We start from the raw sequence: 57671 nt of genomic DNA, 5'->3' as shown, positions 1-57671 counted from the left end.
AATGAAAAAGAGTGGATTACATTGAAAATTCTGGTCACCGGAACCGCCGGCTTCATCGGCTCGCACGTTGCGCTCAAATTGCTTGAACGCGGCGATGAGGTCATCGGCATCGACAACCTCAGCGACTACTACGACGTGACGCTGAAGCAGGCGCGGTTGGCGCGGTTTGCCGACCACCCGCGCTATACCCACATCCAGGCCGACCTGGCCGACCGCGAGGCGGTCGAGGCGGCGTTTGCGACCCACAAGCCGCAGCGGGTGGTCAACCTGGCGGCGCAGGCGGGCGTGCGTTATGCGGCGCAGAACCCGCACGTGTACGTCAGCAGCAACGTCACCGGGTTCTTGCACATCCTGGAAGGTTGCCGGCATCACGGCGTCGAGCATCTGGTGTTCGCCTCGACCAGTTCGGTCTACGGCGCCAACACCACGATGCCGTTCTCCGAAGACCAGTCCACCGAGCATCCGTTGACGCTGTATGCGGCGACCAAGAAGGCCAACGAGATGATGGCGCACAGTTATGCGCATCTTTATGGCATCCCGAGCACGGGGCTGCGGTTCTTCACCGTGTATGGCCCGTGGGGGCGGCCGGACATGGCGCTGTTCCTGTTCACCAAGGCGATCCTGGCCGGCGAGTCGATCAAGGTGTTCAACCACGGCCACCACAAGCGCAGCTTTACCTACGTCGATGACATCGTCGAGGGCATCGTCCGCGCACTCGACAATCCGCCCGTGGCGAATTCCGATTGGAATGCCGCCGCGCCGGACCCGGCGACCAGCAACGCGCCGTACCGGTTGTTCAACATCGGCAACGAGGACACCGTCGAGTTGCTGCGCTATATCGAAGTGCTGGAGCAGTGCCTGGGCCGCAAGGCGAAGATGGAATTGCTGCCGTTGCAGGCCGGTGATGTGCCCGACACCGAAGCCGATGTATCCGCGTTGGTCCAGGCCGTGGACTACCGGCCGCAGGTGTCGGTGGAGGAGGGCGTGGCCAATTTCGTGGAGTGGTATCGGGGCTATTACACCCATGCCTGATGCACCCGGCCTCTCCCATCTCGACCGGCTTGAGGCCGAAAGCATCCACATCCTTCGTGAACTGGCTTCGGAGTTCCAGAATCCGGTGATGATGTATTCGGTCGGCAAGGACAGCTCGGTGCTGTTGCATTTGCTGGTCAAGGCGTTCCATCCGGCCCGGCCGCCGATCCCGCTGCTGCATGTGGATACCGGCTGGAAGTTCCGCGAGATGATTGCTTTCCGCGACCGTCGTGTGAGGGAGGCAGGGATCGAGCTGCACGTGCATACGAACCCCGACGGGGTCGCCCAGGGCATTGGTCCGATCAGCCACGGCGCGACCGTGCATACCGACGTGATGAAGACCCAGGCGCTCAAGCAGGCGCTGGATAAATGGGGCTTTGACGCGGCCATTGGCGGTGCCCGCCGGGACGAGGAGAAATCGCGCGCCAAGGAGCGGATCTTCAGCTTCCGCAACCGGCAGCACTACTGGGACCCGAAGAACCAGCGCCCCGAGCTGTGGAACCTTTACAACACCCGGATCCACAAGGGCGAGTCGGTACGCGTGTTCCCGATTTCGAACTGGACCGAGCTGGATGTCTGGCTGTACATCTTCCGCGAGAACATCCCGGTGCCCTCGCTGTATTTCGCCCGGGAACGTCCGGTGGTGGAGCGCGATGGCGCGCTGATCATGGTCGATGACGACCGGCTGCCATTGCGGCCCGGTGAGACGCCGATGACGAAGAAAGTCCGGTTCCGGACCCTTGGCTGCTACCCGCTGACCGGCGCGATCGAGTCCGAGGCCACCACGCTGGAGGCGATCATCGCCGAGATGCTTGTGTCCACCACCTCCGAGCGCCAGGGACGGGTGATCGATCAGGACCCATCGGCCTCGATGGAGAAGAAGAAACAGGAGGGCTACTTCTGATGAGCCTGCCTGACCGCGACCAGGCCGCCATCGCCGCCTACCTGCAACAGCACGAAACCAAGAGCCTGCTGCGCCTCATCACCTGTGGCAGCGTCGATGATGGCAAGAGCACGCTGATCGGGCGACTGTTGCATGACACCCGGTGCCTGCTGGACGACCAGGTGGCCGCGCTGGCCGCCGATAGTCGCAAGTTTGGTACCCAGGGCGAAGGGGTCGACTTCGCGCTTCTGGTCGATGGCCTGGCCGCCGAGCGCGAGCAGGGCATCACCATCGATGTCGCGTACCGGTTTTTTTCCACCGACCAGCGCAAGTTCATCGTTGCCGACTGCCCCGGCCACGGGCAGTACACCCGCAACATGGCCACCGGTGCGTCCACCGCCGACGTGGCGATCATGGTGGTGGATGCGCGCAAGGGCCTGCTGACCCAGACCCGTCGACACAGTTATATCGTTTCGCTGCTGGGCATCCGCCACGTCGTGCTGGCGGTCAACAAGATGGATCTGGTGGATTACGACCAGAAGGTCTTCGATGAGATCGCCGCGAGCTATCGCGTGCTGGTCGGTCAATTGGGCATTCCCGATGTCACCTGCATCCCGCTGTCGGCGCTCAACGGAGACAACATGCTGGAGCGCTCGGCCGCGACCCCGTGGTATCAGGGCAGTCCGCTGTTGCCGCACCTGGAAACCGTCGACGTCAGCGACGTGACCCGGACCGGCGGCTTCCGCTTGCCCGTGCAATGGGTCTGCCGCCCGGACCAGAACTTCCGTGGATTTGCAGGCACCGTGGTTTCCGGCCCGGTGGTGGTGGGTGACGAAATCGCGGTGTTGCCCTCTGGCCAGCGTTCGCGGGTGGCCGCGATCGTCACCGCGGGCGGCGACCTGGATTTCGCCCGGCCCGGCCAGGCGGTGACCCTGACCCTGGCCGACGAGATCGACGTGAGCCGCGGCGATGTCATTGCGGCGGCCGGCAACCTGCCGGAGGTCGCCGACCAGTTCGCGGCGCACATGCTGTGGCTCGGCGAGACGTCATTGTTACCGGGTCGGCGTTATTGGTTGAAGATCGGCACCCGCACGGTTGGCGCCCAGGTCACCGGGATCAAGCACAAGGTCGACGTCAACACCCAGGAGGAGCTGGCTGCGAAGACGCTGGAGCTGAATGAAGTGGGCTACTGCAATCTTTACCTTGACCAGCCGATCGCCTTTGAAAGTTATGCCGACAGCCACGAGTTGGGTGGCTTCATCCTGATCGACCGCCAGAGCAATGCCACGGTCGCTGCGGGGACGCTCGCCTTTGCGCTGCGACGTGCTTCCAACATCCACTGGCAACACCTCGACGTCGACAAGTCGGCACGTTCGCGGATCAAGGATCAGCAATCGCGGTGCGTCTGGTTCACCGGACTGTCCGGATCCGGCAAGTCCACGATTGCCAACCTGGTGGAGAAGCGCTTGCTGGCGATGGGTCACCACACCTACCTCCTGGATGGGGACAACGTCCGCCACGGCCTCAACAAGGATCTGGGCTTTACCGATGGGGACCGGGTCGAGAACATCCGCCGGGTGGCGGAAGTGGCGAAGTTGATGGTCGATGCGGGCCTGATCGTGCTGGTCAGTTTCATCTCGCCGTTCCGTGCCGAACGACAGATGGCCCGCAGCATGTTCAACGAAGGCGAGTTCCTGGAGGTGTTCGTGGACACGGCGCTGGAGGTCGCGGAACAACGCGACGTCAAAGGCCTGTATGCCCAGGCGCGCGCGGGAAAGATCCCCAACTTCACCGGGATCAGCTCGCCCTACGAGCCGCCCGCGCGGCCGGATGTCCACTTGCATACCGCGCAGATGGCCCCCGAGGCACTCGCCGAGGGCCTGGTGGCGAAGATCGTCGAGGAATGAAGCGGCGGGCCCCCAATCTCATACCTTGCGACGCGCGCAGGCTAAAGTAATGGCCGGTCCATCCGGTCTTCGCGTCCATGTCCTCGTTCTCCAGTAAGTCATCTGCCAAGCAGGCTCCCAAGGCCAAGGTCGCCTACGTGTGTTCCGAGTGCGGGGCCGACCACAACAAGTGGCAGGGGCAATGTGCGGCGTGTGATGCGTGGAATTCGCTGAGCGAGTTCGTGATCGAGTCGGCGGCGTCGTTGAAGGGGGCGGCCTCCGCACCTTCGCGGCGCAGTGGCTGGGCGGGCAAGGTGGATCCGCCCAAGGTGACGGCGTTGAAGGATGTCAGTCACACCGGCGAGGCTCGGGTCTCCACCGGAATCGTCGAACTGGACCGGGTGCTGGGCGGCGGGATGGTGCAGGGGTCGGTGGTGCTGGTCGGCGGCGACCCGGGTATCGGCAAGTCGACCCTGCTGCTGCAGGCGGTTTCAAAAATGGCCGGGTCTTTGCCGGCTTTGTACGTCACCGGCGAGGAGTCGCTGGCCCAGGTGGCAGGCCGTGGCGCGCGCCTGGGCTTGTCGCTGGACGGGGTGTACGCGTTGGCCGAAACCGGGGTCGAGCGGATCCTCGAGCAGGCCGTGGAGACTCAGCCCAAGCTCATCGTCGCCGACTCGATCCAGACCTTGTGGACCGAGTCGTTGAACGCCGCGCCCGGCTCGGTCAGCCAGGTCCGCGAAAGTGCGGCGCGACTGGTGCGCTATGCCAAGGAGACCGGCACCGCGGTATTCCTGGTCGGCCACGTGACCAAGGAGGGCGGCATCGCCGGCCCGCGGGTGCTGGAGCACATGGTCGATGCGGTGCTGTACTTCGAGGGTGAGTCGGGCAGCCGGTTCCGGGTCTTGCGCGCGTTCAAGAACCGCTTCGGTGCGGTCAACGAGCTGGGCGTGTTCGCGATGGGCGACAAAGGCCTGCGCGAGGTGTCCAATCCTTCGGCGATCTTCCTGTCCGGCAGCAGCACGCCGCAACCCGGCAGTTGCGTGATGGTCACCCGCGAGGGCACGCGGCCGTTGCTGGTGGAGGTGCAGGCGCTGGTGGATGCGTCGCCGTTGTCGAACCCGCGGCGGGTCGCGGTCGGCATGGACCAGAACCGGATGGCGATGCTGCTGGCGGTGCTGCACCGGCACGGCGGAGTGGGTGTGGGTGACCAGGATGTGTTCGTCAATATCGTCGGCGGCATCCGCGTGCAGGAGACGGCGGCGGACTTGCCGGTATTGCTCGCGGTATTGTCCTCGTTGCGTGACAAGCCGCTGGCGGAGCAGACGATTGCCTTCGGCGAGGTCGGCCTGTCCGGCGAGATCCGCCCGGTGCCCAATGGTGAGGACCGGCTGAAAGAAGCCGCCACCCACGGTTTCAAGCGCGCGATCGTGCCCAAGGGCAACGCGCCCAGGAGCGGCAAGATCGGCGGCATGCAGGTGGTTGCGGTGGAGCGGCTGGCCGAGGCGGTGGACGCGGCCGGTTGAGCCGGTGCGTCGCGAAAGGCGAGGGTGCTTGGTGGCCTAGTGGCCGCCCGCTGCGGCGCCGGGTTTCGCACCGAAGGGCGGTTTGGCGAACCACACGAAGACGATCACCAGCAGGAACACAATGCCCAGCAGATGGAAGATCTCGTTGAAGCCGATCTGCGCGGCCTGTTGCGAGATCATGCCGTTGAGCACCGCCGCGCCCTGTTGCACGTTGCCATGTCCGATCGCCGCGACGGTCTGCTGCATCGTGGGGTCGTAGGCGCTGATGTGCTCGGTCATCTGCGCATGGTGGATGGTGCTGCGCTGGCTCCAGCCCCAGGTGGTCAGCGACGCGGCGAAGCTGCCGCCAAGGGTGCGCACAAAGGTCGCCAGGCCAGAGCCGGACGCGATTTCGTGCGGTGCCAGGTCCGACAGCAGTATCGTCAGCACCGGCATGAAGAACAGCGCGACGCCCAGCCCTTGCCACAACTGCACCATCGCCACCGACCGGAAGTCGACATCGAGGTTGAAACCGGCGCGCGCGAAACTGGTGAGTGCCATCACGATGAAGGCGAAGGTGGCCAACCAGCGCAAGTCCACCCGCATGGCATATTTGCCCACCAGCGGGGTCAGCAGTACCGGCAGGATGCCGAGGGGCGCGGTCGCGAAGCCGGCCCAGATCGCCGTATAGCCCAGGTTGCGTTGCAGCCACAGCGGCACCAGCAGGCCGATGCTGAAGAACGCGGCGTAGGCCAGCACCATCGCCAGGGTGCCGAAGGCGAAGTTGCGGTGGCGGAACAGCTTGAGGTCGACGATGGGGTCTTTGTCGGTCAGCTCCCAGATCAGGAACACCGTCAGCGCGACCACCGCGACGATGGACAGCGCCACGATCCTGGTGGAGTGGAACCAGTCCGCATCGTTGCCCAGGTCCAGCACCAACTGCAGCGCGCCGACGCCGAATATCAACGTGGCCAGGCCAACGTAGTCCATCTTCGGCTTCTCCAGCCGTTCCGGCCGGCCTTTCAGCTGGCGACCGACGACGAAGCTGCAGAACAGGCCGATCGGCACGTTGATCAGGAAGATCCACTCCCAGCTGTAGTTGTCGGTAATCCAGCCGCCCAGGATCGGCCCGGCGATCGGTGCCACTACCGTCACCATCGCCAGCAGCGCGATGGCCTGGCCGCGCTTGTGCGGCGGGTAGACCGAGATCATCAGCGCCTGGGTGATCGGATACATCGGCCCGGCGACGAAGCCCTGCAACGCACGCGCGCCGACCAGTGTGCCCATGCTGCCGGCCAGTCCGCACAGCAGCGAGGCGATCGAGAATGCCGCGGTCGCCCACATGAACAACCGGCGCTCGCCGAAGCGCCGGGTCAGGAAACCGGTCAGCGGCAGCGCGATGGCGTTGCTGACCGCGAACGAGGTGATCACCCAGGTCGCCTGGCTGCCGCTGCCGCCGAGGCTGCCGGTGATCGCCGGCAACGAGACGTTGGCGATGGTCAGGTCCAGCACCTGCATGAACGACGCCAGCGACAGGCCGATCGTGGTCAGGACCAGGCTGGGCGGGTGGAACCCGGTGCGCGGCGCGGGTGCGGCACCGGAGGGCGCGGTGGCGGTGTTGGCCATGGTCTGGGTGGGCCCGTGCGGTGGTCAGTCGCGCTGGCCGTTACCAGCCAGGTTCTCGCGCACGATGGTGTCGATCAGTGCATCGGCGTCGGCCAGCTGACTGGCGTAAGCCTTGGTGGTCAGCACCGCCGTGGCCGGTGGCGCACCGGCCAGTACCGCGCCGCTTCGATCGTGGATGTCCACGTCCACGCTCATGCTCAGGCCCAGCCGCAATGGATGTTCGGCCAGCTGCGTGGGGTCCAGGTCGATCCGCACCGGTACCCGCTGCACGATCTTGATCCAGTTGCCGCTGGCGTTCTGCGCGGGCAGCAGAGCGAACGCGCCGCCGGTGCCCATGCCCAGGCTGCCGACAGTGCCGTTGTAGTTCACGTCGCCGCCATACAGGTCGGCATGCACCTCCACCGGCTGGCCGATGCGCATGTGCGCCAGCTGGGTTTCCTTGAAGTTGGCTTCCACCCACATCTGCGCCATCGGCACGATCGTCAGCAACGATGCGCCCGGTTGCACGCGCTGGCCCAGTTGCACATGGCGCTGGGCGACGTATCCGCTCACCGGCGCCAGGATCTGCGCGCGCTGGACGTTGAGGTAGGCCTGTCGCAGCTGCGCCGCCGCTGCCTGTACCTGCGGCTGGCTGATGACCGTGGTGGCGTCGACCAGGGCGCGATTGCGCGACAGCTCGCCATGCGAGACGGTGACCGCGGCTTCGGCAGCGGCCAACTGGTCGCGGGCGTGGGCCAGCTCTTCGGCCGATACCGCGCCGCTGGCGACCAGTCCCTCGCGGCGGGCGACATCGGCGCGCGCACGCTTCACGGCGACCTGTTGCGCGGCAACATCGGCCTGACCCGCTTCGACCGCGCTGTACAGTCCGCGCACCTGGCGCACGGCGCTGGACAGGTTGGCGACGGCCTGCTGGTAGGCGACCTGCGCATCGTTGGGGTCCAGCTGCACCAGCACCTGGCCCGCGGCTACCTTCATGCCGTCGTCCACGCCGATGCTGACCACCGTGCCAGCGGTCTGCGGGGTGACGGTCACCACGTTGCCCTGCACGTAGGCGTCGTCGGTGCCCTCATGCCAGCGCGCGACCAGCAGGTACCAGGCCAGCCAGGCGATGCCGACGACAATCACCACGGCCAGCACGACCAGCAGCGCGGTGCGGCGCTTGTTGGACTTGGCCGGTTCGGGCGCGGCGGGTTCGCCGCGGTTGGGGTTCATTTCGGTGGTCATGGCGTCGAGGCTTTGGTGGGTTCGATGATTGGCGCGAGGCCGCCGCCCAGGGCGCGGTTGAGGTCGACCATCGTCCCCAGTTGTTGGGCACGCAGGGTCGCCAGCAACTGATCGAGCTGCAGCAGGGGCTGCCCGGCCGCGAGCACATCGAGTTGGGTGCCGATGCCGGCGCCATAGCGCGTGCGGGCGATCCGCGAAGCGCCCAGGGCAGCCTTGTGCGCCTGGGTCGCGGTCGCTATCCGGGCGTCCAGTGAGCGCGCAGCCTGGACCGCGTCGGTAACCTCGCGCAGCGCATCCACCAGACGCTGGTTGTACTGCGCCACGGCCAGATCATGGCTGGCGTTGCTGCCGGCGAGCTGGCTGCGAAGGCGCCCGCCATCGAAGATTGGCAGGCTGATCGCCGGCCCGCCCTGCAACAACAGTGCATCGCTGCTGAAAAGGTCCGCGAGGCTACCGCCAACCAGTCCGACCAGCCCGCTCAGGTTGATGCTGGGGTAGAACGCCGCCTTGCTGGCGTCGATATCGCGGGCGGCGGCCTCCACCTGCCAGCGCGCCGCGACCAAGTCGGCGCGGTGGCCGAGCAGTTCGCTGGGCAGCACGGTCGGCAGTGGTGGTGGGGTGGCATCCAGCACCATCGGCCGGGAAATGGTCCGGCCGCGGTCAGGGCCCTTGCCCAGCAACGCGGCGATTGCGCTGCGGCCGGCATCGATGTGTTGCTGCGCGGCCTGGGCCTGTTGGCGCGCGCTGGCGATCGCACCTTCGGCCTGGCGCAGTTGCAGCTGGTTGTCGATGCCGGCCTCGACGCGTTGCTGGCTCAATTGCAACAGCTCGGCGGCACGCGTCTGCTCGGCCTCGGCTGCGTCGCGTATCTGGAACGCCTGCGCCAGGGTGATATAGGCGTGGGCGATGTTGGATGACAGCGTCAGCCGCGCGGCCTGGGCTTCGACCCGGGCCGCGTTGGCCCGGCCCAGTGCCGCCTGCCAGGTGGCGCGCTTGCCGCCCCACAGCTCCGGGCTGTAGGCCAGGTTCATGGTCAGCACGCCGACCGTGCTGAAGTCGCCGCCCAACGATTCGGGCGCAACGGCCTGGGGAAGCTGGAGCCCGGAAATCTGCGCCGAGGTACCCACCGTCGCCTGGCGCGCGGCGTCGGCGAGTCCGGCCCGGGCCATGGCCTGGCGCACCCGGGCGTCGGCGGCATCCAGCCCCGGCGTGCCCTCTAACGCTTCGGCTATCAGCGCATTCAACTGCGGGTCGCCCAGGGCGGTCCACCAGTCAACGGACGGAAACGCCGCCGCCGACAGCCGCGCCGGATCAACCGCGCCCGCCGCCCCGAGTTCGGCATCTCCCAGCAACGTGCCGTGGGTCGCCAGGCCGTGGGTGCTGGCGCAGCCGGCCAGCAGCGCGCTGACCAGGATGGTCAACAACACGGGCTTGAGCCCGCGCAGCGGGCGTGTTTCAGAACGACTCATGGGTCACGGTTCGGTGGGAGAAAGGTTTTTTCGAACCCGGTTGAGCAGGCAGAACAACTGCTCGCGCTCGCTGCTGTCGAGCCCGGCCATCGCGTGTTCGCGGATGCGTTGACCGCAGTGGTTCACGTCTTTCCACATGGTTTGCCCGGCGGGCGTCATCAGGATTTGCCGCGCCCGCCCGTCGTGGGGGTCGGCGGTGCGGGTGATGAGCCCGCGTGCCTCCAGCTTGTCCAGCAGGCGCGACATCGCGCCGGGATCAAGATCGACTATCCGTGCCAGTTCCGTTGCCCCGGCAGGGCTCTGCGCCAGCCGCTTGAAGGTGGCGTACTGGCTGAAGGTCAGCTCATGCCCGGCTGCCGCCAACTCCTGCGCCATCTTCGCCCACATGGCATCGCGGATCTGGCGGAACAACAGGCCCAGGGTGGCGCCGTTGCAGGGGGCGGGCGAACTCATCTCAAAATTATCGTCGCCCAAAAAGTAGTTGTCAATGCAACTACTTCCACGTGCCGAGTCATCTAGGGTCCAATAGCAAAGCGTATTGCGCCACCCCGCACAGCCTTACGCGCCCACAACCCCCAATACCAACTCCAGCACGAACTTGCTGCCAAAAAACGACAGCACCAGCAACACCATCGCCGTCAATGTCCAGCGCACCGCGACCGCGCCACGCCAGCCATAGCGCCAGCGGCCCATCAGCAGGCCGCCGAAGGCCACCCACGACAGCACGCTGAGCACGGTCTTGTGGACCAGATGCTGCGCAAACAGGTTGTCGACGAACAGCACGCCGGTCAGCAATGTCGCCGAAAGCAGCACGAAGCCCACCTTGATGGTGCGGAACAACAGGATCTCCAGCTCCGCCAGGGGCGGCAACGCGCGCAGCAGGCCATGGATCCTGCGCCGGCGCAGCGCGCGTTCCTGCAACCACAGCATCACTGCCAGCAGCGCGGCGATCGCCAGGGTGGCGTAGGCGAGCAGGGCGGTCCAGGCGTGCAGTTGCAGGCGCCAGCCGAGCGGTTCCGGCGGCCGATGTCCGTGGAGGTGGTACCCGGTCAGGACGATCGCGGCGAGCGGGAAGACCACCACGCCGAGCGCGGCCATCCGTCCCTTCATGCCGACGATGACGGTCAGCGCCGCCATGCCCAGGCTGACCAGCGACAGGGCGGCATAAAAATGCATGTCCGCGCCGCCGGTGCCGCGCCACGCCAGCAGGTGCGCGCTGGCATGCAGTGCCACGGCAACGATGGCCACCCACCACCAGCTGTTACCCGGCCGTTCGCCATGCCTGATGCCGATCACCAGCAGCCCGGTGGCGATGAGATACAACACGACGGCGATGAGAACGATTGTCATCGCGGAAGTGTCGCATAGCCATGGCGGCGGCGTACCAGCAACCGGTGCAATACGCCGACGAATGCCGCCGCCCATGCAAACAGGGAAATGACCATGAACGTCATCGGCAGCCAAGCCAGGAATTGCAGGTCCAGCGCGAGGATCATCTCGTGGGTGCCGGCGGCGTACATGCCCAGCGGGAACACAGCGCCCCAGTACAGCGGGTCATAACGCAGCGAGGTCCGGTTGATGACGTAGCGCCACACCCCCAGCACCAGCAGCATCGGAATCCACCAGGTGCCGGTGGCCCAGTAAAACACCGTGAACCCTTTCAGGAAGGGCAGCATCGACAGCAGCAGGGGCGCGTCGGTTGCGTTGACCACCAGCAGCGAGCCGGCCAGGGTCGAGATCGCCATCGCGCCCATGTTGATCCAGTACGGCGGTTCCAGGTCGGTGGGTCGCAGGGCGAAGAACGTGTAACGGTAGAAGATCAGCGACATCAGCCAGATGTAGAGCATCCCGCCCCACAGCCACATCGACAGGGCCAGGAAGTTGAACTCCAGCTGCCACGGCGGTCCGATGTAGGCGGCGAGCAGGGCGCTGAGCACGGCCACCGACTGGGTGGCTACCACCGCCAGCAGCCAGCCGCCATTGATGCCGCGGTCCAGGGTCGGCTTGACCGTCTTGACCGTGAGCAGCGCGAAGATCGTGTAGGTGAAGCCCAGCCACAGCAGGCACGCCAGCGCCCACGCGAGCAGCCCGCCGATGATGCTGTTGCCGATGACCAGGCATTGGCTACCCAGCACGCTGGTCGCCGCGATGATGGTGAAAAATCCGGGCCCGCGAAGATGGTCGCCCAGGTCGCGACGGAAGGCTTGCGGGTAACGGGCCAGCCGGGTCAGGTACAAGCACCACAACACGACGTAGAGGATCGCGTTCAGCGCGAACAGCCCTTGGCCGATGCGCGGCAACCCAAGCAGGTGGCAAGCCAGCGAAACGATGCCGGTCGCCATGACCATGCCGAAGTAGGCGGGCGACAGGCCTGCCAGGCCGGTGGCGCCGGTCAAACCCGCCGGTGGCAGGGACGGGTCCGGGGCGGTGGGCAAACCGGGCGTGACCGGGGGAGTGGGTGGGGTCGGGTCCATCGTGATGCCTGCGGGATACCCGTTTATGTTCGCATGGCGCCGGGAGATCCGCCCCTCGGGCTATACTTTCGGCCCGCTTTTGTTTCCTTTCCGCAGGTAGTGCCGCATGTTCGAATCCCTGACCCAGCGCCTGTCCGGCACCATCGAGCGCTTGCGTGGCCGCGGCCGCCTGTCCGAGGAGAACATCCGCGAATCGCTGCGCGAAGTCCGCATCGCGTTGCTGGAAGCCGACGTTGCGTTGCCGGTGGTGCAGGCGCTGATCGAGCGGATCAAGGTCCGCGCGGTCGGCCAGGAAGTGCTGAAGTCGCTGACTCCGGGCCAGGCCCTGATCAAGGTCGTGCGCGATGAGATGACCACGGTGATGGGCTCGCAGGCCAGCGAACTCAACCTCAACGTGCCCGCCCCGGCGGTGATCCTGATGGCCGGCCTGCAGGGCGCGGGCAAGACCACCACCGTGGCCAAGCTCGCCAAGCACCTCAAGGACAAGCGCAAGAAGAAGGTGATGGTGGTGTCGGCCGACGTCTATCGCCCGGCAGCGATCGAGCAGTTGAAGACCCTGGCCGAACAGGTCGATGTCCTGTTTTTCGCGTCCAGCGCCGACCAGAAGCCCGAAGCGATCGTGCGCGCGGCGATGGAGGACGCACGCAAGTCCTACGCCGATGTGTTGATCGTCGATACCGCCGGCCGGCTGGCGATCGACGAGGCGTTGATGGCCGAGATCAAGGCGCTGCATGCGGTGGCCAAGCCGGTCGAGACCCTGTTTGTGGTCGATTCGATGACCGGCCAGGACGCGGCAGCCACGGCCAAGGCCTTCGGTGAGGCGCTGCCGCTGACCGGCGTGGTGTTGACCAAGACCGATGGTGACGCGCGCGGCGGCGCGGCGTTGAGCGTGCGCTATATCACCGGCAAGCCGATCAAGTTCATCGGCGTCAGCGAGAAGCCCGACGGCCTGGACGTGTTCCATCCCGAGCGCGTCGCCAGCCGCATTCTCGACATGGGCGATGTGTTGTCGCTGGTCGAGCAGGTCGAGCAGCAGGTCGACCAGGACAAGGCGCAAAAGCTCGCCGAGAAGGTCGCCAAGGGCAAGAAGTTCAACCTGGACGACATGCGCGACCAGCTTGAGCAGATGCAGAATATGGGCGGCATCACCGGCCTGATGGACAAGCTGCCCGGCATGGGCCAGATCCCGGACTCGGTGAAGGCGCAGGTCACCGGCAAGGAAGTCCCGCGGCTGGTGGCGATCATCAACTCGATGACCAAAAAGGAGCGTCGCAACCCGGCGTTGCTGAATGGCTCGCGGCGCAAACGCATCGCTGGTGGTGCCGGAGTGACCCCGGCCGACGTCAACAAGCTGATGAAGCAGTACCAGCAGATGGAAAAGATGATGGGCAAGCTGGGCCGTGGCGGCATGAAAGGCATGATGCGCGGCATGAAGGGAATGATGGGCGGACGCGGCGGCATGCCCTTCTAAGCGCCGTACAAGCTTCTGATTACCTTCTCCCGTTTACGGGAGAAGGTGCCCGAAGGGCGGATGAGGGCTTGCGACAAGCAAGCAAAGACTTCCCCTGGCGCCGCAGACCCCTATATAATCGCAGGCTTACCTCGCCACCCTGGCGACTGGGCACCACAGGACACAACAGATCATGGTCAAGATTCGACTGGCTCGCGGCGGCGCCAAGAAGCGCCCCTTCTACCACATCGTCGTCACCGACAGCCGCAGCGCCCGTAACGGCCGCAACATCGAGCGCGTCGGTTTCTACAACCCGGTGGCTGCCGGTGGCGAGAAGCGCATCGAACTGAACACCGAGCGCGTCCAGCATTGGCTGGGTACCGGCGCGCAGCTGACCGAGAAGGTCGCCGTGCTGTACCGCGAAGCATTGAAGTTGGCCGATGCGCCGGCCGAAGCGCCAGCTGCGACCGCTGCCTGAGTTGCGGGTCGCGCGTCCTGCGCGACCACTTGAATGATGAACGACTCCGGGCGCCGCATCCTCCTTGGCAGGGTGCTTGGCGCCCTTGGTTTGCGCGGTGAAGTGAGGCTCGAGTCGTGGACCGAGCCGCGGGCCGCAATCTTTGGCTACCAGCCCTGGACCTTGCGCGATGCGCATGGCAATGAGCGCGAGATCAGCGGTGTGCAAGGTCGCGAGACCGGCAAGCACGTGGTCGCGGTTTTTCCCGGCGTCAGCGATCGCGATGGCGCCGAACTGCTGAAGGGCCTGGAAATCCACGTTTCACGCGACGCATTGCCGCCGGCGAAACCCGGCGAGTTCTACTGGGCGGATCTGGAAGGGCTGAGCGTGGTGACCGTCGATGGCGTCGACCTGGGGCGCGTCTCACACCTGTTCTCGACCGGCGCCAACGATGTCCTGGTGGCCCGCGACGCCGAGCGCGAACGGATGATCCCCTTCGTGCAACCGCAATACGTCACTGCGATCGACATCGCGGCGGGAGTGATCACCGTCGATTGGGACCCGGAGTTTTAAAGGGCACCGTCGGCCAACAACCCTTACGATCATCCGCATGCGCATCGACGTCATCAGCCTGTTCCCTGACTTTATCGCCCAATGCGCCGCGTTTGGCGTGACCGGGCGGGCGGGAGAGCGTGGCTTGCTGTCGCTGCATGGCTGGAACCCCCGGGATTACGCCGAAGGCAGCTATCGCCGCGTCGATGACCGCCCATTTGGCGGCGGTCCCGGGATGGTGATGTTGATCGACCCGCTGCGCGCCGTCCTGCGCGCTGCCCGTGCCGCCGATCCGGCGCCCGTCAAGACGATCTATCTGACCCCGCAGGGTGTGCCACTCACCCAGGCCAAGGTGCACGAGCTGGCCGGGCGCGACCGGATCGTGCTGCTGTGCGGGCGGTATGAAGGGATCGATGAGCGCGTGGTGGAAGCCGAGGTCGACGAGGAGATATCGATCGGCGATTACGTACTGTCCGGCGGCGAACTGGCCGCGGCGGTGCTCATCGACGCGGTTGCCCGGTTGCAGGAAGGCGCGTTGAACGACGCCGAGTCCGCCGTCCAGGACAGCTTCGAGGATGGCTTGCTCGATTGCCCGCACTACACGCGTCCGGTGGAGCATGAGTTGGGAGCAGTACCACCGGTGCTGTTGTCGGGCAACCACGCCCACATCGCCAATTGGCGGCGGCAACAATCATTGTTGCGGACATTGCAACGCCGCCCGGAGTTGCTCGACGCGGCAGACCTGTCGCCGGCCGATCGACAGTTTCTCGCCACCTTGTGCGACCGCCACGGCCCTTCCCGCCATGGAGTGGCATCCGGACGGAAATCCCCGCTATAATTGCGGGCTTAGCTGTTATCACGCCAGACGCGGGTCCACGTGCACTCGCGCTACAACTACTCCAACAGGCCAAGTCCATGAACAAGCCCTCGATCCATACGCTGTTGCAAGAGTTTGAATCCGAGCAGATCAAGCGCGAACTGCCGGTATTCGGCCCCGGCGATACCATCGTCGTCAACGTCCGGGTCAAGGAAGGCACGCGCGAGCGCGTCCAGGCCTATGAGGGCGTGGTCATCGCGAAGAAGAACAACGGTCTGAACTCGGCGTTCACGGTGCGCAAGATCTCCCACGGTTTCGGCGTCGAGCGCGTATTCCAGTCCCATAGCGCGGTGATCGACTCGGTCGAGGTCAAGCGTCGCGGCAAGGTTCGTGCCGGCAAGTTGTACTACCTGCGTGGTCTGGAAGGTCGCAAGGCGCGCATCAAGGAAGATCTCGCTGGCGCTGCCAAGTTCAAGGCAGAGGCGAAGGCCGCTGCGGCCGCAGCCACTGCGGAAGAAGCCGCCAAGTAAACCGATTCGGTCTCGTATCGATTCCCGGGAAAGCCACCTTCGAGGTGGCTTTTTCTGTTTTAGGAGCAGGCGTGTTGGGCTACATTTGTCTGCGATGACCACTGATCAATCCGCTGCGACCGTCCGCCTCGACTTGTGGTTGTGGGCGGCCAGGTTCTACAAGAATCGCGCGCATTCAAAACAGGCCGTCGAGACCGGCAAGGTCCAGGTCGATGGGCAGCGGGCCAAGCCGGCGCGTGCGCTACGGGTCGGCGACGCGCTGCGGATTACGCGTGCCGAAGAAACCTTCGAGGTGACGGTGCGGGCGCTGAGTGGCAAGCGTGGCGCGGCCAGTGTGGCGCAGGGTCTGTACGAGGAGTCCGAAGCCTCGCAACTGGCCCGGGCCGAACTCCGGGCCGTGCGAGCGGCGACGCGGACCGGCTACGAGGCGCCCAGGTCCAAGCCCGACAAACGCGCCCGGCGATTGATCCGGGCGCTGGGGGATATCGACTCGCTGTAACCCGCGTCGGGCGACACCACGCGGCGTGGTATCACGCTGGGCAATGTCGCGCCGGGTAACGTCGCGCCGTCAGCGCTTGCCGCCGAACAGCGAGCCGCCGATCTTCAACAGATCGGACAGGCCGGCTTGGCCATCGCCGTCCTGGTCAAGCACCGCTCCGAGCAGGCCGCCGCCGATGCCGCCCTGTTCGCGGATCTGCGCCTGTTCCTGGCCCAGCAGGCCCTCCAGTGCTTGTGGTGTGGCCGCCGCGTTGCCGCCGCTGCCCATCTGCTTGGCGAGGAAGGCCATCACCAGCGGGGCGAGCATCTTCAACAGCGATCCGGCGCGGTCGCCATCCAGTCCGGTGACGGCGCCCAGCCCCTGCGCGGCCGTCTGTTGGCGTCCGCCCAGTACGTGTCCGAGGATATCGCCGCCGTTGCCGCCTCCGCCCATAACACTGCCCAACACGCTGCCCAGGTCCAGCCCGCCGTGATCGCGTTGCAGCGCACCCAGCAGTTGTTGTGCGCCTTGTGGCTGGCTGGCATTGCGGCCCAATGCGCCCATCAGCAGCGGCAACGCCGCCGACACCGCGCTGGCAGTCTGTTCGGTGTCCAGACCGAGCTTCTGGCTCAACTGGGACATGGGCTGGCCTTGTAACTGCTGCAGGAGATCGTTGGTCAGGGTGGTCATGGGAGGGTTACCTGTGGGGTCGGAAGATCCATCCTAACGGCGAACGCATGCCCGCGACGTCACGTCAGCGACTTGATCCGGTACAACGCTTCGAGTGCCTGTTTGGGGCTCAGGTCGTCGGGATCGAGCGTCGCCAGCGCATCCAGGGCGGCCGAGCGCGGCGCGAACAAGCCGGCCTGTTGCGGCTGTTCAAGCGCGGCGGCGGACATCGAGGGCTTGGGAGCATCGCGACTTTGCTGTTCCAGCTCGGCCAACCGCCCGCGCGCCTGCTTGATCACCGATCGTGGCAGTCCCGCCAACGCCGCAACCTGCAAGCCGAAGCTGCGGTTGGCCGGCCCGTCCTTCACCGCATGCAGGAATACCAGCGTGTCGCCGCCATCGCGGTCGCGATGCTCGACCGCATCCAGGTGCACGTTGGCAATGCCGCTACCGCCGGTGTTGTTGGGCTCGCCGGCCAGGGCGGTCAACTCGAAATAGTGGGTCGCAAACAGGGTGTAGGCGCGGTTGTGGTGGGCGAGATGGCGCGCACAGGCCTCCGCCAGCGCCAGCCCGTCGTAGGTTGAAGTGCCGCGCCCGATCTCGTCCATCAGGACCAATGACTGGGCGCTGGCGTGGTGGAGGATGTAACTGGTCTCGCTCATCTCGACCATGAAGGTCGACTGGCCGCGAGCGAGGTCGTCGCCGGCGCCGATGCGGGTCAGGATGCGGTCGATCGGGCCGATCACGGCACGTGACGCGGGAACGAAACTGCCGATGTGGGCCAGCAGCACAATCAGCGCGTTCTGGCGCATGTAGGTGCTCTTGCCGCCCATGTTGGGACCGGTGATGACCAGCATCCGGCGGTCTTCATGCAGCATCAGGTCATTGGGCTCGAACGGCTCGCTGCGCACCGCCTCCACCACCGGGTGGCGACCGCGTTCGATGCTGATGCCGGGCTGGCTGGACAACTCCGGCTGTGACCAGTCCAGTGCCTGCGCGCGCTCGGCCAGGCAGGCCAGCACATCCAGCTGCGCCAACGCGGCCGCGCAGCGCTTCAGTGGTTCCAGTTGCCCGGCGAGGATGTCCAGCAGCTGCGCGTACAGCAATCGTTCGCGCGTCAACGAGCGCTCGCGGGCCGACAACACCTTGTCCTCGAACGCCTTGAGCTCCTCGGTGATGTAGCGCTCGGCGTTGGTCAGGGTCTGGCGCCGGGTGTAGTGGGTCGGTGCCTTGGCGGCGTGGGCCTTGCTGACCTCCAGGTAATAGCCGTGCACGCGGTTGTAGCCGACCTTCAGGGTCGGGATGCCACTGGCCTCGCGTTCGCGCGCTTCCAGGTCGACCAGGAACTGGTCAGCGGTCGTGGACAGCGTGCGCAACTCGTCCAGCTCGCTGTCATAGCCAGCAAGGAACACACCGCCATCGCGGGCCAGCACTGGCGGCTGATCGACGATCGCGGACTGCAGCAGGTGGGCGTGCTGGTCATGCTCGCCAAGCTCGGCGGTCAGCTCGTTGAGCAGCGGCGAGTCCAGCGGCGCGAGCACGCCGCGCAGCTCCGGCAGCAGGCCCAGTCCGTCGCGCAGGGTCGACAGGTCGCGTGGGCGCGCGCTGCGCAGGGCGATGCGGGTGAGGATCCGTTCCAGGTCGCCAAGGGCGCGGAACCGCTCGCGCACGGACTGATCGGTTGCTGATTCAACCAGCGTCTGGATGGCCTGGTGGCGGTGGCGCAGGGCAGGGTGGTCGCGCAACGGACGGTGCAGCCAGCGTCGCAGCAGACGCCCGCCCATCGGGGTGACGGTGGAGTCGAGCACGCCGAGCAGGGTGTGTTGGTTGTCGCCATCAATGCGCGAGTCCAGCTCCAGGTGACGGCGGGTCGCGGCATTCATCGCGATGGCGCCGTCGCCGGACTCGACCGCTATCGATGTCAGGTGCGGCAGGCGCTGCTTCTGGGTTTCCTCGACGTAACCGAGCAGCGCGGCCGCGGCGGAGATCGCCAACGGCCTGTCTTCCAGTCCAAACCCGGACAGGTCATGCACGGCGAAGAACTTGAGCAACTGGCGACGGCCACTGTCGGTATCGAACAGCCACGGGGCTCGCAGGCGCATGCCGCGACGCCCGGTCACGAATTCCGGCCAGCCATCTTCGTCGGGACACAGGGTCTCGGCGGGATCCAGCCGTGCCAGCTCGGCTTCCAGGGCGTCCGCCGTGGTGACTTCGTTGACCAGGAAACGGCCGCCGGCGAGATCGGCCCAGGCGACCCCGTAGCCGTGCTTGTTGCGTGACACCGCCAGCAGCAGCGTATCGCGACGCTCGCTCAGCAACGCCTCATCGGTGACCGTGCCGGGGGTGACGATGCGCACGACCTTGCGCTCTACAAGCCCCTTGCTCGCCGCCGGGTCGCCAATCTGCTCGCAGATGGCCACCGACTCGCCCAATGCCACCAGCCGCGCCAGATAACCTTCGGCCGCATGGTGGGGCACGCCGGCCATCGGGATCGGCTGGCCGGCCGAGTTGCCGCGCTGGGTCAGGGTGATGTCGAGCAGCCGCGCCGCCTTGCGGGCGTCGTCGTAGAACAGCTCGTAAAAATCGCCCATCCGGAAGAACAGCAGGACGTCGGGATGCTCTGATTTCGCGCTGAAAAACTGGCGCATGAGCGGTGTGTGGGCGTCGTTGTCGCGGGCGGTTGCGGTGTTCGAGATGGGCACGGATTTCCGGGGTCTGGCGGTGGGGCCGGATGGCGCTCGAGGTAATCGGCCATGGGTTGGCAAGTATGCCAGCCGGTGGTCGCCAGCCGCCGCCAAGACTCGTTATGTGACACCGTTCCGTTGCGTATGGAACGTGCTACGGTTCGCCTGCGGGCTTCCATCACGCCGCCATTGGCCAAGTCCCCCACGTGGCCAGTGGTGACAGTGGCCCGTACATTGCCGCCGCGAAGACGGCGCGCACTTGACTTGATCGCCGTTTGGGAGGGGACACCATGGGAACTGCAAGGCCTGCACGTACGTTGCTTGCCACATCGGTTTTAGTAGCGCTGGCGACACTGGCCAACGCGCCGGTGATGGCGCAGGAAGCACCAGCCGAACCGGTTTCGGCCACGACGACGACCAACGACGAACGCGCCACTACGCTGGCCGGTATCACCGTCACCGCCCAGAAGCGCGAGGAAGCCCTGCAGGACGTGCCGATCGCGATCACCGTGTTGCCCGAGCAGTTGCTGCAGGACACCGGGGTGCGCGATATCAAGGACCTGCAATTGCTGGTTCCCGGTCTGACCGTCACCAGTACCCAGAGCGCCGTGCAGACCACCGCGCGGATCCGCGGCATCGGCACGGTGGGTGACAATCCGGGGCTGGAATCGTCGGTCGGGGTGGTGATCGATGGCGTGTACCGGCCGCGTAACGGTGTCGGTTTTGGCGACCTCGGCCAGATCGAGCGCATCGAGGTGTTGAAAGGCCCGCAAGGCAGCGTGTTCGGCAAGAACACCTCGGCTGGTGTGATCAACGTGATTACCCGCCGGCCCAGCTACACCACCGAGGTCGAGGGCGAGCTGACCTTCGGCAACTACAACGCGCTCGGCGCGGCGGCCTCGTTCAACTCGCCCATTGGTGAGAACGCCGCGTTCAACATCTATGCCGCCAAGCGCAAGCGCGACGGGTTCATGGACGTGCACACCGGCGGCGGTCCGCGCACCGAGACCGAGGACTACGACCAGAACTTCCACTCGTTGCGCGGCCAGTTGCTGTTCGAGCCGAGCGACACCTTCGACATCAACTTCATCGCCGATTTCACCAGTCGCGAGGAAAACTGCTGCACCGGCGTCACCATCGCCCGCAATCCCACCCCGGGACTGCCATACAACGCGCCGATGCAGGTGATCAATGCACTGGCCGGCGGCGAAGGTGTCAGCCCGACCGTGGATCCGTTCGCGCGGGTCGCCTACAGCAACCGCAGCACCGAGCAGGACATCAAGGACAAGGGCATCTCGGCCGAGGCCAACTGGGTGACGCCGTGGGCCGGCGGCGCCGAGTTGACCTCGATTACCGCCTTTCGCAGCTGGGAGGCGATCAACGGGCTGGACTTCGACTTCAGCAGTGCCGACATCCTGTATCGCAAGGCCGACCCGGACGAGTCGTTCACCGGCTTCGAGACCTTCAGTCAGGAATTTCGCCTGACCGGCGCGACCGACAGTGTCGACTGGATGGTGGGGCTGTTCTATGCCAACGAGGACCTGGACCGCAACGACTCCTACCGGATCGGCGCGGCCTACGAGCCCTACTTGTCGACCCTGGTGGGCAGTCAGGTATTGGGCGCGGTCGCTGCCGGCCTGGCGCCGATGGGGCTGACGGTGGACATGTCGAACCCGGCGTTGTTCATGTCGCAGGTCAGCGGCCAGCCATTCGGGACCAACTTCGCCGGTCTTGGCGCGCTGGACCTGTATGAGCAGGAGTCGCGTGCGCTGGCGTTGTTCACCAACAACACCTGGCACGCCACCGACGCGTTGGACCTGACCCTGGGCCTGCGCTACACCCGCGAGGAGAAAGACCTTTCGTCGATCTACAGCAACCCCAATGGCTCCGTGGGTTGCGGCGCGGCCCTGGCCAACCCGGGTGGGCGCGTAGGCGCTGCGATCGCCTCGCGCATCAACGGCTTCGCGAGTTTGCCGCCGGAAACCCAGGCGGCGTTGCTGGGTGCCGTGGTCCCCGGCGCGGCGCCGCAGGTCGCCGGTTACATGTGCCTGCCCTGGGCCAATGCCCTGCATAACGGTCGGGTGACCAATCAGTCGCGTGACGAAAGCGAATGGTCCGGAACGGTGAAGGCCGCTTATCGCTGGAACGAGCAGGTGATGACTTACTTGTCGGCCGCGCGCGGCTACAAGGCCGGCGGTTTCAACCTGGACCGGGTGCAGTCGTCCAATGGCCTGTCCAGCGGCACCAATGGGATCACGCCGGTCGACGACACCTCGTTCCCGGGTGAGTTTGTCGACAGCTATGAGTTGGGTGCACGTACCACCTGGGCCGGCGGCGACCTGTTGCTCAACGCGACCTTGTTCCATCAGACCTACACCGACTTCCAGCTCAACAGCTTCCTGGGTACCAGCTTCGTGGTGCGGGCGATTCCGGAAGTCGTGTCGCAGGGCGTCGACGCCGAGATGATCTGGCAGACCGGCATTGACGGGCTGCTGTTGCAGGGCGGGTTGATGTACGCCGATACCCAGTATGGCAACCATCCGCTGCCGGATGACGACCTGGCCTTGTTGCCCGGCAGTCGTGCCAGCTTCGCGCCGCTGTGGTCGGGCACGGCCTCGGTCACCTACGAGCAGGATATCGGGGCCAACCTGATCGGCCGTTTCAACATTGGCGCCAAGCACACGTCCGACTCCAACACCGGCTCCGACCTTGATCCGCAGAAGGTGCAGCGCGCCTACACGACCGCCAACATGCGCGTGGGCATCGGTGCCAGCGACCGCAGCTGGATGCTGGAGCTGTGGGCGGACAACCTGACCGATGAGGACTACATCCAGGTCGGCTTTGACGCGCCCTTGCAGGCGGACGCGTGGAACGCCTTTCCCGGGGCACCGCGCACCTACGGCATGACCTTGCGCGTACGTTACTGACAGGAGTGACTGACAGGCGGGGTTGATTTGAACCCGCAGGAGCGGCTGATCGCGCTCCTGCGGCTTTTTGTTACGTGGCGATGGCGTCCGCCCGCTATAGTCCGTCCATGAGCAAAGACGCCTCCGACGCCGCCCTTCATCGACTCGCCGGGAAAGTTGCCGCGGCGGCACGCCAGCATCACCATCGACTGGTGACCGCCGAGAGCTGTACCGGCGGCTGGATCGCCAAGACCCTGACCGATATCCCGGGTTCCTCGGAGTGGTTCGAGTGCGGCATTGCCGCCTATAGCTACGAGGCCAAGCAGGCGATGCTGGGAGTGCAGGCCAGCACCCTGGAGGAATATGGTGCGGTCAGTCGCGAAACCGCGATCGAGATGGTCTCCGGTGCCCTGGTGCATTCCGGAGGAAGTCTTGGCGTGGCGGTGACCGGCATTGCCGGCCCTGGCGGCGGGATCGAGGACAAACCGGTTGGAACAGTCTGGATTGCCTGGAAGCGCCGGGGCGGGTATCCGACCGCACTGGTGTTCCATTTCGACGGCGACCGCGAGGCGGTGCGTCGACAGACCGTCGCGGCGGCGCTGCACGGGCTGCTCGACCTGGCTGCCGCCTGACCCGTCGCGCCGCCGGCAACGCCGGATATCGGGCAACGCTTGCATCGTCATGATCATCGTTAGTAGTATTACTGCTAATGAACGCGCTCACTGAAACCCAGCAAGCCATCCTTGCCTTGATCGTCGATAGCATCGCCGAGGAAGGGGTGCCGCCGTCACAAGTCGAAATCGCCCGGGCGATGGGTTTTGCCGGCGTACGGGCGGCGCAATACCATCTGGACGCTCTGGAGCAGGCAGGGGCGATAAGCCGGTTGCCTGGCAAGGCCCGCGGGATCCGGGTGCTTGGCCCGGCCGTGCCCGAAGGCAGCGATAACAGCGGCAACGGCAATGCCAGGGGCATGCCGGGGCCGGCGGTGGAAGAAGCGTTGCGGCTGCCGGTGCTGGGACGGGTCGCCGCAGGCACACCGATTGGTGCGGATATCGGGTCCGATGACTACGTACTGATGGATCGCAACATTTTCTTCCCGTCGCCGGACTACCTGCTCAAGGTCCAGGGTGACTCGATGCGCGACGAGGGGATTTTCGATGGCGACCTGATTGGCGTCCATCGCACCCCGGAGGCGCGAAACGGGCAGATCGTCGTTGCCCGCATCGACGATGAAATCACGGTCAAGCTGCTGAAGGTCGGCAAGGACCGGATCCGGCTGTTGCCACGCAATCCCGATTACCAGCCCATCGAGGTCCAGCCGGACCAGGACTTTGCCATAGAGGGGCTGTATTGCGGATTGGTGCGTCGTGGCAGATAAACCACCGCTGATTCCGAGCCGGGGCGCGGCGCTTTCCGACCCGAAGACGGCGCCGGGGATGATAGGCCGGTACCGCGAACCAATCTTAGTGTCGTAGTCGTGGCTGTGTCGCAATCCGTGCGACCGGCCCCACGTAGTCTGGATCCACTCAACTGATGGCAGCAAGGAAACCCACAATGGACGAGAACAAGAAGCGAGCTCTTTCCGCGGCACTGGGGCAGATCGAGAAGCAGTTCGGCAAAGGCTCGGTCATGCGCATGGGCGACCGGGTGGTCGAAGCGGCCGAGGTGATCGGCACCGGCTCGTTGATGCTGGATATCGCGCTTGGCATCGGCGGCCTGCCCAAGGGACGGGTGGTTGAGATCTACGGCCCGGAATCCTCCGGCAAGACCACCTTGACCCTGCAAGCGATCGCCGAGTGCCAGAAGGCCGGCGGCACCGCTGCGTTCATCGATGCCGAGCACGCACTCGACCCGATCTATGCCGCCAAACTGGGCGTCAACGTCGACGACCTGCTGCTGTCGCAGCCCGACACCGGCGAGCAGGCGCTGGAAATCGCCGACATGCTGGTACGGTCGGCGGCGGTCGATATCGTGGTGGTCGACTCCGTCGCCGCGCTGACCCCTCGTGCCGAGATCGAGGGCGAAATGGGCGCCCAGTTGCCCGGCCTGCAAGCTCGTCTGATGAGCCAGGCATTGCGCAAGCTGACCGGCAACATCAAGCGTTCGGGCACGTTGGTGATCTTCATCAACCAGTTGCGTATGAAGATCGGCCAGATGATGCCCGGCCAGAGCCCCGAGGTGACCACGGGTGGCAACGCCCTGAAGTTCTACGCCTCGGTGCGCCTGGACATCCGCCGCATCGGAGCGGTCAAGAAAGGCGATGAGATCATTGGCAACCAGACCAAGATCAAGGTGGTCAAGAACAAGCTGGCACCGCCGTTCAAGCAGGTATTCACCGAGATCCTGTACGGCGAAGGCATCTCGCGCGAGGGCGAGTTGATCGAAATGGGCCTGGAGGCAAAGCTGGTCGACAGGGCGGGCGCCTGGTACAGCATGGGTGAGGAGCGTATCGGCCAGGGCAAGGAGAACGCCCGTCAATACCTCAAAGACAACCCGGCACTGGCCGAGGGCCTGGAGGCGGCGCTGCGCAAACTACTGGTGCCGGCGGAGGCCAACCCGGCGTTGGCTGATGCGGGATCGGACGATAAGGCGGACGATGCCGTGAGTCGCAAGCCGGCGAAATCCGCCAAGGCCGGTAAAGCGGAGAAAGCGGAGGCCTGATCGCCTCTTACGACAGAATCATGCAGGACGAACGCCCTGACGACGATGGCCGCGATGGCGGCCTGTTTGACACCGGCACCGGCTCGGCGGCTGGAGCGGGTCGAGGCCGCAAGCGCCCGCCGGCCAGCGTGACCGACCGGGCGCTTGGCCTGTTGACGCGCCGCGAGCACTCGCGCAAGGAGCTGATCGCGAAGTTGACCTCGCGAGGGCTTGATGCGGACGAAGTCCTGGTCGTCGTGGACAAGCTCACCGAGGCGGGCTGGCAGGATGACGGCCGCTTTGCGGAAAGTCTGGTCCGGGCTCGCGTTGGGGGGAGCTACGGGCCAATCCATATCCGCGCCGAACTGCGTACGCACGGGCTGGACAGCGATGCCATCCTCACGGCGATGGATACCTTTGAAGGCGACTGGACCGAAAATGCCCGTGACCTGGTCCGTCGCCGCTACGGCGATACGGTCCCGGAGGACCTGTCGCTACGTCGCAAGGCAGCGGACATGCTGATGCGCCGCGGATTCCCCGGTGATGTGGTGAGGGCGGCGACTCGTTACGATCCAGACGATTAGGTGCAGTGCCCGATGCGCGCTGGCTGGCGGCTCACCGTCGCAGGGCAAGGAGAGGCCATGTTCGTGTCGAGGTTCGGCCCCTGATACGCTTGGCGGCTTCGCGCAGTTGTCTCTGCGGCCCGGAGCCCTCATCTTGCGGGGACCGGCGCAGCGCCAGCGTGCCCAGCCCTTCGACAGCCGTGGCAAGTTAATGAATAACGCTACCCATCCCAGTACCAACGATATCCGTCGCGATTTCCTCGAATTTTTCCGCGAGCGCGGACATACCATCGTGCCCTCCGCGCCGCTGGTACCCGCCAACGACCCGACGTTGTTGTTCACCAACTCCGGCATGGTCCAGTTCAAGGACGTGTTCCTGGGAAGCGAAAAGCCCGGTTACGTGCGTGCGGCCGACGTCCAGCGTTGCCTGCGTGCCGGAGGCAAGCACAACGACCTGGACCAGGTCGGCTACACCGCGCGCCATCACACGTTTTTCGAGATGCTCGGCAACTGGTCGTTCGGCGATTACTTCAAAGAAGACGCGATCAAGTGGGCCTGGCAGCTGTTGACCGAAGTCTGGAAGCTGCCGCCGGAGCGGCTGCTTGCGACCATCTATCACACCGACGACGAAGCGTTTGAGATCTGGAACAAGCAGATCGGCCTGCCGCCCGAGCGGATCATCCGGATCGGCGACAACATGGGTGCGCCGTTCGCCTCCGACAATTTCTGGCAGATGGCCGATACCGGCCCGTGCGGCCCCTGCACCGAGATCTTCTACGACCACGGCCCGGCGCACTTCGGCGGCCCCCCGGGCTCGCCCGACGAAGACGGCGACCGCTTCATCGAGATATGGAATCTGGTGTTCATGCAGTTCGACCGCCAGCCCGACGGCAGTCTCGCCCCGCTGCCGGCGCCCTGTGTCGACACCGGCATGGGCCTGGAGCGCCTGGCCGCGATCCTGCAGGGCAAGCACGGCAACTATGAGATCGACCTGTTCCAGCACCTGATTGCCGCCGCTGGCCGACTGACCGGCACGACCGACCTGGACAACAAGTCATTGCGGGTGATTGCCGACCACATCCGGGCCTGCAGCTTCCTGATTGTCGATGGCGTGCTGCCATCCAACGAAGGCCGCGGCTACGTGCTGCGCCGGATCATCCGGCGTGCCCTGCGCCATGGCTGGATGCTCGGCCAGAAGGAGCCGTTCTTCCACCGCATGCTCGGCCCGCTGATCGAGGTCATGGGCGACGCCTACCCGGAGCTGATCCGGGACCGGGTGTTGATCGAGCGGTCGTTGCTGGCCGAGGAGGAGCGTTTCGCCGAGACGCTGGACTCGGGCATGCGCATATTCGATGAGGTTGCCGCGCGCTCCACGGACGTCATCCCAGGCGCCGATGCTTTCCGCCTGTATGACACCTACGGATTCCCGGTCGACCTGACCGCCGATATCGCGCGTGAACGCGGCTTGACGATCGAGATGGCGGGTTTTGATGCGGCCATGGCGCACCAACGCGAGATGGCGCGTGCGGCGGGGAAATTCGGCAATGCCACCACATTGCCAGCCGAGCTGGCGGCGCGTCTGTCGGCCACCGAATTTCTTGGCTATGACCGTCTGGAGGAGCGCGATCTGGAAGTGGTCGCGCTACTCAAGCAGGGCCGCCCAGTGGAATCGATCCAGGCTGGCGACGACGCCGTGGTGATCCTGGGCCGTACACCGTTCTACGCCGAAAGTGGTGGACAGGTCGGTGATGCCGGTGCTCTGGTCCTCGGCGATGCCCTGTTCGACGTGCATGACACGCTGAAGTTTGCCGGTCAGTTCCACGGACATATCGGCACGCTTGCGGCCGGTACCCTGGTGCGCGGTGACAAGGTGGCCGGGTCGGTCGACCAGGCCCGTCGCGGCGCGACCGTGCTCAACCATTCCGCCACTCATCTGTTGCACGCCGCGTTGCGCAATGTGCTGGGCACCCACGTGGTGCAGAAAGGCTCGCTGGTGGCGCCGGAGCGGTTGCGCTTTGACTTCTCGCACATCCAGCCGGTCACCAACGACGAGTTGGCCGATATCGAGCGGCGGGTCAATGCCGAGATCCGCGCCAACCATGAAGCGGAAACCCACCAGATGGACATGCAGTCGGCATTGGATTTCGGTGCCATGGCGTTGTTCGGCGAGAAATACGGCGATCAGGTGCGCGTGCTGCGGATGGGCGATACCTCAACCGAACTGTGCGGCGGGACCCATGTGTCGCGTACCGGCGACATCGGTGTGTTCAAGATTGTTTCCGAAGGCGGGGTGTCGTCCGGCGTACGTCGGATCGAAGCGCTGACCGGGCAGGGCGCGCTGGACCACATTGCCGGTGAAGAGCAACGTCTGGGTGATCTGGCCCACCTGCTGGGCGGGAGTCCAGCCGAGCTGGCCGACAAGGTGCGGCATTTGCTGGAGCGGCAGAAAAAGCTCGAGCGCGAACTGGACGCAATCAAGGCCAGCGCCGCTTCGGGCGCAACCGCCGACCTGGCGGGATCGGCCGTGGACGTGGTGGGGGTCAGGGTCCTTGCGGCGCGGCTGGAGGGCTTTGATGCCAAGGCATTGCGCGACGCCCTGGACCGGTTGAAGAACCAGCTGGGTGACGCGGTGATCGTCCTGGCCGGTGCCAAAGGCGGCAAGGCGGCATTGGTGGCGGGCGTCAGCGGCAGCGCGTTGGGCAAGGTCAAGGCGGGGGAACTGTTGGGGCATATCGCGGGTCAGATCAATGGCAAGGGCGGCGGACGGCCAGACATGGCGCAGGGCGGGGGCGAGGACAGCCCGTCACTGGCCGCGGCGCTTGCGGGTGTACCCGTATGGGTCGGTACGCGTTTGGGACTGAACGAATCCCTCGACCCATGACTTTCTTCGCTTGCGGACTTTGTCCGGTCAAGCAGATAATTTCCGTTTACTGAAACTGGAAGCGCCTGGCGTAATTGCGTAGGCGTAACCTACCGGGCACGATGTACCGGTACAAGGAGACTTTACCCATGCTAATTTTGACCCGTCGCGTCGGTGAGACCCTGATGATCGGCGACTCGGTGACTGTCACCGTGCTCGGGGTGAAGGGCAACCAGGTGCGAGTCGGCATCACCGCTCCCAAGGATGTTGCAGTCCACCGCGAAGAGATCTACCAGCGCATCCAGCGCGGCGAAGAGCCCGAGGTGCGTGGCGAAGAAGCCGAGGTGGATACGGGGAAAAGCGAAACAGACTGACAAAAAGTTTGCCCCCGGTTGGGTGAGCCGTTATGCTTCCCGCCCGCACATCGTGTGTGTCGCGGAGAGTTGCCCGAGTGGCTGAAGGGGCTCCCCTGCTAAGGGAGTATGGGGGTTAAACTCCATCGAGGGTTCGAATCCCTCACTCTCCGCCAATTTGCAAAAGCAGCGCCGGAAAATTTGACGAGATTGAGAATGATCGTCATAATTCTCCGACTGCGCGCCCGTAGCTCAGCTGGATAGAGCACCAGGCTACGAACTTGGGGGTCGGAGGTTCGAATCCTTCCGGGCGCACCATACAAAACGGACAAGGGCCGATGAGTGTTGACTCATCGGCCCTTGTCCGTTTTGCCTCGTGGATCACGCAAGCGCAGCTTCGGGACGCGTGGCCAGTTGGGTGTGCAGGTGCTCGGCCAGGCGGACCGCCAGGGCGACGATGGTGAACGTCGGGAATGCCCAGCCGCCGGTGGGGAATACCGAACTGCCCGCAACATAGAGGTTGTCTATTCCATGGACGCGGCATTGGCGATCGACCACGCCGCGCCGGGGATCGTCATCCATGCGGGTTGTGCCCAGGTGGTGGGCCGAGCCGGACAACGGTAGACGCGGCGGGGCGTGGCCCGGCTTTAGCCACGGCTCCATCTCGAACACGCCACCGCATGCCTTGGCAAGCGTGTCGCCAAACAACGAGGCCGCTATTTGGTAAGTACGGATGTCCAGCTCGGTCAGCTGCCAGTCGACACAGACCTTGCGTTGATTGAGGGCGTCGAGGTCCGTCCCCAGGGTGATGCGGCTGTCGGGGTTGGGGGCTTGTTCAAAGAATCCGATCAGGTCCACGCGGCGACTGGGGACGGTAGCGCGCCGACTCGCCTTGCGTATCAATGCGGCGGCAATGTCTTTACTACCCAGTGCCGTCCGTATCGCCAGCCGCGGGAGGCCGTGGGTTGGTTTGGTACGGAAGATGGGCTCCTCGCCGTTGTTGCGGGAAGATAGTCGCCTGCCCAAGGCAGTGCTTTCATCTTCCGGCTGCGGGTGCAGAGCAGCGCGAAACTCGCGTAGCGCCTGGATCCCGGCGGGCACGGACTCTTCTACTGCAAAAGGCCGTACCCGCGCGCCGAGGATCCGGTGGTCACGCTGGGCCTGTCGAGACAGGCATATCTCCGGGTGAGCCGGCACGGCGGTCTTCGACGGAGACGAGCTGTTGTAGGGACGGGTCAGGATCTCCGGCGTGTCGGTGCGGATCGTCCCCAGTTTTCCGCTGGGATGATCCATGAAATAACGGCCGACAAGATCGTTCTGGTTACCCAGTCCCGATGGCATTACGGAGTCTGACAACAACAGCAGGCGCGCGTTCTCGATGCCGCCGCAGGCCAGGACATACTGGCGTGCGCGGATCCGCGTGACGTGGCCGTTCAACGAAGCAACTCTTGCCACCTGGACCTGCTTTGCTTCGTCGTCGGTTTCCAGTTCCAGCAAGTTCGCGTGCAGCAGCACCCGGATGTTGTCCGCCTGCTCGAACTGGCGCCGGTAGGACTCCCCCGGCAGGACCGGGCTGATCGTGTATATCTGGTTGGCGAGTACGTCCGGGTCAAACGGCAGGGGTGGAACCTTGGGCTGGCTCAGGAAGCAGGCCTCTGCCAGATCCTGATTGTCGAGCTGGCAGAACGAACGTGCCCGCATGAAATAAGGCTCAAGATCGGCATGCGAGACAGGCCAGCCGCTGTGGGCCATCCATTCGCGCGCGTCCATCCCGTCCATGGGAATGCAGCCGCCGCCCCACAGGGTGCAACTTCCGCCGAATACCCGCATCCGGCCGCTGGCTGGATCGAGCTCCGGATTGCCGACTGACGAGCCGTCGTACAGCGCCTGATTGCGTTCCGTGCCCTCCAGTCCGCCGCTTTCGAGCACACACACTTGCAGTGGGGTGCCAAGGAACTCACGTGCGATCGCGAGCCCGGCCGCACCACCACCAACAATGCACAGGTCGGTCTCGACGTGTTCCGGACACGTCCCAGTGTTGAAGTCGATGATCATGCAGCGTCTCGTCGTAGTGGCCTCCCAGAAAAACGCGGGTCGACGTCGGTAGCGGCCAGTCCGGCAGCGCCCCTTGCGTCGGTGACCGGACGCCGGCGCCATTGGCGTTGGTTGAAGGTGAGTCGGGACAGTCGATGCGATGTTGCGGGGGAAAACCATGAAGCGGACATCTGGGTAATGAAGAGCGTATCGGCAAGCCGTGCCCGGCTGGTGATTCGGGGCCTGTGGCTGATGGAGCTGTCAATCTTGTTGCTGTCGGTCAACGCAGCGGTCTGGTTGCGCTTCATGGACGAGCCTGAAAGCCGTGCGATGTTCGTGCAGACGGCGCCATTTCGGACCTTGCTGGTCGCCATCGTGCTGACCGCGTCGATGGCGGCATTTGCCCTGTACCGCGAGCACGGACGGCTCAACCGAAAGGAGTTCGGTCTGCGTCTGGTGGCGTCGTTCGCATTCGGTGGCGTTGCGTTGCTGGTGCTGTACTACGCCGTGCCGCGTACGTACATCGGGCGCGGCGTGCTGACCATCGCGTTGATGCTGGGCCTGGTCACCATCTACGCGTTCCGCATGTTTACCCGGTACCTGTTTGGCGCCGAGTTGTTCAAGCGGCGGGTACTGGTGCTGGGTGCGGGGTACAACGCCCAGCTGATCAACACCAGCATGCGTCGGCGCAGCGACCGCGAGTCGTTTGCGATTGAAGGATTCGTGCCGCTACCGGGACAGCCACTGGTGGTGCCCAAGGAACTGCGGATCGACGTGGGCAATGTGCTGTGGGAAACGGTCAAGGCACTGAACGTGCACGAGATCGTGATCGCTCCGGACGAGCGTCGCGGCGGGTTGCCCATGGATGACATGCTCGCTTGCGCGCAACGGGGCGTGAGGTTGACGGCCTTGCCGGATTTCTTCGAGCGCGAGGCGGGCCTGCTCAATTTGAACGTGGTTGATCCTTCGTCATTGATCTTCTCCGGTGGGTTCGACCACTCACTGCCGCGACGGCTGAGCAAGCGGTTCTTCGATCTGGTGGCGGCGACGTTGCTGTTGCTGGTGGCCTGGCCGGTGATGCTGGTCGTTGCAGTGTGCGTGTGGCTGGAGTCGGGCTCGCCGATCCTGTACCGGCAGACCCGGGTTGGAGAGGCCGGCCGGAGTTTCCAGCTGGCCAAATTCCGCAGCATGCGCGCCGATGCCGAAGCCGATGGTGTCGCCCGCTGGGCCACCACCAATGACAGCCGGGTCACGCGGGTAGGGGCCTTTATCCGCCTGACGCGACTGGACGAGTTGCCGCAGTTGTTCAATGTATTGCGCGGCGATATGAGCTTTGTGGGGCCACGGCCGGAGCGACCGCAGTTTGTCGAGCAGCTCGATGAGCAACTGCGCTACTACGCCGTGCGCCATTCGGTGAAGCCGGGCCTGACCGGCTGGGCTCAATTGCGCTATCCCTATGGCGCCTCGGTCCACGACGCGGGCGAGAAGCTCAAGTTCGACCTGTTCTACGTCAAGAACCAGGGCTTGTTGTTGGACCTGATGATCATGCTGCAGACCGTGGAAGTGGTGCTGTTCCGGCGTGGTGCCAGATAGATGGAACCCCGTTGAAATCCCGATACATGAATGAGGAATCCTGCGTGGAAGTTACCGAAAGTCGTGTCAGGCAGTTCGTGCACCTGTCGTTCCCGTCGGCACTGCCCGGAGAGGAATATTCATCAACGCAGAGCTTGATCGAGACCGGGGTCATGGACTCGATGGGCGTGCTGGTGATGGTCACCTGGCTGGAGGAGGAGTTCGGGATAGTCGTCGATGACGAGGATGTCATTCCGGACAATCTCGACAGCATCGCCAACCTGGGAAATTACGTGGACCGCAAGCTGGCCGAGATGAGCCTGGCCGGATGAGCCGGTACGAAGATCACCTGGCCCAGGCGGCGCGCGGCAATCCTGGCAAGGCGGCGATTATCCAGGGTGATCGCCGCATCGGGTACGCCGAGTTGGATATCGCGGCGGATCGATTTGCCGCGGCGCTGACCGGCGAGGCCACCATGGCCAACGGCGAGCGGTGCGTGATCTTCATGGATAACCGCATCGAGGCTGCGGTTGGCGTGTTTGGCACGCTGAAGGCGGGTGGCGTGTTTTGCGTCATCAACCCGACCACCAAGGCCGATAAACTCGGCTTCGTGCTGGCCGATTGCGAAGCCTCGGTACTGTTCACCCAGGCCAGTTTGGCGGCAACCGCGCTGGAGGCTGCCAGACAGGCCCCCAGCGTGCGCCGTGTGGTGGTCGTCAACGAGCCGGCGACGCAACTGCCCCCTGGCACGGTGGACTACGGCAGCTTTGTCTCGCGCGCAGCTGGGCGGCTACCGGGGTCGGCCGGCATCGACATCGATCTGGCGATGCTGGTTTACACCTCCGGGTCCACCGGCCTGCCAAAAGGCGTGATGATGACGCACAAGAACATCGATCACGCCGCGACTTCCATCACTACCTACCTGCAAGCGCGCAGCGACGACGTGGTGCTGAGTGTGCTGCCGCTGTCGTTCGATTACGGCCTGTATCAGCTGCTCATGTGCGTGAAGATGGGCGCGACGCTGGTGCTGGAGAAGTCATTCGCCTTTCCGCAGAAGGTCCTGCCACAACTTGCAAGCAGGCAGATCACCGGTTTCCCGATGGTGCCGACGATGGCGGCGTTGATCGTGCAATTGCGCAACTTCAATCCCGATTGGGCGCGCAGCGTTCGTTACCTGACCAACACCGCGGCGGCGCTGCCCCCCGCCCACATCCGTCGGTTGCAGGAGATCTTTCCGCAGGCGCGCATCTACTCCATGTACGGGATGACCGAATCCAAGCGCTGCACCTGGCTGCCGCCGGAGCAGCTCGCCGTCCGGCCCGACAGTGTCGGCATCGCCATTCCCGGCACCGAGGTCTGGGTGGCCGATGAGCAGGGCAAGGCGGTGCCGCGGGGCATGGTCGGCGAGTTGGTCGTGCGCGGCGGTCACGTGATGCAGGGCTACTGGAACAATCCGCAGGCGACCGCCAAAGCGCTGAAGCCCGGCCGCTACCCCTGGGAAAAAGTCCTGCACACCGGGGACTTGTTCCGCATGGATGCCGAGGGCTATCTGTACTTCGTCGGGCGCAAGGACGAGATTCTGAAATCCCGCGGCGAGAAGGTCAGCCCCAAGGAAGTGGAGAACGTGCTGTATGCGCTGCCGGGCGTGCGCGAGGCGGCGCTGGTCGGGGTGCCCGACGAGATCCTTGGCCAGTCGCTCAAGGCCATCGTGGTGACCGATGGGACGGATATCGATGCACGTGCAGTCATCGCCCATTGCCGCGCCCACCTCGAGGAGTTCATGGTGCCGCGTGAAGTCGAGTTCCGTGACGCGCTGCCCAAGACCGGTACCGGCAAGATCCGTCGCAGCGTGCTGCAGGCCGAGGCAGAAGGCACAGCGCTGCCGCTGGACGGCGAGTAAGGCTGCAAACCGTACCGGTCAGATGTGGATCGGGCCGTCGCCGTCGCCACGGGTTATGTGCACGCGGGCGATATTTTCGTTCCAAGGCGACAGGGCCGATGCCAGTGCCTTGGAGGCCAGGAATCCGTAGTTCGACGGCCCCGGGAGGAAACCGCGTGCGCGTAATGCCTTGCACCACGCTGCATGGCGTTGGTTGCTGACGATCAGGTCGACGCCGCGCGCCCGGAGGTGGTCGGTGGCGGCATGTACGACGTCAGTCTCCTCGCCCGGCAGCGCGAGACAGTCCACGATCGTTCCCAGCCGCATGTTGTCGAACTGCTTGTGGCCGGCCAGCTGGGTGTCGAAAACGATCGCCCAGCCCAGGTCGCGACCGGCACGTGACACTCGCAGGCGTATGGGCTTGGGATTGGTCGAGGGATACAGCGTGTTCAAGCCATCCGCATCGCGCAGTGCAATCAATGCGTAGTCGCCGCGTGCATGCCGCCAGATGTCATCGGCCCAGACATCGAAGTGGTCGACGACTTCGACCGTGCAGCGATGCCGGCCCGGTCTTGTCAGCACAAGGTGCAACAGCCTCAGCGCCACGCCACCGATGCCCGTAGCCGCGGCCAGGTCCAGCATCCGGCGGCGCGCGGTGGTTGTGCGCAGGATGCGGATATTGCGCAGGAACGACGACGGACGGATCACGCGGAAAAAGAACGGCACCAGTTGGCTGCTCCAGCCCATGCTGGCCAGCACCTTGGGCAGCGGCGTGTGGATGCCGCCCATGCCGAGCGCATAGAGGCGCTTGTGGCGGCGCGTTGCGGTGGTGAGGATCTCCACGCTGACACGGCTGAAGGTGGGATCGATGCTGCCCTCGGACAGGGGCAGCTGCAGGTTCTTGACGTCCTGAACCAGGGCGCCGTTGAGCACGAACGGCTGGTGTTTGATCAGGTATCCGCCACGGACGGTATCGTCTTCCACCACGACGAACCCTTCCATGTAGGTCGGCCCTCCGGGGGCCCGCGGCGGCCAGGGGATCCGGCACGACGCGGGAAACTGGAACGCCGAGCCACCGCGGCGCAAGCGCTTGTTGAATCGCGCGACGGCCGCCTGGTGATGCTCGTTGTAGGACTCGATGGTCACCAGCGCCCTCAGGACGTGCCGTGACTGAGCTTGTGCGCCAGCCAGCGACGCTCCAGCTGGCTACGTTGACGACGTGCCAGCGGGTGGATGCCGCCGCGGGTCGTGGCGATATGGTCGAGCAGGGTGGAGACGGGAACGAACCAGCCACCGCGCCGGGAAAGACGCGTAATCAATTCGACAAAGCGTGGGTTGAGTGCTCCGTCGCTGACGAAGCCCTTGCCGAAATGGGTGTACATGATGCAGGCGCCTCCTTCCTCCACCAGCTCGTCCTGGGCCCCCTCGGACAGGGCGTTGTTGAACAGCGTGACTTTTGCGCCCTCCGACGAGGCGAACCAGGCCTTGACCCAGGGCCGATCGGCGTCGAAATAGGGCATCCACGGGCAGGTCTTCAAGGTGTTCAATCCCGGAAACGTGAAGTTGCGGACGTAGTCGACCTGCTCCAGGCACATATCGCCCCAGAAGTGCGGGTCACCCTGCACGTGGCCACCGAAGCCACGCTGGCGGAAGCGGGTCAGGGCGTCATACACCAGACGATGGGTATTGCTGACGCGGGCACTGCCCCAGTACATGCCATCACGGCAGTCGGTGTGGGTGGCCAGCGATCGCGGTGGGCCGCCGAAAAACTCCGAAAACTTCCCCAGCCCCGCGCGAACCTCTTCGCGTGTGGAGCTGTGGTAAGTGACGTTGTGCAGGCCGATCTCGAAGCCTTCGCGCTGCAACTGTTGCACCCAGGCCAGGTAGGCCGGGTCGGCGCACGTCGAGCCTCCGACGACACTGGGTTGGCGCGTGCCCTGCAGGGGCCACACCGACTTCGTCGTTCTCAGTCCGAGATCTCGCAGCAGCGCATAGACATGCGGCGCGTTGTCCAAGGTGCTTCGATCGGTGTCGTCAAAAATGCTGAACGCGAAACGGTATCCCTCCGGCCACTTGATGCGGGCGAGCTCGGATCCGGTATTCATTGCCTCGAAGCCTCCGGCCTACCGTGGACGAGCTTGACCGCATCGGGCTGCGGGTAGGCATCGCTGGTAGCAAACGTGAAGCGCGTTGTTCCGTGGCCATCGAGGCCGGATCTCCCGAGGAACTCCAGGCATGGAAGGTTCTTCGCAGTAGGCAGCAGCTCCAGGACGACTTTGGTTGCCCCCAGGTCACGGCCGCGTGCGACTACCCACGCCAGCAGCGTCTCCTCGATCTTGCGTCCCATGACCCTGCAGCTGAGGACATAGTCGGCAACCACGCAATTTTCGCCCTGCAACGAGAAGCTCGCGATGCCGGTGATGCCCGAGTCACCCAGCCGGTCGGCAACACGGAACGCCCACAGGTGGTTTCCCGGCTGTGCCGCCCATTGGCTGGTTTCGCGCTCCGTCAGGCGGCGGGTGCGCAGGTTCATCTGATTGGTCTTGTTGAGCAACTGCACCACCCGGGTCAGGTTGGCGTCGGTCAGGGGCTCGACGGTGACGGTGGTGTCGAGTCCACGCAGCCAGGTATCGATGTCGCCGGCCTCCAGGCGCTCGGCTTCACGGTGCCTCTGGGCCTGATAAAGCCCGGTGCGTGCCGAGTCCTCCACGGTATGGTGCAGCCGGTCAAAACAATCCAGCTTGCGCAGGGTGCATGCATACAACATGGGGTCCTTGGGCCAGTCCGGGACCAGTACCTCCGGCAGTGCAGTACGCACGCGCTCGCGTTCGACCGGGTTGTCGTCGAGGAACACCACCGATTGCAGGCCGATCCGGAGTTCGTTGGCGAGGTCGGCAATGTTCTGCGCCTTGTCTTGCCAGTTGATCCTCCAGCCGGCGAAATCTTCCAGCCCCAGGCGCATTTCCGGATGGTTGCCGATGGCCGCGAGCGCGACAGATTCGGTGTTCTTGCTGGCGATGCCGAGAACGATGCCGCGCCGGGTCATCGACTTGAGGGCCTGCTGGAACTCCACGAACGCCTCTCCGGCTGGATCGTGGCCACCGAGCAGCAGGTTCTCCCATCCAAGATCGCCGACGACACCGCCCCAGAGCGTGTCGTCCAGGTCGAGCACGATCAGTTTGCGCGTACCGCCATGCAGGGTGGCGAGCGCGGCGCGGATGTCCCGGGCCGCCTCCGCGAATACGTCGTTGCCGAAGGGAACCTTGCCCATGAACCACAGCTTCGGCGCATACGCGCGAGGTCCGGCGGCGAGTAGCCAGCGCTGCGCGTCGAGGACGAACACGTTGTCGTGAACCTCCAGGCGTTCGGCCAGGCGCAGGTTCATCCGTGCCAGCGTGGCCTGGATGCCGCGGTCGCTGCGATAGTCGAGCGGCCCCCAGCCTCGCTCCGCCGAGGGCGCCACCCATGTGGGCACGAGGATGATCCGGCTTCGTCCCGCCGAGCGCGCCACCAGCGCTGCGTAACGGTCCACCTCGGCGAGCAGTGCTTGCAGGGAGAAGCCGGCGAACGACAGGACGTCCGAAAACATCGGTATGACGGCCTGTGGCCGTGTCCAGATCACCGTGCATTCGGGCGTCGGTTGCCAAGCCGGACTGCGGACGTCGACGAGCATTTGCTCGACTTGCCCGAACGGCCCGGCGGCGGCGCTGAACGACGGCCAGCATTCCGCCGCCTCAAGGTAGTTGATGAGGATCTGGACGTTGAAGTCCGACAGCACCAGGCAGTGGTTCGTCTGGTCAGGCATGGCTCGTTGCTACCTCCATTATTGCGGGGTCACTGATGCTCAAGCCGCATTGCGATATCGCCTGCGAGGGTGTCCAGCGTCCGGAATGGGTTGCGCTCAAGCGGCATGCCGATCCCGTCGGCCAGCACGAACTCGACCCCGGTCTCATCGTGGATGCGCTCCTCAGCATCGACGATGAAGCTCATCAGGGTCAGTGATTCGACGGTGCTGTCGGGGCCGACGAGCGGGAAGTCCGGTGACTTCGACAATTGCCGGGTTTTCGGCAGCTGTGTGTTGATCGCATCGATGGAGCGATGGAGCAGGTCAACGATCGCTTCTTGGCTTCTCATGGTTTCTCATGCTGTTGGGGGAGTGGACGGATGTGGCGCGCAGGCATCACTTGCGTTGTGACAACAGCAATGTCGACACGATGCCGACGAAGGCCTGGTTGTCGGCGAAGCCGGTGACCTTGCCGGCGCGCGCCTTGGCATACAGGCGTGTTACGGCCGCGGTATCGAACAGTCCGGTGGACCTCAGGTGCGTGGGATCAAGCAGCGCGGCAACGTAGTCCAGCGGGCGGCCGTCGACGAAGAAACTCTGGCTGTCCGGTGCGCGGTAGGGTTGTTTGGTGCGGGCGAGGATGTTGGCTGGCAACAAGTCGCCGAGCGCTTTGCGCAAGATCGCCTTTTCGGTGAGCCCCTGGATCTTCCACGCTGGCGGCAGGCGGTTGGCGAATTCGACCAGCGTGTGGTCCAGGTAGGGGAAGCGGCCTTCGATCGAGCCGGCCATTGCCACCCGGTCGCCCTGGCTCGACAGCAGGTAGCCGGCGAGCAGCGTCTTGGCTTCGACGTATTGGTCGCGCGCCAGGGGCGCCCAACGCATCATGTTGTCGGGCAGCCGCGATTCGGCGAATCCGAGCGCGTCCCAGTCGCCGGCGCTGGCGCGTAATTCCGGCGAAAGAAACGACAGTGCGCGTTGCGAGGTGGTCCATCGCGGCACGTGGGCGAACACGGGTCGATCGATATGTTGCAGGCCCTGGCCGAAGAACGCCGCCGCCAGTGCCGGATTGGCGGCGGGCGAGTTCTCGAGATAGCCATACAGCCGGCCCAGCAGTTTGGGACGCAGTTTCGAATCTGGCTGGCGGGCCCAGAAGCGACGTACCTTGGCTTCCTTGAACAGGTCATATCCGCCGAACACCTCATCGGCGCCCTCACCAGTCAGAACGACCTTGTAGCCATGCTCCCGTACCGTTTTGGCGAGCAGCATCAGGGGCACCCCGGCGGTGCGCAGGACCGGCGTCTCGGTGTGGGCGATAAAGCGCGGGAACGCGTCCCCGATATCGCGCGCGCCCACCCGCAGCGTGGTGTGCTCGGTGCCCAGGTGTCGGACCATCGCTTGCTGATGGACGCTCTCGTCGAACTCGGGCTGATCGAAGGCGACCGAAAACGTGCGGACCGGGTTGTTGGTGAAGGTGCGGGCGAGGGCAACGATGCCGGACGAATCCAGGCCACCGCTGAGGTAGGCACCCACCGGCACATCCGCGCGCAGCTGCAGTCGGATGGCGTCGATCAGGCGCTCGCGCAGTTCCGCCGCAGCCTCGTCGATGCTGCGCCAGGGGACAGCGGGACAGGATTGTCCGGTCTCGGGGAATGTCCAGTCCCAGTAGCGGTTGAGGGAGCTTCGACCGTCCTGCTCGATGGTCATCAGATGACCGGGTGGCAGGCTGTGTACATCCTCGTACACGGTGTCCGGATCAAGCGGCGCCCAGTAGCTGAAGGTCTGGACAAGTCCACGTGCAGACAGTTGCGCCTTTTCGGGCACGGCGGCGAACAATGCCTTCATTTCCGACGCGAACCACAGCGCGTTGCGGGCACGGGTGTAGTACAGCGGCCGGATCCCGAAGCGGTCGCGAGCCAGCACCAGGCGGCGTCGCGTCGCGTCCCACAGTGCGATCGCGAACTGCCCATTGAGGTGCTGCACGAAATCATCGCCGTAGCGGTCGTAGAGGTGCACGATCACTTCGGTATCGGATCGGGTGTAGAAGCGATGACCCTTTGCTTCCAGCTCGGCGCGCAGTTCGAGGTAGTTGAAGATCTCGCCGTTGAAGACCGTCCACACCGTGCCCTGCGGGTTGTGGATCGGTTGCGCGCCGGTCGCCATGTCGATGATTGACAGTCGCGCGTGCGCCAGGCCGATCCCGGCGTCCACGTGATAGCCGAAGCCGTCGGGTCCGCGGTGGCGCAGGGTGCTGATCATGCCCTCGATCGTGGCGTGCTCCTGCCCGGCCGCAACCGGGTGACCCACGTATCCGGCCAGGCCGCACATCGTCAGGCGGTCCCGGAATGACGCGCAAACGACGCCGCGACCGGCAGCGCCGTGGACTTGTGTTGGAGCTCGACCAGGCAAGCGCCTGGTCGCCTGGTCAGCTGCTTGTCCTGGAGAGGCGCCGGCCGTGGGTGGGCGACCGGTAGCGGGTGCAGTGGGGAGCTGTACCAGTCGACCACCTGGCCGCACTCGAAGCGCACCCACGAGGGGCCATAAACCCAGTGCTCACCATGGCTGGTGTCAACGATGGGTGGGCCGGCGAGCTCGGTAACCGCGTCGGGCTCCATCCCCAATTCGACGAGGGTGGGGACGGGCGGGGTGGAATCCCCGCGGACGGAGGAGGAAGCCTGTCGGGCGGACGTGGTGCCCGTATCGAGGCCGGGGATCAGGTTCCACAGGGGGGTGATCGCCACCAGGCTGAGTACAAGCAGCAACCAGCGATTGGGCCGTTGGTGGAGCGCCACGGGCGGTCGTTCACGCCTGGCTTGGAGTACGCGTTGCGGATCGGCAGCCATGGTGGAAAAATCCGGCACTGCCGCGGGTGTCGTCCCCGGGAGCCGACCATGCCGGCGATAAAAACCGAGCGCTGCCGAGTAGTGCAGGTTCAGTGCCTTCAGTCCCTCGGAGTCATGCTCACCGTCGCCCATCCGGTCCGGGTGCAGTTCCGCGACCCGGCGACGATAGGCCTGCTTGAACGCCTGCAGCGTGCAGCCAGGCTCCACTCCCAGCTCCCGGTACAGCTTCAGGAAGTCGGTGTCGTCGCTCATAGCGGTCCCCGGAGATGATCGCGCGGGGCTTCGGTGCTTCGGCAAAATACCTGGGGCAGCGCCACCATGGCGTGGAACAGGCTGCTTTCCATGCCAGCCTCGATGGCGACGCGGGGCATGTCGTGCCGGGACGATTCGCGGGTGGCGATTCCGCCGTAGTAGGAAAATGCCAAACGCACCCCGGCCTCGTCCAGGCAGCGACGGGTGTGTTCATCGAATGCGTCCCGACCGCCTACCGGGTACGCAAAATAGTCCATGGGCTGGTCCAGCTCCTCGCGCAAGCGCGCGGCACAGCCAGAGATTTCCTCGCGTTGCTGCTCAAGTGGCAACCGCGACAAAACCGGGTGGTGCATGGTGTGGCCACCAATGGTCATCCCGTGAGCCGCCATGTCACGGATCATGTCCCAATCCATCCAATGGCCCGCCACCGGCCCTGCCGCGCTATTGCAGCCCGCCTGTTCGCGCAGCGTGGCCAGGAACCCCGCCGCGTCCTCGCCCTGCAGGGATTTGTAGGTCTTCAACAGCGTGCGGATGATGGCGTCATGATTACCGTCTTCCAGCGACAGCGGGCCCGGTAGCCAGTCACGCAGCTCCAGCTGCCGCGCGGGGGTGGTGCGGACCAGCATCGCGATTTCGTCCCACCACGGCAGGCAGGGGCGGTCGATGAAACCGGTGGCGATGAAGAACGCTGCCGGGAGCCCATGCTGGCGAAGCAACGGGTAGGCGAGCTCGTAGTTGTCGAGATAGCCGTCGTCGAAAGTGATGGCGACATGGCGGCCGCCGGGCTGTTCCAGCGCCGATTCGATCTCGTCCAGCGCGATGACGTCGCTATGGGTCTTGAGCAACGACAGCTGGTTATCGAAAGCGGTACAGGACGCACTCCACAGCGCGCGATCATGGACCGAGGCACTGCCGTCGCCAACACGGTGGTAGTTGAGTATCAGCACGCCCTCCCAGGGCAGCGCCGTGGACACCAGCCGCCGCAGGCCGGGGGCTGCCAGCAGTCTCGCCGCTTGAACTTTCTTTCCCATTGCACCCTCCAGCGCATGCGCGACTGTCCGGTGTCTGTGCCGTGTTGGATCGTCGTCATGAAGGTGGAACGGAAAAACGCGCAGATACCGGCAACATGTACCGGCACCTGTCGCCACGCGTGTCGCGCAGACACTACGAAGGCCGGTGCCGCCCGCGTTCGACGTTCCTGAAGCCATGCACAGAGCACACCAACCCACCAATCTCCGTTCGCTCCGATGGCAAGGCCGGCGCGGCCATCGTGGCTGGCGCGGATCGATACCCTTTCGCGCACTGTTGACCGGGTTGCTCTGCCTTGCAGGGCTGGCGGCAGGACCAGCGGCGGCGACCGAGTGGTTTGTATCCCCGACGGGTAATGACGCCACCGGCGACGGCCGCCTGCAGTCGCCGTTCCGGACCATCAAGCACCTGCTTTCGCAGAACGAAGGTATCGCGCGCCGGGGCGACACGATCATCCTGCGTGGCCCGCCGGGCAACAACACCTACAACGAGTGTGATGTGCGGTTACGGGTAACGCTGACGCTGCAGTCCTACCCGGGCGAGCGGGCGCATATCCATTGCGATATCCACACCCCCGACAGCGTGACCATCCAGATCGACCCGGACGCCTCGGGCAGTGCATTGAGAAACCTGGAGATCAGTGGCGGTAGCGTCTATGGCGTGATGATGCAGACCAACTGGTACCAGGGGGACGACGAGGGCAGGACCGGTGCTTCCCACATCGTGCTGGAAGACCTGGTGATCCACGATACCGGCCGCGACGGCATCAAGATCACGCCGAAATCGAACAACGTGACGATCCGGCGCACGGAGATCTACAACACCGGTGCGATCTATCCGCCGGGAACGCCGACCGACGACATGAACGCTGACGGCATCGACAATGTCAACGGTTCGGCGATGGTGGTGGAGGACAGCTACCTCCACGACATTGCCACCACCGGCCTGTACTTCAAGGGCGGCGCGGCGGACGTGGTAGTCCAGCGCAACCGGATCGAGGACACCGGCGCCGCGGGAATCCTGGTCGGCTTCGACACCAGTCCGGAGTACTTCGACATCAGCATCAACCCGCGCTATTACGAGTCGATTCGCGGGGTCGTGCGCAACAACGTCATCCGCAACACCGCCTATGCGGGCATCGGCTTGTATGCGGCCAAGGACGCGGTCGTTGCCAACAACACCATCATCGACGCCGCCCGTGTCGGCCATGCAGCGCTGTATTTCGGCATCAGCTTCCAGGATTGGGGGTCCCATGCCGGTCGCCCACCCAGTGTCAATCCGCGCCTGGTCAACAACCTGGTGCAGATGCAGGGGGGGAGCTGCATCGAGATCCGGCAGTCACGCGAGCTGGGTGGCCTGTCGGGACTGGAAGGCTCGCCGGGCAGCAACTGGAACGGGTTCGAGCGCGGCGGCTGCCGTTTTGTCGACAACCGCACCGGGTCGGGAGTGATGCAGGCGTCTACGGGCTCGCTGGCTCAATGGCGGGAGCGAACCGGCTCCGATACCGACAGCCTGCTGGCCAGCTTCCCGCTTGACCCCAAAGGCAAGCCATTGGCGGGCAGCGCCGCGGTGGACGCCGGCACCACCGTGGCGGAAGTTCGTGATGACATCGAAGGCGTCAAGCGCATGGCGCCATACAACATCGGCGCCTTTGAAAGTGTCGCGCTGGTGCCTGCCGGTGGGCCGCCCGTCGCCCGGGTACCCGCAGGGAGCAGCGCCGCACCCATGGCCGAGCCGCCACTTGCGGCGCTCGTAGCGCCCGCCGTGCTCGCGCCCAGGAAGCAGCGAAGTTTGATGTCCTTGTTGCCCTGGCTGTTGCCCTTGGGCCTCTTGCTCGCGTCCGTGGCATACGCCATCGGCCTCATCCGCAAGCGCAACGTCATGGGCTGGTTGCTGGCCTACCTGCGCCAGGACTGGCGCGAACCCGTGCCGGCCGGTACCACGCGGCACCTGCTGTTCTGCTTTGTCGACCATTACGAGCCGGCTTGGCAAAAGCCCGGCCTGGCGGTCGAGCGCGCGCGCGTTGCGCGTTGGCGTCAGGACCTGCCGGCGTTATGCGCGCATCATCGTGACGCCGATGGCAGGGCCCCGGTGCATACCTTCTTCTACCCCGAGGAGGAGTACCGGCCCGAACACATCAATGCCTTGGTGGAGCTGTGCCGGCAGGGACTTGGCGAGATCGAGATCCACCTGCACCACGATGACGATACCGAAGCCGGGCTGCGTGAAAAGCTGTCGCGATTCACCGAGGTCCTTGCCAGCCGGCATGATGCTTTGCCACGCGATCCTTTCACCGGCCAGCCACGCTGGGCGTTCATCCATGGCAACTGGGCGCTGGACAATTGCCACCCAAGCGGTCGCCATTGCGGTGTGGACAACGAGCTGGCGGTATTGCGCGAGCAGGGCTGCTATGCCGACTTCACCCTGCCGGCGGCGCCTGATCCCTGCCAGACCCGGACGATCAACCGGATCTATTACGCGAAGGGCGATCCGGGCAGGAAAAAGTCGCATGACACCGGCGTGCCGGTGCGGGCCGGGGGCGTGGAGCAGGGCGACCTGATGATCATCCAGGGACCGCTGGGGTTGCGTTGGAGGAGTCGCAAGTTCGGCATCTTCCCGCGCATCGAGAATGCTGACGTGCGCGCTGGTTGCCCGCCCACCCGTGAGCGCATCGACGGTTGGGTGAAAACCGGGATCCACGTCGTCGGCCGGCCCGAGTGGATCGTGGTCAAGGTGCACACCCACGGCGCCGAGGACGACGACATGGAGACCTTGCTGGGTAGCGCCATGGACGACGCCTATGCGTATATGGAGTCGCGCTACAACGACGGCCACCAGTGGAAGCTCCACTACGTCAGTGCGCGAGAGACCTACAACATCATCAAGGCGGCCGAACGTGGCCATCGCGGTGACCCGGGCCGCTATCGCGACTTCGAGATTCCACGTCCGGCGTACGGATCCGGCCAGGGCGAGGCCCGGCCGGCGGACGTTGCTCCGGCAAGCAACGAACGCTGCAGTGCTGCCGCCAGTGGGCATTGAATCGCACAAGGACCGGGAGCAGGGGAAGTGCGCATGAGGGTGGGAATCGTGGGCTGTGGAAAGATCGCCGACGGCCACGCAGAGCAGCTGCGGACGGTCGCCAGGGCGGATCTGGTCGCCGCCTGCGATCGCGAACCGTTGATGGTGGAGCAGTTTGCGCAGCGCTGGCCGGGGATTGCGCGCCACACAGACTTCGAGCGGATGGTCCGCGAGGAGCGACTGGACGTGGTGCATCTGGCGACGCCACCGGACTCACACGTGGCGCTGGCCTGCGCTGCGTTGGACATGGGCTGCCATGTGTTCGTGGAAAAGCCCTTTGCTCTGGATGCAAAAGGCGCGGCGCGCATCCTGGACGCGGCGCGTGCCGCAGGCAAAAAGGTCAGCGTCAACTACCTGTACAACTTCGAATCCCCGGCGCTGGAGCTGCACAAACTGATTGATGGCGGAGCGCTGGGCAGCGTCGTCCACCTGGAAACGGCCCTTGGCTACAACCTCGCCGGGGACTACGGCATCGCGGTGATGTCCGACCCGATGCACTGGGTCCACCGGCTGCCCGGCAAGCTGTTCCACAACGTGCTCGATCACGTGCTGGCCAAGCTGGTGGCACACATTGACGATGACTTCACGGTGCAGGCAACGGCCCTGAGACGGAGGGCGGCGACCGGTAACGAGGCCATTGATGCGATGCCCGACGAACTGCGCTTCCTGCTGCAAGGCAGCAACGGCGTTACCGCATCGGGCATGGTGAGCTCGCATGCCCGTCCGGTTTCGCACACGCTGAAGGTCTACGGCAGCCGCGACACGGTGGAGCTGGACTACGCGTGCCGCACCCTCGTGCGCAGCGCCCGCCAGACCCAGCCCAGCTCGCTTGGCCGACTGTTTCCGCCGTGGGTGCAAGCCGCGCGCTTCGGCGGTAATGCCACGCGCAACCTGGGGGCGTTCTGGCGTTATCAGTCCCATTATTTCCAATGCATGCGGGTTTTGCTGGAAGCGTTCTACCTCGCCATTGAAGACAACAGCGCCGATCCGATCGCGCATGCCGAGATACTGCGGGTGGCAAAAATGATCGACGCCATTGTCGCGGCGCTGGAGGTGCGCCCGTGAGGGTCCTGCTGACGGGTGCAGGCGGCTTTCTCGGGCGGCGCCTGGCGCGGAGCTTGCTGGAGGAGGGCATCACCGACCTGAAGGTCCACTTTCGTCATTCGGCGCCCGAGGACTTCGTCGCCGAGTTGAGGCAGGGCTACCCGGGTGCCCGCATCGACGTCGTGCTGGGCAACCTGCTCTACGGCCACGATGCCATCGGGCTGGTGCAGGACGTGGATTGCGTGGTGCATGCGGCGGCGGGGATGCGTGGTTGTCCGGCGGACATGTTTGCCAACACGGTGGTCGGCACGCGCAACCTGCTGGACGCTGCAGGCGTCGCCGGCGTGCAGCGCATCGTATTGGTCAGCTCCTTCTCGGTGTATCGGACCGAGGCCCTGGCGAAGGGTGCGGTGCACGACGAATCGGTGGAGGTCGAGACGGTCGGCATCGACAAGGGCCCCTACGCGTACGCCAAGACGCGGCAGGAGCACTTGCTTGCGGAGTACCGCACGCGCCAGGGCTTCAAGACCGTGGTGCTGCGCCCCGGGGTGATCTACGGCCCCTGTGGTGGCGCGCTGTCGTCGCGCATCGGGATCCGGGCGCTCGGTTTGTTCTTCCACCTGGGACGCAAGGCCACGTTGCCGCTGACCTATGTCGACAACTGTGCGGATGCGATTGCCCGGGCCACGGTGTCCGGCGTGGATGGATGTGCCTACAACATCGTTGACGACGAGCTGCCCAGTTGCAGCCAATACCTGCGCGCCTACCAGGCCGCCGTTGGCCGGATGCGGGTGCTGCCGGTACCGTACTGGCTGTTCATGCTGGGCTCGAAGCTGCTGGTTCGCTACAACCGGGCGTCAAAAGGACAGTTGCCGGCGGTGTTCACGCCCTACGTCGTGCGCTCCATGTACCGGGACTTCCGCTATCCGAATGCGGCACTGAAACGCCTGGGCTGGGAGCAGCGGGTCACGACCGCCGACGGGTTGCAACGCAGTTTCCGCTACTTCTCGCAACGCTCCTGATGGCCTGACGCCACGGTATAGAGATCGTCGTGGCTGCGGCGCATGGCCTCTATCGAGCCGCTTTCACGAACCCAGTCCCGCGCAGCCATGCCCAGGCGGGCGCGCAACCCGGGATCGCCAAGCAGGTCTTCCATGACGACGCGCGTCGCATCGCGATCATCGGACGGCACCAGGCGCCCGGTGTGCCCGTCGGTGATGATCTCCGGGTTGCCGCCGACTTCGGTGGCAACGATGGCCAAACCGGCCGCGCAGGCTTCCAGCAGCGCAATCGACAAGCCTTCGGTCAGCGAGGGAAGCGCGAAGATATCGAACGCGGGCAGCAGTTGGGCGACGTCGTTGCGGGCGCCGGGGAAATGCACGCGGTCGCTGATCCCGAGCGTGTCCGCAAGGCCCTCCAGCTCCGCCCGCAAAGGCCCGTCGCCCACCAGTGCCAACTGGAGCGCAGGGCAGGTCGCGGCCAGTGCCGGCATCAGATCCAGTAGCAGCCGGTGGTTCTTGAGCGCGACCAGCCGGCCTACCGAGCCGATCAGCATCGCATCCGGCGCAACCCCCAGGACCGCGCGCGCCGCGGCACGTGCGGCCGGCCCGGACACGTAACGTTTCGTGGGAATGCCGTTGAGCACGACGGCGCTGCGTTCAGCGGAGACGATGCCGCGATCGACGAAGCGCTCACGCACCTGCATGCCTACCATTGCCACCCGCGCGGTACGCAACAGCGACAGGCGGTACAGCCAGCGCAGGCGTCGGTTGGCCAGTCGCGAGCCCATGTTGTGACAGGTATTGACCAGCACCGGTCGACAATGACGACGGCGATGAGGCCATATCAGCGCCAGCGCGGCGTAGTAGTTGGGGACAAAGTTATGGGTATGGACGACATCGGCGTCGCAACCGTTCACGGCGCGACGCAACGCACGCAGTACGCCGATGTCGAATGTGCGTCGCTTGCCGGCAACGATGACCCGGACTCCGGCGGCATCCAGGTCGGCCTCGAAGCTCCCGCCGGCGGCGATGCTGAGTACGACGACCCGGTGGCCATGGGCAGCCTGCTCGATGGCCAGGTCGGTAACGACCCTCTCCAGTCCGCCCAGTTCCAGTGAATCCACGACGTGGACGATACCCAGAAGGCGGCCGCTGACCGCAGAATGGGCCGGGTCTGCGCCACCGACCACTGTCGGGGTCCGGTAGGCATCAATGCTCAATACATGCTCCGCGCGGTGAGGATCTGCGAAGCATAGCCAAATGCCGTTCGACGGCAACCAGTGCGGAACCGCGTGCGGCGGCAGCTGCGTTCCTGCGGTGCCTTCACGACGGGAGCGTGGCCGGCGGGGGCGTCGCCGTGCGTTTGTCACAGTAGGCTCCGCTTGAATTGCGATCACATCCCTTGTCGCACCAGCACATAAACAAGCAGACAAACCAGCAGTTCAGCGGTCTCGCCGCAATTCGCGGTGCGATGATGGTGATGGGGTCAACGTATGTCACCTACGCACTGGGGCTGCTGGCCAGCATCATCGTTGCACGGGTGCTGGGGCCCGACGATTTTGGGCGCTACGCCTACGTCGTCTGGTTGGCCGGTCTGCTGATCATGATCGGCAACAACGGCTTGAATGCTTCGACGATCCGCTTCGTCTCCGAAAGCCTGGGGCGCCAGTCACCCGGGTCGGCACGCGCCGTCCATGGCTGGGCACGGCGCCGCCAATACGCATGCCTGATGTTGGTTGCCGTGGCCTTCGCGGCGTTGTTTCCATTCTCGATGCCGGACGGTTGGGAAGGACACGCATGGGTCTTCGTCGCACTGACATTGTGTGCAGCGATCCCGAAGGCGCTGTTCCTGTTCGACGCCTCCGTTGGCAAGGGCTACGGCCGTTACGAGGTCGAGGCGCTGTCGGCCGTGGTGATGAGCATCATCAACATCATCGCCGTGCTGGTACTCATGCAGATGGGGGCCGGGCTTATCGGTTACATGGCGCTGTTTGCGGCGACCAGCGTGGGCTACGCGGTGTCGTCACGGCTACGGCTGCGTGCACGTGGCCTGCATCCCACCCGGGCCCCGGTGCCCCCCGAGTTGCTGGCGCGGTTGCGCCCCCATCTGTTCTGGACGTTGATCCTCGCGTTGGCCTACGCATTCAACAACAAGTCCATCGAGACCTATCTGCTGAACGATCTTGTGGGCGCGGCGGCGGTCGGCTATTTCGCGATTGCCGGTGCGCTGACCAAGGGGGGCATGGAGATGTTGTCCTCCGGTTTGTCGACGGTGCTGATGCCGATGATGGCGCACGCGTATGGACAGGGACGCGACGAGCGCGCCGGGCTGATCATGGCCAGCGCGATGCGCTATTTCTCGTTCATCGGTCTATTGCTGGCCGGCATCGGCGTGTTGGTGGCGGCACCCGCGGTCACGCTCCTGTACGGAGATGCCTACGCTGGAGTGATCCTTCCCTTCCAGATCATGATTGCGGTGGCCGGGCTGACGCTCGCCGATGGCGCTCTCAACGCACTGCTTTCCACCACCGACAACCAACGCATCCGCGTCGTCTTCGTCGCCGTGTCGCTGGGCATCACCGCTGCCCTGGCTTTCTGGTTGATTCCCCGTTTTGGGCTGATGGGCGCAGTGATCGCACACGCCGGCTCACGACTCATCGTCTTCATCGCCATTGCCTGCGGAATCAGCCGGATGATGCGCATGCATGTGCCGTGGCGCGAACTGGCCCGACTGCTGCTCGCCGCCGTGGTTGCCGCGATGGTCGCTGCGGTGCCGATGATCATGGTGCCGGGGCAATGGATCGGTTGGGTGGCAAGTGTCCTGTACGCCGTTGTTTTTGTTTCCGGCAGTGTTGTTTTCGGGGCGTGGCGGGCGCCCGATGCGGCGCAACTGCTTGGGTTCCTGGCGCAGTACCCGCGTCTGCACGCCCGCCTGGCGGGGCCCATTGGGCGCTGGGCGCAGGGGTTGCCGAATGGGCATTGACGGGAGCCGGAAGCGATGAGCATCGTCTTCTGGGGCTGCGCGGCGCTGATCACGTTCACCTATGTCGGATATCCCGCGTGGGTGCATGTGCTGGCAAAACTCCGGCCCCAGCCGGTGGCGAGATCGCCCATCACCCCGACTGTCACCGCCATTGTTTGTGTGTATGACGGTGAAAAACGGGTGCGTGCCAAGCTGGAGAACCTGCTGTCGCTGGATTATCCCTCGGCATTGCTGGATGTCGTGGTGGTCTGCGATGGCTGCACGGACCGGACGGCCGATGCCTGCCGCGCCATGGACGCCCGGCGCGTGCAGGTGCTCGAGTTCAGCCGTCGCCGTGGCAAGGCGGCGTGTCTCAACGACGCCGTCGCGGCGGCGAGTGGGGACATCCTGCTGATGGTCGACGTGCGCCAACGCATCGAACTGCTGGCACTGCGGGCACTGGTGGCCTGTCTGGCCGATCCCATGGTGGGTGCCGTGGGCGGGGAGTTGCGTTTCGAGCACCCCGGCACCGGGTTTGCCGCCAGCGTGGATGCCTACTGGCGCTATGAAAAGGCCATTCGGCATGCGGAAAGCCAGGCCGGTTCGGTGGTGGGAGTGAGTGGCGCGCTGTACGCGGTGCGCAGGGAGCTTTTCGTCCCGTTGCCCGAGGGCACGGTGCTGGACGATGTGCTGGTTCCGATGCAGGTGGTCCGGCAACGCCGGCGGGTGGTGTTCGAGCCGGGCGCGCGGGCCTGGGACCACGCCTCGGACTCGGTTGCAGACGAGCGACGGCGCAAGGTCCGCACGCTCGCTGGCAACCTGCAACTGGTACAACTGGCGCCATGGCTGGCCAACCCGCTGCAGAACCCGATCTGGTTCCGTTTCAGTTGCCATAAGCTGCTGCGCCTGGTGGCGCCGTGGGCGCTGTTGTTGATGCTGGTTGCGGTTGCTGCGCTGGCTTCGCAGCATCCGTTCTATCGGGCATGCCTGGTCGCCGCGGCGCTGGTTGCGGTGGTAGTGGCGGCGGCTCCGGCGGTACCGCGACTGGCGTCGATGTGGCCGGTCAGGCTGCTGGTTGCCTTCGTTCACATGAACCTGTATTCCGCGCAGGCGACCGTGGCATTCGTTCGCCGGCGGACGCTGCATCTGTGGTGACCCCGCGCGGCAGTCGCTTGCGTTGTCCCTGCGTGTCGATGGAGGTATCGCGTGCGGCGCGGCCCGATTCGGCGCGAGCCCGTGGAGTACGGGCGGATGGTTCTGCGGGAGACGCCTGACATTGGTTCCTTTCATTTTCATCGTGGCTTACCTGGTGCTCGTGCTGGTACGTCCCCAGGAGTATCCGCAATGGGCGCAGACGGGCATTCCGTTCCTGCCGATCGCGTTGGTGACGGCGCTGCTGGCATGGCTGCCGTCCAGTGACAAGCGTTTTGACGAACCCCAGTACGTGCTGCTGGCGCTGCTGCTGGTGGTCACCAGCCTGTCGGTTGCCATCAACGGCTGGACCGGCGGCGCGGTGGAGCATTTCAACGTGTTCGCCCCGACGCTGGTCGCGTTCGTCCTGCTTGCCAACACAACCCTGACCCGCAAACGGGTGGTGTTCGTCATTGGTGTGTTTACGGCCTGCGCCGTGCTGCTGGCAATACATGGCATCAAGCAGTCCGCGACCGGGCTGGGCTGGACCGGGATGCCGCTGGTCGATGACGGCCGCATCCAGTACGTCGGTATCTTCAGCGACCCAAATGATCTGGGCATGCTGTTTGTGATCTGCATGCCCATGGCCGTCTATCTCGGCGGCCGTGGCGGATTATTGGGTTTGCGGCGACTGGTCTGGATGACGGCCGCGGGCTTGCTGCTGTACGGAATCTATCTCACCAACTCGCGTGGCTCGTTGCTCGCGCTGGTAGTGATGAGCGGGGCCTACCTGTGGCAGCGACGCGGGCCGGTCACCGCGTTGGTGCTGGCCGCGGTCTGCCTGACGCTGTTGAAACTGCTGCCGTCACGACTGGATCAGCTCGACGTTCAGGAGCAATCCGCGAGCGGTCGCGTGGAAGCGTGGTACGAAGGGATGCAGATGTTCATTGCCAACCCCGTGATCGGTGTCGGCACGGGTCGGTTTACCGATTTCAACGCGCTCACTGCACACAACTCGCTCATTCTGGTGCTGGCCGAGAATGGGTTCATCGGTTTCATCATCTGGTTTGCCTTCATGGGCTACTGCTTCTGGATGATGGTTCGGATCCTGCGTCACGTACCCGAGTTGGTAGACGATGAGGACGCGCTCGAGTGGCAGCGCGACCGCACGATTGCGATGACGTTGCTGGTGTCGCTGGTGGGGTATGCCTCCACCGCGTTCTTCCTCAGCCGCAGCTACGTCATGCTGCCGTACCTGCTGGCCGCGCTGGTCGTGGCGCATTTCACCGGGGTACGGGAGCGGTTCCCGGACATCCGGCCATTCCACCTCAGCCAGGACCTGCTTCGCTGGTTGCTGCTGGGCTGCGTCGCGGTCGTGGGGTTCTACGTGATGCTCAAGATACTGCTGGCAATGTCATGACCAGCGCACAGCCAGTGCCTGAGGCAGCGGCATCCCGCGACAAGCCGTCCACGCTTCGCATCGCCCTGGTGACGCCGATATTGCCGGTACCCCATGACAAGACCCGGGGCCGCTACATCCACGAGACCGCGCGCGCGCTGGGCCGGCTGGCCACGGTGCGGGTGTTCCTGCCACAGGTGCGCTATCTGCGCTTGCCCGGGCTGGCACCGCGCAGCTTCCTGCATGGCGAGGTTGGCGCGGACTACCAGCTCGATGGCATTGAGCTGGAACCCTATACCTACCCGGGGGTGCCCGGGCTTTCGCGAGCCACCAATGGCGTTGTCGGTGCCCATGCGCTGACCCCGCGGCTGCGTGCATTCCGGCCTGACGTGGTACTCGCCTACTGGGTATATCCCGATGGCTACGCGGCGCTCCACGCAGCGCGACGGTTGGGTGTGCCTTGCATCGTCGGCGCGCGTGGCTCGGATATCCACGTGCGATCGGGTGTCAACGCCTACCTGACACGCAAGGTGCTCGCCGGCGCGGACGCGGTGCTCACCGTCAGCCAGGCCATGCGCGCCGCTGCCATCGACACCTTTGGCGCACCGGGCTCCAAGGTGCGCACGATCGTCAACGGCATCGATACCCAGGTGTTTCATCCCCGTGACCGCAGCACCATGCGCACGCGCCTGGGAATCGAGCCTGATGCGCGGCTGGTCACCTATGTGGGGCGGTTCGTCGAATCCAAGGGCCTCATCGAGCTGTTGCAGGCATTCGCCGCCATCGCCGGGCGCGATCCGCGCGCGCGCCTGGCGCTGGTCGGCGACGGTGTGATGCGGACACAGCTGCCGGAGCTGATCCGCGGCCATGCACTGGAGTCGCGCGTGTATCTGCCGGGCAGCATGGAGCCGACCGGCGTCGCGGAGTGGATCGGCGCCTCCGACGTGCTGACGCTGCCGAGTTGGTCGGAGGGCTACCCCAACGTGGTGGTCGAAGCCATTGCGTGTGGATGCCCGGTGGTGGTGAGTGATGTCGGTGGCGCGGGGGAGATCGTCAACCCGCGCAGTGGCATCCTGGTGCCGCCCCGCGATCCGGCGGCGCTGGAACGGGCGTTGGACACGGCATTGGCAAGCGACTGGGATCGCGCGGCAATGGCAGTGTCGATGCGACGTGGCTGGGATGACGTCGCCACTGACACCCTGGCCGCTTGCGAGCAGGTACTGGCCGGCCGCGGCCCCTGAGCGACGCGCTCGAGCGGCGGCAAACCCAAACGGCTGCAAATACGAGTGTCGGCCGGTTGCCGCAGCGGATGTCGTTCTACTTTGTACCTGATGCTGCGAGCCACCGACTGCAATGGACTTCAAGAGTACGATCAAGCCCTTCATCCTCGGCAACTTCCTGTTTACCGAGGACACCAGCGCCCTTGCCGATGACACGTCACTGATCCGTGGTGGAATCGTGGATTCGACCGGGATCCTCGAGCTTATCGAGTTCATGGAGACGACCTACGGCATCCGCGTCCAGCCTGCGGAGATGGTCCCGGCAAACTTTGATTCGCTCGACACCATCAGTGCGTTCCTGTCCCGAAAGATGGCGGCGTGAGTCACACGATGCAACCGCTTGCCTCACGCTTGCTTGCCACCGCCCGATCCGACCCGCACCGGGTTGCGATCGTGGATGGCGAGCGCCGGGTGACCTACGGGGAACTGGCGGATGGTGCGAAGCGTTTCGCCGGATGGCTGCGGGCGCGCGGACTGGGCGCCGGCGAGCGTATCGCCATGGCGCTGCCCAACTGCACCGAAGCCGTCATCGCCTGCTACGGCAGTTGGTTGGGCGGCTGTGTGGCGGTGCCGCTGAATGTGCAGGCCCGAGGACACGAACTGGGCGCCTGGCTCCGTCATGCCCGGCCGAAGGTGCTGGTTCACGAGGCCGGAAACAAGGAAGTCGATGCGGCGCTGGCTGCGGTCGGCTCTGCGCCATTGCGCATCGTATTGGGCGCGGGAGAAGTACCGGCCGGCGGCATCGTTTGGCAGCAGGTGCTTGAATCTGCACCAGCGCTGTCGACCGCACACATTGTCGAACCGGTTGCGACCATCCTGTACACGTCCGGCACTACCGGCTCACCCAAGGGGGTGACCCTGACCCACGCGAACGTGGCCGCCAATACCGGCGCCATCGTCAGCTATCTGGAGCTGACCCGACGCGACAGCACGGTCACGGTACTGCCGTTCTATTACTCCTATGGCGCATCGGTGCTGCACACGCATCTGGCGGTCGGCGGTCGCGTGGTACTTGAGCCGAACCTGGTGTTCCCGGTCGTGGTCGTGGAAACCATCGAGCGTGAGCGGGTCACCGGATTTTCCGGCGTCCCATCGACATTCTCGTTGCTGCTTGAACGGGTGCCCCTTGCCGAGCACGACCTGTCCTCATTGCGGTATCTCACCCAGGCCGGCGGGGCAATGCATCCGGCGCTCATCAAGCAGGTGCGCGAGGCTATCCCGCAGGCGCGATTGTTCGTGATGTATGGCCAGACCGAGGCCACCGCACGTCTGGCATGGCTACCGCCAGAGCGTCTGGATGACAAGCCCGGATCAGCCGGCAAAGCGATCCCCGGTGTGCAGGTTGAAGTGCGTGACGACGCCGGCCGGACGCTGCCGCCGGGTGCCGCAGGTGAAGTCTGGGCGCGCGGCGACAACGTCATGGCCGGCTACTGGAACGACCCGGTCGCCACCGCACGGGTACTGCGCGACGGTTGGCTGCGCACCGGTGACATGGGGCATATCGATGACGAGGGCTATCTGTACCTGGACGGGCGACGCAGCGACATGATCAAGACCGGGGCGCACCGCGTGCACCCGCTGGATGTGGAAGAAGTCGTGTGCGAGTTGCCCGGGGTCGTTGATGCCGCGGTCGTCGGCGTCGATGAGCCAACGCTGGGACAGGTCATCAAGGCCTTCATCGTGGTCGGTGACGGCGCGCGGGTGGATGCCGACCTGGTCCGTGGCCATTGCCGCCAGCGCCTGGCGACCTACAAGGTTCCCCGGCACGTGGAGTTTGTACCGGCATTGCCAAGGACTGCTTCCGGCAAGGTCCGGCGCGCCGTACTGGTCGATCCCTCATTGGCCGAGCGGTCATGGACCGGGCCGACATCAGCTGTGTCGTCCGCCGTGCAGGAGGTTCCGTGAAACCGCTGACTTTCGATGTGCTCAAGATCGACCTGGAGCGCGAAGCGGCGCGTATCGCCGCCCGCGTGCGTGAGGTTACCGCTGGCGTGTTGCACAAACGTGGGCTGGTGGTGGCGATTTCCGGTGGCATCGACTCGTCGTGCTGCGCGGCGCTGGCGGTGCGTGCGCTTGGACCGGAACGCGTGTTTGCGTTGATCCTGCCGGAGCGTGACTCCCATGACGACAGCGCCGTCCGGGCCGGCATCCTTGCCGGGCATCTGGGCATCCGCGCATTGACGGTGGATATTGCCCCGGCGCTGGAGGCCATCGGCTGTTACGCCGAGCGCGATGCCGCGGTGCGTCGTGCACTGCCCGCCTATGCGGATGGCTGGCGCTTCAAGATCGTGATCGATGGCGGAGTCGAGGGCCGCGTCAACATCTTCAAGCTGGTCGCCGAGGCACCGGACGGGACGATACATGAGTGTGCGCTCAGCCTCTCGGAATACCTGCAGATTGTTGCGGCGACCAACTTCAAGCAACGCATCCGCAAGACCCTGGAGTACTACCACGCGGACCGGCTCAATTATGCCGTGGTCGGCACCCCCAACCATCTGGAGTACGACCAGGGCTTCTTCGTGAAAAACGGCGATGGCTCCGCGGACATCAAGCCGATTGCCCACTTGTACAAGACCCAGGTCTACGCGATGGCGCGGCATCTCGGCCTGCCAGAGCGGGTCTGCGACGTGGTGCCGACGACCGACACCTACAGCCTCGCGCAGGGACAGGACGAGTTCTATTTCGCGTTGCCCTACCGGGAAATGGATCTAGCGCTTTGGGCGCGCGACCACGGCTATCCGGCCGGTGAACTGGGGCGTGCGCTGGACATCGACGTGGCACGGGCGGAGTCGATTTACGCCGACATCGACAACAAGCGCCGCACGACCCGCTACCTGCATGAGCCGCCGGTGCTGGTTGGCGGCACGGACGTGGAGCAAGGACATGGGCGTTGAGTGCGCCGTTGCGGTCCCTGCCTACTCGATATGTGCCGCCGACAGCGCTGATGATGCCCGCAGCGCGACGATCCAGGCCTGGCGCGGCAACCTCAGTGGTTGCGACGAGCTGCAGGGGGAACGCTTTGACGCGCTGTTCGTGCGCTCGCCGTTTGGCGCGCCCGCGCTGCGCTTCATCGTTGATGGATCCAGCGGTCGCCGGGTAGGCGTGGCGGCTTTGGCGCCACGGCTGATGAGCCTGGGTGGCGACGAGGTCCGCGTAGGCGTGGTGTCCCATCTGGCCATTGATCCGGAGCACCGCTCGCTGGGCCCTGCCTTGATGCTGCTCGATGAACTGCTTGCCGCGGGAGCAGGGCGCTTCGACTTCATATATGGATTGCCGCGAAACAGTGAAGGCGCCGATGCCGCGCTGAGGCGGGCGGGGCTGAAGCCGGTCG

Annotated in this window: 48 protein-coding genes and 2 tRNA genes (1 of these 50 only partly in view); 33 read left to right on the top strand and 17 right to left on the bottom strand. The window is 65.1% G+C overall.

The genetic code is table 11. From position 1 onward, the window contains the following. The first annotated feature begins 21 nt into the window (after window positions 1-21). The 4 genes from ACW7G6_RS04915 (at window position 22) to radA (ending at window position 5324) form a co-directional block, all read left to right on the top strand. Window positions 22-1032 carry an NAD-dependent epimerase gene (locus ACW7G6_RS04915; protein ID WP_456997658.1) on the top strand — a complete coding sequence of 337 codons (1011 nt, stop codon included), beginning with the start codon at window positions 22-24 and terminating at the stop codon, window positions 1030-1032. Continuing rightward, window positions 1025-1936: a sulfate adenylyltransferase subunit CysD gene (cysD, locus tag ACW7G6_RS04910; protein WP_456997657.1), complete on the top strand. Its 912-nt coding sequence runs from the start codon at window positions 1025-1027 to the stop codon at window positions 1934-1936. Before ACW7G6_RS04915 ends, cysD begins: the two co-directional genes overlap by 8 nt. After that, entirely contained in the window at window positions 1936-3822 is a 1887-nt protein-coding gene (gene cysN, locus ACW7G6_RS04905) for a sulfate adenylyltransferase subunit CysN (protein ID WP_456997656.1), read from the top strand. The genes cysD and cysN overlap by 1 nt, the downstream gene beginning before the upstream one ends. 77 nt (window positions 3823-3899) lie before the next feature. Further along, window positions 3900-5324: a DNA repair protein RadA gene (gene radA / locus ACW7G6_RS04900; RefSeq protein ID WP_456997655.1), complete on the top strand. Its 1425-nt coding sequence runs from the start codon at window positions 3900-3902 to the stop codon at window positions 5322-5324. 36 nt (window positions 5325-5360) lie between these two features. Here radA and ACW7G6_RS04895 read toward each other — a convergent pair whose 3' ends face one another. The 6 genes from ACW7G6_RS04895 to ACW7G6_RS04870 form a co-directional block, all read right to left on the bottom strand. Next, window positions 5361-6929 (bottom strand): DHA2 family efflux MFS transporter permease subunit, encoded by a 1569-nt coding sequence (locus tag ACW7G6_RS04895; RefSeq protein WP_456997654.1) that lies wholly within the window; start codon window positions 6927-6929, stop codon window positions 5361-5363. A gap of 24 nt (window positions 6930-6953) precedes the next feature. Continuing rightward, window positions 6954-8141, bottom strand: coding sequence for an efflux RND transporter periplasmic adaptor subunit (locus ACW7G6_RS04890; RefSeq protein WP_456997715.1), 1188 nt, complete (start codon window positions 8139-8141; stop codon window positions 6954-6956). Window positions 8142-8149: 8 nt separating this feature from the next. Next, window positions 8150-9622 carry an efflux transporter outer membrane subunit gene (locus ACW7G6_RS04885; RefSeq protein WP_456997653.1) on the bottom strand — a complete coding sequence of 491 codons (1473 nt, stop codon included), beginning with the start codon at window positions 9620-9622 and terminating at the stop codon, window positions 8150-8152. Between the two features lie 3 nt (window positions 9623-9625). Then, window positions 9626-10075, bottom strand: a complete 450-nt coding sequence (locus ACW7G6_RS04880; RefSeq protein ID WP_456997652.1) for a MarR family winged helix-turn-helix transcriptional regulator — start codon at window positions 10073-10075, stop codon at window positions 9626-9628. A 105-nt stretch (window positions 10076-10180) separates the two neighbouring features. Next, complete coding sequence (locus ACW7G6_RS04875; protein ID WP_456997651.1) at window positions 10181-10972, bottom strand: cytochrome C assembly family protein; 792 nt, start codon at window positions 10970-10972, stop codon at window positions 10181-10183. After that, window positions 10969-12096 carry a tellurite resistance/C4-dicarboxylate transporter family protein gene (locus ACW7G6_RS04870; protein ID WP_456997650.1) on the bottom strand — a complete coding sequence of 376 codons (1128 nt, stop codon included), beginning with the start codon at window positions 12094-12096 and terminating at the stop codon, window positions 10969-10971. The genes ACW7G6_RS04875 and ACW7G6_RS04870 overlap by 4 nt, the downstream gene beginning before the upstream one ends. 106 nt (window positions 12097-12202) lie before the next feature. Here ACW7G6_RS04870 and ffh point away from each other — a divergent pair, with 106 nt between their 5' ends. From ffh to ACW7G6_RS04840, 6 genes are all read left to right on the top strand, one after another. Beyond that, window positions 12203-13567, top strand: a complete 1365-nt coding sequence (gene ffh / locus ACW7G6_RS04865) for a signal recognition particle protein (protein WP_456979713.1) — start codon at window positions 12203-12205, stop codon at window positions 13565-13567. 172 nt (window positions 13568-13739) lie between these two features. Next, entirely contained in the window at window positions 13740-14024 is a 285-nt protein-coding gene (rpsP, locus tag ACW7G6_RS04860; protein WP_456997649.1) for a 30S ribosomal protein S16, read from the top strand. 36 nt (window positions 14025-14060) lie between these two features. Then, window positions 14061-14576 carry a ribosome maturation factor RimM gene (gene rimM / locus ACW7G6_RS04855; protein ID WP_456997714.1) on the top strand — a complete coding sequence of 172 codons (516 nt, stop codon included), beginning with the start codon at window positions 14061-14063 and terminating at the stop codon, window positions 14574-14576. Window positions 14577-14613: 37 nt separating this feature from the next. Continuing rightward, window positions 14614-15393 carry a tRNA (guanosine(37)-N1)-methyltransferase TrmD gene (trmD, locus tag ACW7G6_RS04850; protein ID WP_456997648.1) on the top strand — a complete coding sequence of 260 codons (780 nt, stop codon included), beginning with the start codon at window positions 14614-14616 and terminating at the stop codon, window positions 15391-15393. A gap of 77 nt (window positions 15394-15470) precedes the next feature. Then, window positions 15471-15902, top strand: a complete 432-nt coding sequence (gene rplS / locus ACW7G6_RS04845) for a 50S ribosomal protein L19 (RefSeq protein WP_456997647.1) — start codon at window positions 15471-15473, stop codon at window positions 15900-15902. A gap of 94 nt (window positions 15903-15996) precedes the next feature. Continuing rightward, window positions 15997-16401 carry an RNA-binding S4 domain-containing protein gene (locus ACW7G6_RS04840; RefSeq protein ID WP_456997646.1) on the top strand — a complete coding sequence of 135 codons (405 nt, stop codon included), beginning with the start codon at window positions 15997-15999 and terminating at the stop codon, window positions 16399-16401. A 69-nt stretch (window positions 16402-16470) separates the two neighbouring features. Here ACW7G6_RS04840 and ACW7G6_RS04835 read toward each other — a convergent pair whose 3' ends face one another. Together ACW7G6_RS04835 and mutS are read right to left on the bottom strand one after the other, a co-directional pair. Beyond that, window positions 16471-17070: a DUF937 domain-containing protein gene (locus ACW7G6_RS04835; protein WP_456979707.1), complete on the bottom strand. Its 600-nt coding sequence runs from the start codon at window positions 17068-17070 to the stop codon at window positions 16471-16473. Between the two features lie 59 nt (window positions 17071-17129). Further along, window positions 17130-19697, bottom strand: coding sequence for a DNA mismatch repair protein MutS (gene mutS / locus ACW7G6_RS04830; RefSeq protein WP_456979903.1), 2568 nt, complete (start codon window positions 19695-19697; stop codon window positions 17130-17132). A gap of 326 nt (window positions 19698-20023) precedes the next feature. Here mutS and ACW7G6_RS04825 point away from each other — a divergent pair, with 326 nt between their 5' ends. The 9 genes from ACW7G6_RS04825 (at window position 20024) to ACW7G6_RS04785 (ending at window position 29373) form a co-directional block, all read left to right on the top strand. Beyond that, window positions 20024-22660: a TonB-dependent receptor gene (locus tag ACW7G6_RS04825; RefSeq protein WP_456979706.1), complete on the top strand. Its 2637-nt coding sequence runs from the start codon at window positions 20024-20026 to the stop codon at window positions 22658-22660. Window positions 22661-22767: 107 nt separating this feature from the next. Continuing rightward, on the top strand, window positions 22768-23271 hold the full coding sequence (locus ACW7G6_RS04820) for a CinA family protein (RefSeq protein WP_456979705.1): 504 nt from the start codon (window positions 22768-22770) through the stop codon (window positions 23269-23271). A gap of 77 nt (window positions 23272-23348) precedes the next feature. Further along, the gene (gene lexA / locus ACW7G6_RS04815; RefSeq protein WP_456979704.1) at window positions 23349-24017 is read left to right on the top strand and encodes a transcriptional repressor LexA; all 669 of its coding nucleotides are present in this window, start codon (window positions 23349-23351) and stop codon (window positions 24015-24017) included. 176 nt (window positions 24018-24193) lie between these two features. Continuing rightward, window positions 24194-25300, top strand: a complete 1107-nt coding sequence (gene recA / locus ACW7G6_RS04810) for a recombinase RecA (protein ID WP_456979703.1) — start codon at window positions 24194-24196, stop codon at window positions 25298-25300. 20 nt (window positions 25301-25320) lie between these two features. Continuing rightward, window positions 25321-25863 (top strand): regulatory protein RecX, encoded by a 543-nt coding sequence (locus ACW7G6_RS04805; protein ID WP_456979702.1) that lies wholly within the window; start codon window positions 25321-25323, stop codon window positions 25861-25863. A 190-nt stretch (window positions 25864-26053) separates the two neighbouring features. Continuing rightward, window positions 26054-28723: an alanine--tRNA ligase gene (gene alaS, locus ACW7G6_RS04800; protein ID WP_456979701.1), complete on the top strand. Its 2670-nt coding sequence runs from the start codon at window positions 26054-26056 to the stop codon at window positions 28721-28723. Between the two features lie 128 nt (window positions 28724-28851). Then, window positions 28852-29076, top strand: a complete 225-nt coding sequence (gene csrA / locus ACW7G6_RS04795; RefSeq protein WP_456979700.1) for a carbon storage regulator CsrA — start codon at window positions 28852-28854, stop codon at window positions 29074-29076. Window positions 29077-29139: 63 nt separating this feature from the next. Further along, a tRNA-Ser gene (locus tag ACW7G6_RS04790) sits at window positions 29140-29231 on the top strand. A 65-nt stretch (window positions 29232-29296) separates the two neighbouring features. Next, window positions 29297-29373: transfer RNA gene (locus ACW7G6_RS04785), tRNA-Arg, on the top strand. A 63-nt stretch (window positions 29374-29436) separates the two neighbouring features. Here ACW7G6_RS04785 and ACW7G6_RS04780 read toward each other — a convergent pair. After that, the gene (locus ACW7G6_RS04780; protein WP_456979699.1) at window positions 29437-31110 is read right to left on the bottom strand and encodes a GMC oxidoreductase; all 1674 of its coding nucleotides are present in this window, start codon (window positions 31108-31110) and stop codon (window positions 29437-29439) included. Between the two features lie 177 nt (window positions 31111-31287). Between ACW7G6_RS04780 and ACW7G6_RS04775 the strand changes: the two genes are divergently transcribed. The 3 genes from ACW7G6_RS04775 to ACW7G6_RS04765 are packed head-to-tail and all read left to right on the top strand — an operon-like array spanning window position 31288 to window position 34561. After that, window positions 31288-32682: a TIGR03013 family XrtA/PEP-CTERM system glycosyltransferase gene (locus ACW7G6_RS04775; RefSeq protein ID WP_456979698.1), complete on the top strand. Its 1395-nt coding sequence runs from the start codon at window positions 31288-31290 to the stop codon at window positions 32680-32682. 44 nt (window positions 32683-32726) lie between these two features. Beyond that, a complete protein-coding gene (locus ACW7G6_RS04770) occupies window positions 32727-32993 on the top strand; it encodes a phosphopantetheine-binding protein (RefSeq protein ID WP_456997645.1) in 267 nt (88 codons plus the stop codon). Next, window positions 32990-34561 (top strand): class I adenylate-forming enzyme family protein, encoded by a 1572-nt coding sequence (locus tag ACW7G6_RS04765; protein ID WP_456979696.1) that lies wholly within the window; start codon window positions 32990-32992, stop codon window positions 34559-34561. The genes ACW7G6_RS04770 and ACW7G6_RS04765 overlap by 4 nt, the downstream gene beginning before the upstream one ends. Before the next feature lie 18 nt (window positions 34562-34579). On the opposite strand, the gene ACW7G6_RS04760 is transcribed toward ACW7G6_RS04765, so the two are convergent. From ACW7G6_RS04760 to ACW7G6_RS04730, 7 genes are read right to left on the bottom strand one after another with little or no spacing between them, the layout of a single operon-like run. Further along, window positions 34580-35686 carry a hypothetical protein gene (locus ACW7G6_RS04760; RefSeq protein WP_456997644.1) on the bottom strand — a complete coding sequence of 369 codons (1107 nt, stop codon included), beginning with the start codon at window positions 35684-35686 and terminating at the stop codon, window positions 34580-34582. A gap of 8 nt (window positions 35687-35694) precedes the next feature. Beyond that, the gene (locus ACW7G6_RS04755) at window positions 35695-36645 is read right to left on the bottom strand and encodes a hypothetical protein (RefSeq protein WP_456997643.1); all 951 of its coding nucleotides are present in this window, start codon (window positions 36643-36645) and stop codon (window positions 35695-35697) included. After that, window positions 36642-38345 (bottom strand): HAD-IIIC family phosphatase, encoded by a 1704-nt coding sequence (locus ACW7G6_RS04750; protein ID WP_456979693.1) that lies wholly within the window; start codon window positions 38343-38345, stop codon window positions 36642-36644. Before ACW7G6_RS04750 ends, ACW7G6_RS04755 begins: the two co-directional genes overlap by 4 nt. 29 nt (window positions 38346-38374) lie before the next feature. After that, complete coding sequence (locus tag ACW7G6_RS04745; RefSeq protein WP_456979692.1) at window positions 38375-38674, bottom strand: hypothetical protein; 300 nt, start codon at window positions 38672-38674, stop codon at window positions 38375-38377. A gap of 46 nt (window positions 38675-38720) precedes the next feature. Continuing rightward, a complete protein-coding gene (asnB, locus tag ACW7G6_RS04740) occupies window positions 38721-40649 on the bottom strand; it encodes an asparagine synthase (glutamine-hydrolyzing) (RefSeq protein WP_456979691.1) in 1929 nt (642 codons plus the stop codon). Window positions 40650-40651: 2 nt separating this feature from the next. Beyond that, complete coding sequence (locus ACW7G6_RS04735) at window positions 40652-41416, bottom strand: J domain-containing protein (protein ID WP_456979690.1); 765 nt, start codon at window positions 41414-41416, stop codon at window positions 40652-40654. Further along, window positions 41413-42447, bottom strand: a complete 1035-nt coding sequence (locus tag ACW7G6_RS04730; protein ID WP_456979689.1) for a polysaccharide deacetylase family protein — start codon at window positions 42445-42447, stop codon at window positions 41413-41415. Before ACW7G6_RS04730 ends, ACW7G6_RS04735 begins: the two co-directional genes overlap by 4 nt. A gap of 274 nt (window positions 42448-42721) precedes the next feature. Between ACW7G6_RS04730 and ACW7G6_RS04725 the strand changes: the two genes are divergently transcribed. Genes ACW7G6_RS04725 through ACW7G6_RS04715 form a run of 3 tightly spaced genes read left to right on the top strand, consistent with a single transcriptional unit; the run spans window position 42722 to window position 47589 of the window. Further along, complete coding sequence (locus tag ACW7G6_RS04725) at window positions 42722-45484, top strand: right-handed parallel beta-helix repeat-containing protein (RefSeq protein WP_456997642.1); 2763 nt, start codon at window positions 42722-42724, stop codon at window positions 45482-45484. A 33-nt stretch (window positions 45485-45517) separates the two neighbouring features. Next, window positions 45518-46588: a Gfo/Idh/MocA family protein gene (locus ACW7G6_RS04720; protein WP_456979687.1), complete on the top strand. Its 1071-nt coding sequence runs from the start codon at window positions 45518-45520 to the stop codon at window positions 46586-46588. After that, the gene (locus ACW7G6_RS04715; RefSeq protein ID WP_456979686.1) at window positions 46585-47589 is read left to right on the top strand and encodes an NAD-dependent epimerase/dehydratase family protein; all 1005 of its coding nucleotides are present in this window, start codon (window positions 46585-46587) and stop codon (window positions 47587-47589) included. The genes ACW7G6_RS04720 and ACW7G6_RS04715 overlap by 4 nt, the downstream gene beginning before the upstream one ends. Here ACW7G6_RS04715 and ACW7G6_RS04710 read toward each other — a convergent pair. After that, on the bottom strand, window positions 47568-48788 hold the full coding sequence (locus ACW7G6_RS04710) for a glycosyltransferase (protein ID WP_456979685.1): 1221 nt from the start codon (window positions 48786-48788) through the stop codon (window positions 47568-47570). The two genes, ACW7G6_RS04715 and ACW7G6_RS04710, sit on opposite strands and share 22 nt — an antisense overlap. A gap of 251 nt (window positions 48789-49039) precedes the next feature. Here ACW7G6_RS04710 and ACW7G6_RS04705 point away from each other — a divergent pair, with 251 nt between their 5' ends. The 8 genes from ACW7G6_RS04705 to ACW7G6_RS04670 form a co-directional block, all read left to right on the top strand. Then, window positions 49040-50551, top strand: coding sequence for an oligosaccharide flippase family protein (locus ACW7G6_RS04705; RefSeq protein WP_456979902.1), 1512 nt, complete (start codon window positions 49040-49042; stop codon window positions 50549-50551). Window positions 50552-50566: 15 nt separating this feature from the next. Then, a complete protein-coding gene (locus ACW7G6_RS04700) occupies window positions 50567-51685 on the top strand; it encodes a glycosyltransferase family 2 protein (RefSeq protein ID WP_456979684.1) in 1119 nt (372 codons plus the stop codon). A 121-nt stretch (window positions 51686-51806) separates the two neighbouring features. Then, window positions 51807-53081, top strand: coding sequence for an O-antigen ligase family protein (locus tag ACW7G6_RS04695; RefSeq protein WP_456997641.1), 1275 nt, complete (start codon window positions 51807-51809; stop codon window positions 53079-53081). After that, a complete protein-coding gene (locus ACW7G6_RS04690; protein ID WP_456997640.1) occupies window positions 53078-54301 on the top strand; it encodes a glycosyltransferase in 1224 nt (407 codons plus the stop codon). Before ACW7G6_RS04695 ends, ACW7G6_RS04690 begins: the two co-directional genes overlap by 4 nt. 112 nt (window positions 54302-54413) lie before the next feature. Further along, window positions 54414-54662 carry an acyl carrier protein gene (locus ACW7G6_RS04685; RefSeq protein WP_456979681.1) on the top strand — a complete coding sequence of 83 codons (249 nt, stop codon included), beginning with the start codon at window positions 54414-54416 and terminating at the stop codon, window positions 54660-54662. An 8-nt stretch (window positions 54663-54670) separates the two neighbouring features. After that, on the top strand, window positions 54671-56245 hold the full coding sequence (locus tag ACW7G6_RS04680; RefSeq protein ID WP_456979680.1) for a class I adenylate-forming enzyme family protein: 1575 nt from the start codon (window positions 54671-54673) through the stop codon (window positions 56243-56245). Continuing rightward, the gene (gene nadE / locus ACW7G6_RS04675) at window positions 56242-57234 is read left to right on the top strand and encodes an NAD(+) synthase (RefSeq protein ID WP_456997639.1); all 993 of its coding nucleotides are present in this window, start codon (window positions 56242-56244) and stop codon (window positions 57232-57234) included. The genes ACW7G6_RS04680 and nadE overlap by 4 nt, the downstream gene beginning before the upstream one ends. Beyond that, window positions 57224-57671 carry the beginning of a hypothetical protein gene (locus ACW7G6_RS04670; protein ID WP_456997638.1) on the top strand. 638 nt of this gene lie beyond the right edge of the window, so the window shows 448 of its 1086 coding nt (coding positions 1-448); it begins with the start codon at window positions 57224-57226; the stop codon falls past the right edge of the window. The genes nadE and ACW7G6_RS04670 overlap by 11 nt, the downstream gene beginning before the upstream one ends.

Source organism: Lysobacter sp. A421 (genome assembly GCF_054052145.1).
The sequence above is the reverse complement of the archived record's forward strand: the minus strand, read 5'-3'. Positions and strand labels throughout refer to the sequence as shown.

Excerpts from the sequence above, each read along its gene's own strand:
- ACW7G6_RS04870 (WP_456997650.1), bottom strand. The coding sequence starts at position 12,096 with ATGGACCCGACCCCACCCACTCCCCCGGTCACGCCCGGTTTGCCCACC.
- ACW7G6_RS04840 (WP_456997646.1), top strand. The coding sequence starts at position 15,997 with ATGACCACTGATCAATCCGCTGCGACCGTCCGCCTCGACTTGTGGTTG.
- ACW7G6_RS04755 (WP_456997643.1), bottom strand. The coding sequence starts at position 36,645 with ATGAATACCGGATCCGAGCTCGCCCGCATCAAGTGGCCGGAGGGATAC.
- cysD (WP_456997657.1), top strand. The coding sequence starts at position 1,025 with ATGCCTGATGCACCCGGCCTCTCCCATCTCGACCGGCTTGAGGCCGAA.
- trmD (WP_456997648.1), top strand. The coding sequence starts at position 14,614 with ATGCGCATCGACGTCATCAGCCTGTTCCCTGACTTTATCGCCCAATGC.
- ACW7G6_RS04735 (WP_456979690.1), bottom strand. The coding sequence starts at position 41,416 with ATGAGCGACGACACCGACTTCCTGAAGCTGTACCGGGAGCTGGGAGTG.
- lexA (WP_456979704.1), top strand. The coding sequence starts at position 23,349 with ATGAACGCGCTCACTGAAACCCAGCAAGCCATCCTTGCCTTGATCGTC.
- ACW7G6_RS04825 (WP_456979706.1), top strand. The coding sequence starts at position 20,024 with ATGGGAACTGCAAGGCCTGCACGTACGTTGCTTGCCACATCGGTTTTA.
- ACW7G6_RS04750 (WP_456979693.1), bottom strand. The coding sequence starts at position 38,345 with ATGCCTGACCAGACGAACCACTGCCTGGTGCTGTCGGACTTCAACGTC.
- ACW7G6_RS04775 (WP_456979698.1), top strand. The coding sequence starts at position 31,288 with ATGAAGAGCGTATCGGCAAGCCGTGCCCGGCTGGTGATTCGGGGCCTG.
- ffh (WP_456979713.1), top strand. The coding sequence starts at position 12,203 with ATGTTCGAATCCCTGACCCAGCGCCTGTCCGGCACCATCGAGCGCTTG.
- csrA (WP_456979700.1), top strand. The coding sequence starts at position 28,852 with ATGCTAATTTTGACCCGTCGCGTCGGTGAGACCCTGATGATCGGCGAC.
- ACW7G6_RS04720 (WP_456979687.1), top strand. The coding sequence starts at position 45,518 with ATGAGGGTGGGAATCGTGGGCTGTGGAAAGATCGCCGACGGCCACGCA.
- ACW7G6_RS04835 (WP_456979707.1), bottom strand. The coding sequence starts at position 17,070 with ATGACCACCCTGACCAACGATCTCCTGCAGCAGTTACAAGGCCAGCCC.
- ACW7G6_RS04885 (WP_456997653.1), bottom strand. The coding sequence starts at position 9,622 with ATGAGTCGTTCTGAAACACGCCCGCTGCGCGGGCTCAAGCCCGTGTTG.
- ACW7G6_RS04875 (WP_456997651.1), bottom strand. The coding sequence starts at position 10,972 with ATGACAATCGTTCTCATCGCCGTCGTGTTGTATCTCATCGCCACCGGG.
- ACW7G6_RS04765 (WP_456979696.1), top strand. The coding sequence starts at position 32,990 with ATGAGCCGGTACGAAGATCACCTGGCCCAGGCGGCGCGCGGCAATCCT.
- rplS (WP_456997647.1), top strand. The coding sequence starts at position 15,471 with ATGAACAAGCCCTCGATCCATACGCTGTTGCAAGAGTTTGAATCCGAG.
- ACW7G6_RS04685 (WP_456979681.1), top strand. The coding sequence starts at position 54,414 with ATGGACTTCAAGAGTACGATCAAGCCCTTCATCCTCGGCAACTTCCTG.
- asnB (WP_456979691.1), bottom strand. The coding sequence starts at position 40,649 with ATGTGCGGCCTGGCCGGATACGTGGGTCACCCGGTTGCGGCCGGGCAG.
- ACW7G6_RS04880 (WP_456997652.1), bottom strand. The coding sequence starts at position 10,075 with ATGAGTTCGCCCGCCCCCTGCAACGGCGCCACCCTGGGCCTGTTGTTC.
- ACW7G6_RS04700 (WP_456979684.1), top strand. The coding sequence starts at position 50,567 with ATGAGCATCGTCTTCTGGGGCTGCGCGGCGCTGATCACGTTCACCTAT.
- rpsP (WP_456997649.1), top strand. The coding sequence starts at position 13,740 with ATGGTCAAGATTCGACTGGCTCGCGGCGGCGCCAAGAAGCGCCCCTTC.
- radA (WP_456997655.1), top strand. The coding sequence starts at position 3,900 with ATGTCCTCGTTCTCCAGTAAGTCATCTGCCAAGCAGGCTCCCAAGGCC.
- ACW7G6_RS04730 (WP_456979689.1), bottom strand. The coding sequence starts at position 42,447 with ATGGGAAAGAAAGTTCAAGCGGCGAGACTGCTGGCAGCCCCCGGCCTG.
- ACW7G6_RS04805 (WP_456979702.1), top strand. The coding sequence starts at position 25,321 with ATGCAGGACGAACGCCCTGACGACGATGGCCGCGATGGCGGCCTGTTT.
- rimM (WP_456997714.1), top strand. The coding sequence starts at position 14,061 with ATGAACGACTCCGGGCGCCGCATCCTCCTTGGCAGGGTGCTTGGCGCC.
- ACW7G6_RS04705 (WP_456979902.1), top strand. The coding sequence starts at position 49,040 with ATGATGGTGATGGGGTCAACGTATGTCACCTACGCACTGGGGCTGCTG.
- ACW7G6_RS04690 (WP_456997640.1), top strand. The coding sequence starts at position 53,078 with ATGACCAGCGCACAGCCAGTGCCTGAGGCAGCGGCATCCCGCGACAAG.
- recA (WP_456979703.1), top strand. The coding sequence starts at position 24,194 with ATGGACGAGAACAAGAAGCGAGCTCTTTCCGCGGCACTGGGGCAGATC.
- cysN (WP_456997656.1), top strand. The coding sequence starts at position 1,936 with ATGAGCCTGCCTGACCGCGACCAGGCCGCCATCGCCGCCTACCTGCAA.
- ACW7G6_RS04890 (WP_456997715.1), bottom strand. The coding sequence starts at position 8,141 with ATGAACCCCAACCGCGGCGAACCCGCCGCGCCCGAACCGGCCAAGTCC.
- ACW7G6_RS04680 (WP_456979680.1), top strand. The coding sequence starts at position 54,671 with ATGCAACCGCTTGCCTCACGCTTGCTTGCCACCGCCCGATCCGACCCG.
- ACW7G6_RS04895 (WP_456997654.1), bottom strand. The coding sequence starts at position 6,929 with ATGGCCAACACCGCCACCGCGCCCTCCGGTGCCGCACCCGCGCCGCGC.
- ACW7G6_RS04780 (WP_456979699.1), bottom strand. The coding sequence starts at position 31,110 with ATGATCATCGACTTCAACACTGGGACGTGTCCGGAACACGTCGAGACC.
- ACW7G6_RS04820 (WP_456979705.1), top strand. The coding sequence starts at position 22,768 with ATGAGCAAAGACGCCTCCGACGCCGCCCTTCATCGACTCGCCGGGAAA.
- mutS (WP_456979903.1), bottom strand. The coding sequence starts at position 19,697 with ATGCGCCAGTTTTTCAGCGCGAAATCAGAGCATCCCGACGTCCTGCTG.
- alaS (WP_456979701.1), top strand. The coding sequence starts at position 26,054 with ATGAATAACGCTACCCATCCCAGTACCAACGATATCCGTCGCGATTTC.
- ACW7G6_RS04745 (WP_456979692.1), bottom strand. The coding sequence starts at position 38,674 with ATGAGAAGCCAAGAAGCGATCGTTGACCTGCTCCATCGCTCCATCGAT.